The 56,192-nt window shown below is 70.6% G+C and carries 54 protein-coding genes and 2 tRNA genes (2 of these 56 cut by a window edge); 22 read left to right on the top strand and 34 right to left on the bottom strand.

What is annotated here, in order from left to right; translation table 11 throughout:
- Positions 1–463, bottom strand: partial view of a ribose-5-phosphate isomerase gene (locus AS029_RS05015; protein ID WP_058231485.1) — the 5' portion only. 80 nt of this gene lie to the left of the window's left edge; only the first 463 of its 543 coding nucleotides appear in the window; the start codon lies at positions 461–463; its stop codon lies off the left edge, out of view.
- Between the two features lie 140 nt (positions 464–603).
- Between AS029_RS05015 and AS029_RS05010 the strand changes: the two genes are divergently transcribed.
- Entirely contained in the window at positions 604–1,455 is an 852-nt protein-coding gene (locus tag AS029_RS05010) for a hypothetical protein (RefSeq protein WP_058231484.1), read from the top strand.
- A 50-nt stretch (positions 1,456–1,505) separates the two neighbouring features.
- Here the strand turns inward: AS029_RS05010 and AS029_RS05005 are convergent, their stop codons facing one another.
- The gene (locus AS029_RS05005) at positions 1,506–2,693 is read right to left on the bottom strand and encodes a ferrochelatase (RefSeq protein WP_058231483.1); all 1,188 of its coding nucleotides are present in this window, start codon (positions 2,691–2,693) and stop codon (positions 1,506–1,508) included.
- Between the two features lie 150 nt (positions 2,694–2,843).
- Between AS029_RS05005 and pepN the strand changes: the two genes are divergently transcribed.
- The 5 genes from pepN to AS029_RS04980 all read left to right on the top strand — a co-directional run bounded on the left by pepN (position 2,844) and on the right by AS029_RS04980 (position 8,979).
- Positions 2,844–5,393, top strand: a complete 2,550-nt coding sequence (pepN, locus tag AS029_RS05000) for an aminopeptidase N (RefSeq protein ID WP_058231482.1) — start codon at positions 2,844–2,846, stop codon at positions 5,391–5,393.
- 131 nt (positions 5,394–5,524) lie between these two features.
- Positions 5,525–6,436, top strand: a complete 912-nt coding sequence (locus AS029_RS04995) for an ABC transporter ATP-binding protein (RefSeq protein WP_058231481.1) — start codon at positions 5,525–5,527, stop codon at positions 6,434–6,436.
- Positions 6,433–7,227 carry an ABC transporter permease subunit gene (locus AS029_RS04990; protein WP_058231480.1) on the top strand — a complete coding sequence of 265 codons (795 nt, stop codon included), beginning with the start codon at positions 6,433–6,435 and terminating at the stop codon, positions 7,225–7,227. Before AS029_RS04995 ends, AS029_RS04990 begins: the two co-directional genes overlap by 4 nt.
- Before the next feature lie 82 nt (positions 7,228–7,309).
- Positions 7,310–8,533, top strand: a complete 1,224-nt coding sequence (locus AS029_RS04985; RefSeq protein ID WP_058231479.1) for a mechanosensitive ion channel family protein — start codon at positions 7,310–7,312, stop codon at positions 8,531–8,533.
- Positions 8,530–8,979, top strand: coding sequence for a globin (locus AS029_RS04980; RefSeq protein ID WP_058231478.1), 450 nt, complete (start codon positions 8,530–8,532; stop codon positions 8,977–8,979). Before AS029_RS04985 ends, AS029_RS04980 begins: the two co-directional genes overlap by 4 nt.
- Before the next feature lie 71 nt (positions 8,980–9,050).
- On the opposite strand, the gene AS029_RS04975 is transcribed toward AS029_RS04980, so the two are convergent.
- Both AS029_RS04975 and AS029_RS04970 read right to left on the bottom strand, forming a co-directional pair.
- Entirely contained in the window at positions 9,051–9,890 is an 840-nt protein-coding gene (locus tag AS029_RS04975; RefSeq protein WP_058231477.1) for a hypothetical protein, read from the bottom strand.
- A gap of 171 nt (positions 9,891–10,061) precedes the next feature.
- A complete protein-coding gene (locus tag AS029_RS04970) occupies positions 10,062–10,730 on the bottom strand; it encodes a DUF8185 domain-containing protein (RefSeq protein WP_058231476.1) in 669 nt (222 codons plus the stop codon).
- A 52-nt stretch (positions 10,731–10,782) separates the two neighbouring features.
- Here AS029_RS04970 and AS029_RS04965 point away from each other — a divergent pair, with 52 nt between their 5' ends.
- Positions 10,783–11,652: an acyl-CoA thioesterase gene (locus AS029_RS04965; protein ID WP_228375879.1), complete on the top strand. Its 870-nt coding sequence runs from the start codon at positions 10,783–10,785 to the stop codon at positions 11,650–11,652.
- A 218-nt stretch (positions 11,653–11,870) separates the two neighbouring features.
- Here AS029_RS04965 and AS029_RS04960 read toward each other — a convergent pair whose 3' ends face one another.
- From AS029_RS04960 to AS029_RS04945, 4 genes are read right to left on the bottom strand one after another with little or no spacing between them, the layout of a single operon-like run.
- Complete coding sequence (locus AS029_RS04960; RefSeq protein ID WP_058231475.1) at positions 11,871–12,410, bottom strand: acyl-CoA thioesterase; 540 nt, start codon at positions 12,408–12,410, stop codon at positions 11,871–11,873.
- Positions 12,403–14,082 carry an energy-dependent translational throttle protein EttA gene (ettA, locus tag AS029_RS04955; protein ID WP_058231474.1) on the bottom strand — a complete coding sequence of 560 codons (1,680 nt, stop codon included), beginning with the start codon at positions 14,080–14,082 and terminating at the stop codon, positions 12,403–12,405. Before ettA ends, AS029_RS04960 begins: the two co-directional genes overlap by 8 nt.
- Positions 14,083–14,138: 56 nt before the next feature.
- Positions 14,139–14,627: a DUF6993 domain-containing protein gene (locus tag AS029_RS17760; protein ID WP_058231473.1), complete on the bottom strand. Its 489-nt coding sequence runs from the start codon at positions 14,625–14,627 to the stop codon at positions 14,139–14,141.
- A 59-nt stretch (positions 14,628–14,686) separates the two neighbouring features.
- Positions 14,687–15,217, bottom strand: coding sequence for a single-stranded DNA-binding protein (locus AS029_RS04945; RefSeq protein WP_058231472.1), 531 nt, complete (start codon positions 15,215–15,217; stop codon positions 14,687–14,689).
- 203 nt (positions 15,218–15,420) lie between these two features.
- On the opposite strand from AS029_RS04945, the gene AS029_RS04940 reads away from it, so the two are divergent.
- Positions 15,421–15,678, top strand: a complete 258-nt coding sequence (locus AS029_RS04940; RefSeq protein WP_058231471.1) for a hypothetical protein — start codon at positions 15,421–15,423, stop codon at positions 15,676–15,678.
- Positions 15,679–15,698: 20 nt separating this feature from the next.
- On the opposite strand, the gene yczR is transcribed toward AS029_RS04940, so the two are convergent.
- Positions 15,699–17,117 carry a MocR-like transcription factor YczR gene (yczR, locus tag AS029_RS04935; protein WP_058231470.1) on the bottom strand — a complete coding sequence of 473 codons (1,419 nt, stop codon included), beginning with the start codon at positions 17,115–17,117 and terminating at the stop codon, positions 15,699–15,701.
- Between the two features lie 61 nt (positions 17,118–17,178).
- Between yczR and yczE the strand changes: the two genes are divergently transcribed.
- Entirely contained in the window at positions 17,179–17,787 is a 609-nt protein-coding gene (gene yczE / locus AS029_RS04930) for a membrane protein YczE (protein ID WP_058231469.1), read from the top strand.
- 299 nt (positions 17,788–18,086) lie between these two features.
- Here yczE and AS029_RS04925 read toward each other — a convergent pair whose 3' ends face one another.
- On the bottom strand, positions 18,087–18,296 hold the full coding sequence (locus AS029_RS04925; protein WP_058231468.1) for a hypothetical protein: 210 nt from the start codon (positions 18,294–18,296) through the stop codon (positions 18,087–18,089).
- A 102-nt stretch (positions 18,297–18,398) separates the two neighbouring features.
- Between AS029_RS04925 and AS029_RS04920 the strand changes: the two genes are divergently transcribed.
- The 6 genes from AS029_RS04920 to AS029_RS04895 all read left to right on the top strand — a co-directional run bounded on the left by AS029_RS04920 (position 18,399) and on the right by AS029_RS04895 (position 20,534).
- Positions 18,399–18,474, top strand: a tRNA-Arg gene (locus AS029_RS04920).
- 35 nt (positions 18,475–18,509) lie between these two features.
- Positions 18,510–19,136, top strand: coding sequence for an oligoribonuclease (orn, locus tag AS029_RS04915; protein WP_058231467.1), 627 nt, complete (start codon positions 18,510–18,512; stop codon positions 19,134–19,136).
- Between the two features lie 36 nt (positions 19,137–19,172).
- Positions 19,173–19,248, top strand: a tRNA-His gene (locus tag AS029_RS04910).
- Positions 19,249–19,474: 226 nt separating this feature from the next.
- A complete protein-coding gene (locus AS029_RS04905; protein ID WP_228375887.1) occupies positions 19,475–19,756 on the top strand; it encodes a metallopeptidase family protein in 282 nt (93 codons plus the stop codon).
- Positions 19,756–20,055, top strand: coding sequence for an ATP-dependent Clp protease adapter ClpS (gene clpS, locus AS029_RS04900; protein ID WP_082642175.1), 300 nt, complete (start codon positions 19,756–19,758; stop codon positions 20,053–20,055). The genes AS029_RS04905 and clpS overlap by 1 nt, the downstream gene beginning before the upstream one ends.
- Entirely contained in the window at positions 20,052–20,534 is a 483-nt protein-coding gene (locus tag AS029_RS04895; RefSeq protein WP_228375878.1) for a DUF2017 family protein, read from the top strand. The genes clpS and AS029_RS04895 overlap by 4 nt, the downstream gene beginning before the upstream one ends.
- A gap of 9 nt (positions 20,535–20,543) precedes the next feature.
- On the opposite strand, the gene AS029_RS04890 is transcribed toward AS029_RS04895, so the two are convergent.
- The 6 genes from AS029_RS04890 to gatC all read right to left on the bottom strand — a co-directional run bounded on the left by AS029_RS04890 (position 20,544) and on the right by gatC (position 26,428).
- Entirely contained in the window at positions 20,544–21,137 is a 594-nt protein-coding gene (locus AS029_RS04890; RefSeq protein ID WP_058231465.1) for a nucleoside/nucleotide kinase family protein, read from the bottom strand.
- Positions 21,112–21,432, bottom strand: coding sequence for a hypothetical protein (locus tag AS029_RS04885; protein WP_058231464.1), 321 nt, complete (start codon positions 21,430–21,432; stop codon positions 21,112–21,114). Before AS029_RS04885 ends, AS029_RS04890 begins: the two co-directional genes overlap by 26 nt.
- Before the next feature lie 79 nt (positions 21,433–21,511).
- Positions 21,512–22,768, bottom strand: a complete 1,257-nt coding sequence (locus AS029_RS04880; protein ID WP_058231463.1) for a DNA polymerase IV — start codon at positions 22,766–22,768, stop codon at positions 21,512–21,514.
- A gap of 305 nt (positions 22,769–23,073) precedes the next feature.
- The gene (gatB, locus tag AS029_RS04875) at positions 23,074–24,591 is read right to left on the bottom strand and encodes an Asp-tRNA(Asn)/Glu-tRNA(Gln) amidotransferase subunit GatB (protein ID WP_058231462.1); all 1,518 of its coding nucleotides are present in this window, start codon (positions 24,589–24,591) and stop codon (positions 23,074–23,076) included.
- Positions 24,591–26,132 carry an Asp-tRNA(Asn)/Glu-tRNA(Gln) amidotransferase subunit GatA gene (gene gatA / locus AS029_RS04870; protein WP_058231461.1) on the bottom strand — a complete coding sequence of 514 codons (1,542 nt, stop codon included), beginning with the start codon at positions 26,130–26,132 and terminating at the stop codon, positions 24,591–24,593. The genes gatB and gatA overlap by 1 nt, the downstream gene beginning before the upstream one ends.
- On the bottom strand, positions 26,129–26,428 hold the full coding sequence (gene gatC, locus AS029_RS04865; RefSeq protein ID WP_058231460.1) for an Asp-tRNA(Asn)/Glu-tRNA(Gln) amidotransferase subunit GatC: 300 nt from the start codon (positions 26,426–26,428) through the stop codon (positions 26,129–26,131). The genes gatA and gatC overlap by 4 nt, the downstream gene beginning before the upstream one ends.
- A 113-nt stretch (positions 26,429–26,541) precedes the next feature.
- Between gatC and AS029_RS04860 the strand changes: the two genes are divergently transcribed.
- Positions 26,542–28,221 carry a long-chain-fatty-acid--CoA ligase gene (locus tag AS029_RS04860; protein WP_058231459.1) on the top strand — a complete coding sequence of 560 codons (1,680 nt, stop codon included), beginning with the start codon at positions 26,542–26,544 and terminating at the stop codon, positions 28,219–28,221.
- A gap of 87 nt (positions 28,222–28,308) precedes the next feature.
- Entirely contained in the window at positions 28,309–28,809 is a 501-nt protein-coding gene (locus AS029_RS04855) for a hypothetical protein (protein WP_058231458.1), read from the top strand.
- Between the two features lie 75 nt (positions 28,810–28,884).
- Here the strand turns inward: AS029_RS04855 and ligA are convergent, their stop codons facing one another.
- The 3 genes from ligA to AS029_RS04840 form a co-directional block, all read right to left on the bottom strand.
- Complete coding sequence (gene ligA, locus AS029_RS04850) at positions 28,885–31,341, bottom strand: NAD-dependent DNA ligase LigA (protein ID WP_058231457.1); 2,457 nt, start codon at positions 31,339–31,341, stop codon at positions 28,885–28,887.
- A 112-nt stretch (positions 31,342–31,453) separates the two neighbouring features.
- The gene (mnmA, locus tag AS029_RS04845) at positions 31,454–32,551 is read right to left on the bottom strand and encodes a tRNA 2-thiouridine(34) synthase MnmA (RefSeq protein ID WP_074615849.1); all 1,098 of its coding nucleotides are present in this window, start codon (positions 32,549–32,551) and stop codon (positions 31,454–31,456) included.
- Positions 32,552–32,560: 9 nt separating this feature from the next.
- Positions 32,561–33,745 (bottom strand): cysteine desulfurase family protein, encoded by a 1,185-nt coding sequence (locus tag AS029_RS04840; protein WP_058231456.1) that lies wholly within the window; start codon positions 33,743–33,745, stop codon positions 32,561–32,563.
- A 48-nt stretch (positions 33,746–33,793) separates the two neighbouring features.
- Between AS029_RS04840 and glgX the strand changes: the two genes are divergently transcribed.
- The 3 genes from glgX to glgB all read left to right on the top strand — a co-directional run bounded on the left by glgX (position 33,794) and on the right by glgB (position 40,160).
- Positions 33,794–35,872: a glycogen debranching protein GlgX gene (gene glgX / locus AS029_RS04835; protein ID WP_058231455.1), complete on the top strand. Its 2,079-nt coding sequence runs from the start codon at positions 33,794–33,796 to the stop codon at positions 35,870–35,872.
- Between the two features lie 185 nt (positions 35,873–36,057).
- Entirely contained in the window at positions 36,058–38,025 is a 1,968-nt protein-coding gene (locus AS029_RS04830) for an alpha-1,4-glucan--maltose-1-phosphate maltosyltransferase (protein WP_058231657.1), read from the top strand.
- Positions 38,022–40,160 (top strand): 1,4-alpha-glucan branching protein GlgB, encoded by a 2,139-nt coding sequence (glgB, locus tag AS029_RS04825; protein WP_058231454.1) that lies wholly within the window; start codon positions 38,022–38,024, stop codon positions 40,158–40,160. Before AS029_RS04830 ends, glgB begins: the two co-directional genes overlap by 4 nt.
- A 72-nt stretch (positions 40,161–40,232) precedes the next feature.
- On the opposite strand, the gene AS029_RS04820 is transcribed toward glgB, so the two are convergent.
- The gene (locus tag AS029_RS04820) at positions 40,233–41,174 is read right to left on the bottom strand and encodes a tetratricopeptide repeat protein (RefSeq protein ID WP_058231453.1); all 942 of its coding nucleotides are present in this window, start codon (positions 41,172–41,174) and stop codon (positions 40,233–40,235) included.
- Positions 41,171–42,970, bottom strand: a complete 1,800-nt coding sequence (locus AS029_RS04815) for a DUF8094 domain-containing protein (RefSeq protein ID WP_058231452.1) — start codon at positions 42,968–42,970, stop codon at positions 41,171–41,173. Before AS029_RS04815 ends, AS029_RS04820 begins: the two co-directional genes overlap by 4 nt.
- Before the next feature lie 171 nt (positions 42,971–43,141).
- Between AS029_RS04815 and AS029_RS04810 the strand changes: the two genes are divergently transcribed.
- On the top strand, positions 43,142–44,215 hold the full coding sequence (locus AS029_RS04810) for an AI-2E family transporter (protein ID WP_058231451.1): 1,074 nt from the start codon (positions 43,142–43,144) through the stop codon (positions 44,213–44,215).
- 2 nt (positions 44,216–44,217) lie between these two features.
- Here AS029_RS04810 and AS029_RS04805 read toward each other — a convergent pair whose 3' ends face one another.
- The 9 genes from AS029_RS04805 to rpsB form a co-directional block, all read right to left on the bottom strand.
- Positions 44,218–44,940 (bottom strand): alpha/beta hydrolase, encoded by a 723-nt coding sequence (locus tag AS029_RS04805; protein WP_058231450.1) that lies wholly within the window; start codon positions 44,938–44,940, stop codon positions 44,218–44,220.
- Positions 44,940–45,227 (bottom strand): hypothetical protein, encoded by a 288-nt coding sequence (locus tag AS029_RS04800; protein WP_058231449.1) that lies wholly within the window; start codon positions 45,225–45,227, stop codon positions 44,940–44,942. Before AS029_RS04800 ends, AS029_RS04805 begins: the two co-directional genes overlap by 1 nt.
- Before the next feature lie 9 nt (positions 45,228–45,236).
- Positions 45,237–45,764, bottom strand: coding sequence for an aggregation-promoting factor C-terminal-like domain-containing protein (locus AS029_RS04795; protein ID WP_058231656.1), 528 nt, complete (start codon positions 45,762–45,764; stop codon positions 45,237–45,239).
- Positions 45,765–45,994: 230 nt separating this feature from the next.
- Positions 45,995–46,567 carry a DivIVA domain-containing protein gene (locus tag AS029_RS04790; RefSeq protein ID WP_058231448.1) on the bottom strand — a complete coding sequence of 191 codons (573 nt, stop codon included), beginning with the start codon at positions 46,565–46,567 and terminating at the stop codon, positions 45,995–45,997.
- Positions 46,564–47,613 carry a phosphatidate cytidylyltransferase gene (locus AS029_RS04785; RefSeq protein WP_058231447.1) on the bottom strand — a complete coding sequence of 350 codons (1,050 nt, stop codon included), beginning with the start codon at positions 47,611–47,613 and terminating at the stop codon, positions 46,564–46,566. The genes AS029_RS04790 and AS029_RS04785 overlap by 4 nt, the downstream gene beginning before the upstream one ends.
- Before the next feature lie 5 nt (positions 47,614–47,618).
- Entirely contained in the window at positions 47,619–48,173 is a 555-nt protein-coding gene (gene frr, locus AS029_RS04780) for a ribosome recycling factor (protein WP_058231446.1), read from the bottom strand.
- A gap of 75 nt (positions 48,174–48,248) precedes the next feature.
- On the bottom strand, positions 48,249–48,968 hold the full coding sequence (gene pyrH, locus AS029_RS04775; protein ID WP_058231445.1) for a UMP kinase: 720 nt from the start codon (positions 48,966–48,968) through the stop codon (positions 48,249–48,251).
- 122 nt (positions 48,969–49,090) lie between these two features.
- Positions 49,091–49,918, bottom strand: a complete 828-nt coding sequence (gene tsf, locus AS029_RS04770) for a translation elongation factor Ts (protein ID WP_058231444.1) — start codon at positions 49,916–49,918, stop codon at positions 49,091–49,093.
- 153 nt (positions 49,919–50,071) lie between these two features.
- Positions 50,072–50,932 (bottom strand): 30S ribosomal protein S2, encoded by an 861-nt coding sequence (gene rpsB, locus AS029_RS04765; RefSeq protein WP_058231443.1) that lies wholly within the window; start codon positions 50,930–50,932, stop codon positions 50,072–50,074.
- A 304-nt stretch (positions 50,933–51,236) separates the two neighbouring features.
- On the opposite strand from rpsB, the gene AS029_RS04760 reads away from it, so the two are divergent.
- Positions 51,237–51,710 (top strand): peptidoglycan DD-metalloendopeptidase family protein, encoded by a 474-nt coding sequence (locus AS029_RS04760; RefSeq protein ID WP_058231442.1) that lies wholly within the window; start codon positions 51,237–51,239, stop codon positions 51,708–51,710.
- 47 nt (positions 51,711–51,757) lie between these two features.
- Here the strand turns inward: AS029_RS04760 and AS029_RS04755 are convergent, their stop codons facing one another.
- The 4 genes from AS029_RS04755 to AS029_RS04740 all read right to left on the bottom strand — a co-directional run.
- A complete protein-coding gene (locus tag AS029_RS04755; protein WP_058231441.1) occupies positions 51,758–52,420 on the bottom strand; it encodes a hypothetical protein in 663 nt (220 codons plus the stop codon).
- Positions 52,421–52,562: 142 nt separating this feature from the next.
- Entirely contained in the window at positions 52,563–53,528 is a 966-nt protein-coding gene (locus AS029_RS04750; protein WP_058231440.1) for a tyrosine recombinase XerC, read from the bottom strand.
- Positions 53,529–53,789: 261 nt separating this feature from the next.
- A complete protein-coding gene (dprA, locus tag AS029_RS04745) occupies positions 53,790–54,962 on the bottom strand; it encodes a DNA-processing protein DprA (RefSeq protein ID WP_058231439.1) in 1,173 nt (390 codons plus the stop codon).
- Positions 54,959–56,192, bottom strand: the 3' portion of a protein-coding gene (locus AS029_RS04740) for a YifB family Mg chelatase-like AAA ATPase (protein ID WP_058231438.1). The gene runs 290 nt beyond the window's last position; the window shows 1,234 of its 1,524 coding nt (coding positions 291–1,524); its start codon lies off the right edge, out of view; it ends in the stop codon at positions 54,959–54,961. The genes dprA and AS029_RS04740 overlap by 4 nt, the downstream gene beginning before the upstream one ends.

Here is a 56,192-nt window from a genome sequence, read left to right as displayed (position 1 = left end):
ATGCGCCGTCCTGCTCGTATGCGGCGAGCTGGCCGATACGGCGCGCGTGGCGCTCCTCACCCGAGAACGGCGTGGCGATGAAGCGGTCGATGAACGACGCGGCCTCGTCGAACGTGTGCTGGCGGGCTCCGATCGAGATGACGTTGGCGTCGTTGTGCTCGCGGGCGAGCTCGGCGGTCGAGATGTTCCACACGAGGGCCGCGCGAACGCCGAGCACCTTGTTGGCGGCGATCTGCTCGCCGTTGCCCGAACCGCCCAAGACGACGCCGAGCGCCTCGACGCCGGCGGCCTGGTCGCGTACGACCGCCTGGGCGGCGCGGATGCAGAACGCCGGGTAGTCGTCGAGGGGGTCGTACTCGATCGGCCCGTGGTCGATCACCTCGTGCCCCTGTGCGGCGAGGTGGTGCTGGATCTGGGTCGAGAATTCAAGGCCGGCGTGATCCGTGCCGAGGTGGATGCGCATGCCGCAAGTCTATTGAGACGGTCCGACGTCGCGGGCGGACATGACGACGGCTGAGCCCGTCATCCGCTCTCGCTATGCTGCGCTCTGGCGCGTCACGGACTCCTCGCGCGAAACGAGCTCTCCCCCGCTGAAAGGCCCCGATGACCATTGCCGCTCACGAGGCCACTCCCTTCCCCGACGGTCGATTCGCGACGGTCGCGGACCGTCGCGAAGGGTACGACCAGCTCGCCCTCCTCATCCGCAGCACGGTGTCCGCGCCGCGCATGGCAGTGGATGCCACTGTCGTCGTCGGCTGCGCCCTGCTCGTTCTGACGGCATCGGTCGTCGGCGCTCCGCTCCTGCAGTGGTACGCCCTCGGGGGCGCCGCGGTATGGGCGGTCCTGCGACTGCACGGCGCCCGCCGCGCGGCGGTGGACTTCGTCGCGAGAGCCGACGAGCCGGCGACGATGATGTCGCCGGAAGAACGGGGGTCGCTGCCTCCGTCATTGATGGCGCCGTGCGATGCCCGCACACTCGCCGAACTCGATGCGATCGTCCGCGCGCTGCACGCACCGCCCCTGCGAGTGCTCCCCTGGATCGCTTCCGTTTTTTACATGGTGGCGCTCGCACTGCTGATCGCCGCCGTGGTGTCGATACAGGACACGGGCGCGAGCGAGCTCTCTGCGGCCCTGCTCGGCATCGCCGCGGCGGCGTGCGTCCCGGTCGGGGTCTGGACGACGTTCGTCTGGGCCAACCAACGCGCCATCGAGGCCGTCTTCAGACAGGTCGACGCGGTCATCGAGAACGACGCCCTCCCTGTCGGCGAACTGCCCGACGACGCCGCGGTGCGTCTCGGGGACGACGGCCGGGTCGTGGTGGTGCGCGAACGTCTTCGGCGATCTTTCCGGCCGCGCACGCGACCCGCACGTCGGCCATCGGTGGCACCGGCTCTCGTGATTTCCGGAATGCTGGCGGCGAGCGCCCTCTGCCACGTCGTCTTCTTGCTGGTGTGAAACGACGGTGCCGCCCGCCCCGCGAAGGGAACGGGCGGCACCGGGGAGCGTCAGGGGCGCAGGCCCGCCGCGACGGGCTTGAAGCCGGCGCGGATGTTCTCGCAGCACCCGGGGCGGCACACGTCGTACCAGGGACCGAGGTCGGTGAGCGACGGACGCTCGGCCTTGGGCGTACCCTTCAGGCGCTCCTCGACGAGGTCGATCAGACCGGAGACGTAGGCCGGGTCGATGCCGGGCGTCGGGGTGCGCACGGCCTTGATGCCGGCCTCCTCTGCGGCCTCCATCGCCTCGGTGTCGAGGTCCCAGAGCACCTCCATGTGATCGCTGACGAAGCCGAGCGGCACGATGACGACCGCCTCGGCACCGCGGCCGGGGAGCTCGGCGATGACGTCGTTGACGTCGGGCTCGAGCCACGGCTGCGTGGGCGGGCCCGAACGCGACTGGTAGACGAGCTCCCACTCGACGTCGGCGACGGCGGCGGCCACCTCGGCCATGACGAAGGCGGCGACGGCCTTGTGCTGCGCGGCGTAGGCGCCGCCCTCGCCGAAATCGACGTCGCGCGGGCCGGAGCGCTCGGCATCGGCGGTGGGGATGGAGTGGGTGGAGAAGAGCACGCGGATCTTCTCGGGCGCGATGCCTTTCGCGACGAAGGCCGACACGGCATCCGTCACACCCCGCACGAACGTGGTGACGAAGCCGGGGTGGTCGAAGAACTGACGCACCTTGTCGATGGTCACCGTCTCGCCGAGCCCGGTCGCCTCGAGCACGCGCGCATAGTCCTCGCGGTACTGACGGCAGCTCGAGAACGAGCTGTAGGCACTCGTCGCGATCGCGATGAGGGTGGTGTCGCCGGCCTCTGCGGCTTCGGTGACGGCCTCTTCAAGATAAGGCTCCCAGTTGCGGTTGCCCCAGTACACCGGAAGGTTCAGGCCGCGCTTCGCGATCTCTTCTTCCAGGGCCGCCTTCAGCTCGCGGTTGTGCTGGTTGATCGGGCTCACCCCGCCGAAGTGCCGGTAGTGGTGGGCGACCTCTTCGAGGCGCTCGTCGGGGATCCCGCGTCCGCGCGTGACGTTGCGGAGGAAGGGGATGACGTCGTCCTGACCCTCGGGTCCGCCGAAGCCGGCGAGGAGGATGCCGTCGTAGGCGACGGGCGTCTCGACCCATTTGGGTCCGGATGCCGCTGCGGGCGAGGCGTAGAGGACGGTCTCAGCGTTGGTGTCCGTGTCGGTCGTGCTCACGGTGCAATCCTCCCACCTGGCCGGGACGGCCGGACGCGGGTTGTCTCGTGACTAGGCTTATCTGGTTGTCATCGTCGCCGACGGCGCTCGTCGTCACCCGCGTCCGCGCTCGTTCGCGTCGATTCCGCCCTCATCCCCGGGAGAACGCCAGTGCCAGGAGAGAACCTCACCCGCATCGAACCGCAGGAGCGTCGCGCGATCGTCGACACCCGCGCGTACGACGTGCAGCTCGACCTCACCCGCGGAGACGAGGTGTTCACCTCGCGCACGACCGTCACCTTCGCCGCGACCGAGGGGGCGTCGACGTTCATCGACCTCATCGCGCGCACCGTCCACTCCGTGACGCTGAACGGCCGCTCGCTCGACCCCGCGTCGGTGTTCGCCGACTCCCGCATCGCGCTCGAGGGCCTGGCATCCGAGAACGAGCTCATCGTCGAGGCCGATTGCGAGTACACCAACACGGGTGAGGGCCTGCACCGCTTCGTCGACCCCGTCGACGGCGAGGTCTACCTCTACTCGCAGTTCGAGGTGCCCGACTCCCGCCGCATGTACACGGTCTTCGAGCAGCCCGACCTGAAGGCCGCGTTCACGTTCTCGGTCACGGCGCCCGCGCGCTGGAAGGTCGTGTCCAACTCCCCTACGCCCGAACCGGTCGCGCTCGACGGCGACACCGCGCGCTGGGACTTCCCCGCCACCCCGCGCATCTCGTCGTACATCACCGCCCTGGTCGCCGGCCCGTACGAGGCCACCTACAGCGAGCTCACCAGCGCCGACGGCCGCGTCATCCCGCTCGGCGTCTTCGCCCGCAAGAGCCTGTGGCAGTACCTCGACGCCGACTACGTGTTCGAGAAGACGCGCCAGGGCTTCGCGTACTTCGAGGAGAAGTTCGGCTTCCCCTACCCCTTCGCCAAGTACGACCAGCTCTTCGTGCCCGAGTTCAACGCGGGCGCCATGGAGAACGCCGGCGCGGTGACCTTCACCGAGACCTACGTCTTCCGCTCCAAGGTGACGGATGCCGTCAAGGAGCGCCGCGTCGTCACGATCCTGCACGAACTGGCCCACATGTGGTTCGGCGACCTCGTGACCATGAAGTGGTGGAACGACCTGTGGCTGAACGAGTCGTTCGCCGAGTGGGCCTCCACCATCGCCACCGCCGAGGCCACCGAGTGGGAGGCGGCCTGGACCACCTTCAACGCGATGGAGAAGACCTGGGCCTACCGTCAGGACCAGCTCCCCTCGACCCACCCGGTCGTCGCCGAGATCAACGACCTCGAAGACGTGCAGGTGAACTTCGACGGCATCACGTACGCCAAGGGCGGCTCGGTGCTCAAGCAGCTCGCCGCGTGGGTGGGCATCGAGCAGTTCTTCGCCGGTGTCGCGGCGTACTTCCAGAAGCACCAGTGGTCGAACACCGAGGTCGGTGACCTGCTCACCGAGCTCGAGACCACGAGCGGACGCGATCTGGGCGACTGGGCGAAGAAGTGGCTCGAGACGGCGGGCGTCAACACCCTGACCCCGCTCATCGAAGAGGGTGCCGACGGCTCCATCTCGCGCTTCGCGATCGTGCAGACGGCCCCGGCCGACTACCCCACGATCCGCCCGCACCGCCTCGGAATCGGCTTCTACTCGCTGAACGACGCCGGAGCCCTCGAGCGCGTGCACCAGGTCGAGCTCGACGTCGACGGCGACCGCACCGAGGTCGCGGAGCTGCGCGGCATCCGTCGCCCCGACCTCGTGCTGCTCAACGACGACGACCTCGCCTACGCGAAGATCCGTCTCGACGAGCGTTCGCTCGCCACGGCGATCGCCCACCTGAAAGACATCTCCGACCCCCTCGCCCGCTCGCTCGTCTGGGGCGCGGCGTGGGATCAGACCCGGGATGCCGAAGCCTCGGCCACCGACTACCTCGACCTCGTGCTGCAGAACATCGGCTCCGAGACCGAGTCGACGACGGTGCGCACGACGCTCGCCCAGTTGCAGCTCGCCGCGAACTCCTATGTCGCTCCGGCGACCCGCGACGCCGCGCGCGAGCGCGTCGCCGACGGTCTGTGGGAGCTCGCCCGGGCGGCCGAGGCCGGAAGCGACAGCCAGCTGCAGTTCGTCACGGCGTTCGCGTCGGCGGCATCCACTCCGGCGCATGCCGAGACGGTGCGCGCCCTGCGTGACGGTGACGCGACGCTCGAGGGACTCGAGATCGACACCGACCTGTCGTGGCAGCTGCTGATCTCGCTCGCCTCCGCGGGCGTGGCGACCGAGGCCGACATCGAGGCCGCGCGCGCCGCCGACAACACCGCCAAGGGCGGGGAGTTCGCGGCGACCGCCTTCGCTGCCCTCCCCTCCCGCGAGGCGAAGCAGAAGGCGTGGAGCTCGCTGATCGACTCCGCCGACGCGCCGAACACCATCGTGCGCGCCACCGCCGCCGGTTTCACCCACCCTGCGACCGTCGACGCGCTCGCCGACTTCGTCGAGCCCTACTTCGCGATGCTGCTGCCGATCTGGGAGTCGCGCAGCTACCAGATCGCGCAGTACCTCATCGTGGGTCTCTACCCCGCAGGCCTCGCGAACACGGGCCTTCGCGACGCGACACGCGCGTGGCTGTCGCAGCACGCCGATGCCGCTCCCGCGCTCCGTCGCCTGGTCGGCGAGAACCTCGCCGGTGTCGAGCGCGCCCTCGCCGTGCAGGAGCGCGACGCGCAGTAAGCACCACCCCTCGGATGCCCTCTCCCCTCGGGGAGGGGGCATCCGTCGTTCGCGAGGATCATCCTCTCGTCGCGCCCGGGTCATCCCCGCGGAGGACGACCCGGGGAGGGGCCGCTTCCTAGCGTGGAAGCATGATCGTTGCAGACAACCTCACCAAGAGATACGGCGCCAAGACCGCGGTCGACGGCGTCTCGTTCACCGTCGCCCCCGGCCGGGTGACCGGGTTCCTCGGGCCGAACGGCGCGGGCAAGTCCACGACGATGCGCATGATCGTCGGCCTCGACCGACCCACGGCCGGCCGCGTCACCGTCGGCGGCCACGACTACCGGCACCTGCGCTCGCCCCTCACCGAGGTCGGCGTGCTGCTGGACGCGAAAGCCGTGCACACGGGACGCTCGGCCCGCAACCACCTCCGAGCCATGGCCGCGACGCACGGCATCGGCCGCGCGCGCGTCGACGAGGTCATCGAGCTCACCGGCATCGGTTCGGTCGCCGGCAAGCGCGCGGGCGGCTTCTCGCTCGGCATGGGGCAGCGCCTCGGCATCGCCGCCGCGCTGCTCGGCGACCCGCACACGCTCATCCTCGACGAGCCGGTCAACGGCCTCGACCCCGAGGGTGTGCGCTGGGTACGTCAGTTCGTGCGTCACCTCGCCGCGGAGGGGCGGACGGTTCTGCTGTCCAGCCACCTCATGAGCGAGATGTCGCAGACGGCCGACCACGTGATCGTGCTCGGGCGGGGACGGGTGCTGGCCGACGCCTCGCTGGCCGACCTCGTCAACTCCTGGACGACCACGACGCTTCTCGTCCGCTCGCCACGCCTGTCCGACCTCGTCACAGCCCTCCAGATCCCGGATGCCACCGTCTCGGCGCTCGAGCCCGGTGCGGCGCAGATCACGGGGGTCACGGCCCAGACCGTCGGCGACCTCGCCGCCCGGCACGGCATCCCCCTCTACGAACTCACCCCGCGCAGCGGCTCGCTCGAAGACGCCTACCTCGCCCTGACCGACGACTCGGTCGAATACAAGACCAAGGAGATCGCATGACCGCCCTCGCCGCGGCGCCCACCCGCGCCGCTCATCACGCCGCCCACCGCCTGAGCTTCGCTCACCTGCTGCGCAGCGAGGCGATCAAGGTGCTGACGCTGCGCTCCACGTGGTGGTCGCTCGGCATCACGGCGGCCCTGTCGATCGGCGTGGCGCTCATGATCGCCGCGGCCGCCGCCGATTACGACGGCTTCGCCGCGGTGAACGTCGTTCTCATGCCCACGCAATTCACGATGCTCGTCGCCGGGATCCTGGGCGCCATCGTCGTCACCGGCGAGTACTCGACCGGCATGATCCGTTCGACGCTGACCGCGCAGCCCCGCCGCGGAGCGGTGCTGCTGTCGAAGGCCGTCGTCGTCTCGCTCGTCATGGCCGCCACCACGGTGGTCACCTACGCCGCGGCGATCCTTCTGACCGCCCCGCTGCTGACGACCGGGATCGACTGGTCCGACCCCGCGCAATCGACCGTGCCCCTGCTGTTCGGCGTGCTGTCGATGGTGGTCTTCACCCTCCTCGGACTCGGATTCGGCTTCGTCATCCGCGCGGGCGCCGGTGCGATCGCGGCGACGGTGGGCGTGCTGTTCGTCCTGCCCATCGTGGTGTCGCTGTTCACCTTCGGCGGCCCGAACTGGCAGTGGATGGTCGATCTCGGCGCCTACCTGCCCGCCAGTGCCGCCTCCGACCTGACCACTCCCGGTGCCGAGATCGGTGCCAACCTTGTGACCCTGCTCGCGTGGGCCGCGGGACCGCTGCTGCTGGGATGGGTGGCGCTGCGCTCCCGCGACGCCTGACCCCTCCTCCCCCGCCCCGTCACACGGACGGATGCCTCGACGCTCAGCCGGCGCCGAGGCATCCGTCGTTACCCTGGATCCGATGTTCGTTCTCGCCGAAGCCACCCCCACCCCGTCACCCGCCATCACGTCTCCCGGCGATTTCGCCAATCTCGACACGTGGACGTGGATCGGCGGCCGTCTGCTCGAATTCGGCGGCACGATGCTGCGGGTCCTCGGCATCATCATCGGCGTGGCCGTCGCCGCCTGGATCCTGCGCGTGGTCATCCGTCGCGTCGTCGACCGCATCGTCAACGGAGCGAAGAGCAAGGCCCGTGTCGACGACACGCAGGCGCTCGACCGCTCGCCCCTCAACGCCGTCCGTCTCGTCCAGCGCACCCGCACGCTCGGCACCATCCTGCAGAACATCGTCAACGTCATCCTCGTCATCGTGGCGCTGGTGTGGATCGCGGGGATCGTCGCCCCCGACGCCCTGGCATCCCTCACGTTGCTGACGGCGGCGATCGGTGCCGGCCTGGGCTTCGGCGCGCAGAACATCGTCAAAGACGTGCTCAACGGCATCTTCATCGTCGCCGAAGACCAGATCGGCATCGGCGACGTCGTCGACCTGGGCCTGGCCACCGGCATCGTGGAGTTCGTCAGCGTGCGCATCACCCATGTGCGCGACGTCAACGGCACGCTCTGGTACGTACGCAACGGCGAGATCACCCGCATCGGCAACATGTCGCAGGGATGGTCGCGGGTGATCATCGACCTCGCCGTCCCCGTGGATGCCGACCTCGACGACGTCGAGAAGGCCATGCTCGACGCGGCGAAGGCGATGGCGAAAGAGAACAAGTGGCGCTCGCGCATCATCGAGCAGCCCGAGATCTGGGGCCTGGAGTCGATCGGCGGCGACGCGCTCGTCATCCGGCTCGTGATGAAGACCCGCTCGAGTGCGAAAGACGACGTCGCCCGCGAGCTGCGCGCCCGCCTCAAGCGCGCCATCGACGAACTCGGCATCGCCCTGCCGCACCTCAACTCCATCGTCCTCACCGGAGCCGAAGGCGCGCAGAGCGTCCGAGGCGCGAACCCGCCGAAGACGAAGGAGACGCCGGTCGCAGCGGATGCCGCCCGCCCGGTGTGGAAGCCCCGCCGTCGCAGCAAGCCCCTCGCCTCCGCCGCGCCCGACGACGAGGCCGATCCCGCACCTCGGAAGAAGACGGTCCGCGACGCGGCGCCCACCACGGCGGTGGATCTACCCGGGGCGGACACGCCCAAGCCCACGCCCCCGGCCGTCCGCTCCGACGAAGAAGGCACCTCATGAGCGAGCCCGTCAGCTTCTACGACCAGGTCGGCGGCATGGACACGTTCCGCCGTCTCGTCGACACGTTCTACCGCGGCGTCGCCTCCGACGAGGTGCTGAAACCCATGTACCCCGAAGAAGATCTCGGACCCGCGGCCGAACGCCTGACGCTCTTCCTCGCGCAGTACTGGGGCGGGCCGACCACCTACGGCGAGACGCGTGGGCATCCACGCCTTCGCATGCGCCATATGCCGTTCCATGTCGACCCCGACGCGCGCGACCGCTGGCTGCGGCACATGCGCGTCGCCGTCGACGAGCTGGCCCTTCCGCCGGCGTTCGAAGCGCCGCTGTGGGACTACCTCGAACGCGCCGCGTACGCCATGGTGAACACGTTCGAGCCGCGCGGCATCGGGCCCCAGCAGAACGGCCGTCCCGACACCGGGCTGCCGATCCGCTCAGCCGACTGAAGGCCGCCCGGGTTCCGGTCGCCGGCACGGCCACCGACCCGGCCACCCGCGAATCGCGGGTCGTCGCGGGCTCAGCGTCCGAGGAAGTCGCCGAACCCGGGGATGTCGAGGTTCGACAGGCTCTCGCCGAAGCCGCTGATGTGGTCGCCGGCGCCGTTCACGGCATCCTGGGCCCCGCCGGCCCACTCGCCCGCGGCGCCCAGGTCGACGCCCTCGGCGAGCGACGCGAGATCGACGCCCGATGCCAGACCCTCGAGGTCGACGCCGTCCGCGAGCCCGGCGAAGTCGACGCCCATCTGGCCCGCCTGCGCGAGCAGGGGCCCCGCGACGGCGCTGACGACGGCCCCGCCGGCGACCGCGGCCAAGAGCCCGCCCGCGCCGACGACGCCCGCGCCGATGAGCCCCCCGCGGCCGGCACGCGCGAGCAAGGTCGACATGCGCCCGGGGCGCGCAGCCTCGGCGCGTGCCGCGGTGCGAGCGAGGTCGTCAGCGCTGTCGGAGCGCGGACGCTCGTGGGGAGCGAGGTCGGCATCCATCCGCTCCCGCACGTGCGCGCGCTGCGCGGGCGTCAAGCGGGCGAAGGCCTCGCGATGCATCTGCTCGACACGGTCGGGGTCGGCCGTCCGCAGCAGATAGTCGTATCGGGCGATAGCGGCGCGGTCCTCGGACGAGAGGCGCGCGGACGAACCGGATGACGCGGGCGGGGCGTAGCGCGAGGTCGATGGCGCCGTTCGCGGCGCAGCGCCGGGGGCGTCGGTGCGGCGGTCGCCCGTCACGGCGTCAGCCGCCGAGCGCACCATGTCGCGCCAGTCCTTCCCGCCGCCCGTTCCCGACGGGCGGGGAGACGACGAGGACGACGCCTTGTCGACGGCCTTCGAGGCGAGCGAGATGAGACGGGAGAGGGAGACCATGGGCGGACCTTTCGACGGGCAGCGCGCGGCTGCGACGTCAAGGTCTCCTCCGCCCGGGCCGGACCGATGCACCCGGAGACCAACGGTGGCCTCGTGATGACGGATGCATCGCGACGGGAGTACTCCCCTTGCGAGCTTCAGCGTATGGCGGCCACCTATGCGCTTGCTGGATCAGCTCCCGGTGGCACGGACGGGCGTGAGCCCCGACCGCACCGGACCGCGCACCAGCACGTGACCACGCGCGAGCGTGACTCGTGTCCACGCGCCGCTCGTGCGCACCGCGGCGGACTCGCCGCCCGCGATGAACCCGAGCGCGAACGCCGCGAACGCGGTTCCGAGCGGCAGCCCGCCCAGTGCGTCGTCGGGTTGCCCCCACACCTGTGCCCGCACCGCCCGCACGACGTCCTCCCCCGCGTTCGCCGGGAGAGCGTCGGCGACAGCCGCGACCCCGTACTGGGCACGGGATGCCAGGACGGCGGCGTCGATGGCATCCGTCTGCTCCCAGCCGCCCCGCGGCGGCGAGATGCCGGCCCACGCCGGTGACGTCGCGGTTTCGGGCAGCACGACGGCCTGGGCGTCGTCGGGTGCGGGGAGGAGGGCTGCGGCATCCACGACGAGGTCGCACTCGAGCTCGGGATCGATGGCCGACACCCGCAGCCCCAGCACCGTGGGGGTGGTGTCGAACAGGCCGCGCGGGGCGAGGGGTGCGGCGGTGGTGACGAGGACGCCCGCGTCGGCGCGGAGGCGCACCGTCCCGTCGCCGAGACGGATCGCGCGGGACGCGAAGGTGAGCAGGTCGGCTGCCGCCTGCGGATCGGGGAACAACAGACGCGCGGACACCCGCCCTAAACTACCAAGCGGTGCGGACCCGCCGTACCGGAACGGAGTCAGCGTGACCGACGCCCTCGATCCCGTGGCGTCGTTGCTCGCCGTGCTCGACCTCCGCGATGCCGGAGCCCGCACCACCGAGGACATCTTCACCGGGGTGTCGCAGCCCATGCCCTTCGGCCGCGTCTACGGCGGGCAGGTGCTCGCGCAATCGATCGTCGCAGCCTCGCGCACGCTCTCTCCCGAGCGCACGGTGCACTCGATGCACGGGTACTTCCTGCGTCCGGGTGACCCGGCCGACGGCATCACGTTCTCGGTGGACCGCATCCACGACGGCCGCTCGTTCTCGACGCGACGCACGCAGGCGTATCAGGCGGGCGTGCCGATCTTCTCGATGATCGCGTCGTTCCAAGACGAAGACCCGGGCCTCGAGCACGCGGAGCCCATGCCCGACGGCATCCCGCAGCCCGAAGACCTGCCCGCGTTCGACATCGAGGGTCTGCACCCGCTGAGTCGCCGCATGTTCTCGGAGCGGCCGGTCGACGTGCTGCACGTGCCGTCGCCGTTGTATACGTCGGTCGAGGGACCCCACGTACCGCGTCAGGCCGTGTGGATGCGCACGCGCCGGGCCCTCCCCGACGACCCTGCGGTGCATCGTGCCGCGCTGGCGTACCTCAGCGATCTGACGATCCAGGAGTCGATCCTGCGCGCGCACGGCGTGGCCTGGAACACCCTGGGCCTGAAGGTCGCGAGCCTCGACCACGCGATGTGGTGGCACCGACCCGGGCGCGTGGACGAGTGGCTGCTCTACGTGCAGGAGTCGCCCACCGCACGCGGCGGCCGAGGCCTGTCGACCGGACGCATCTACACGCGCGACGGCGTGCTCGTCGCCAGCGTCGCGCAGGAGGTCATGGTGCGCGTCCCGCGCGACTGACTCCGGATGCCGCCGTCGCGCCGAGCGAGTGAGATCGAGCTCGGCGTGAAACCGTCGGTCACGTCGCGCGCCACCGCATCCCCGTCGAGAAACGCGATCCGCACGAAGAAATGGGACGACGAAGCGTTTCTTCCCGCCGACCGCGTTTCTCGACGGGAACGGATGCCACCCTGACGACGCCCGAACGCGCGGCCCACCCCCGCGGCATCCCGCGCGGGTCAGCCGCGAGCGGAACGTCGGCGGTACTGGATCGGGTCGCCTACGTAGGGCGCCCAGGCTGAACGTTCGCGCTCGTTCCAGCGGATCGGTCGTCCGCTGGCGGTGTCGACGAGCACGACCACGACCGTGGCGCGGGCGTACAGCACCGGAGCGGAGTCACCCGCGGGGCTGAAGACCTCGAAGCAGATGTCGGCGCTCGACCCGCCCATCGCCCCGATCCACATGCGCACGTCGAGGGGACGCTGGCTGTAGGGAACCGGGCGGAGGTACTCGATCTCCTGGTGCGCGATGAGCGTGGCGCGATCGCCCCCGCTGTCGAGCACGTCCATGTCGAAGACCGCGGTGGGCAGAGGCTCGCCCTCGCCGTCGCTGAACCAGAACGCACGCAGACGCGCCTCTTCGAGCAGCTTCAGCATCGAGGTGTTGTTGACGTGACCGAGCGCGTCGAGGTCGCCCCACCGCAGGTGGATCGGAACGTGCACCCGCTCGGGTCCGGCCGGAACCGGACCCGAGTCGGACGACGGGGAGGTGTCAGTCACGCGTGAGCTTGCGATAGGTGGAGCGCGCCGGGTTGGCGGCATCCGCCCCGAGGCGCTCGATCTTATTGGCCTCGTAGGCTTCGAAGTTGCCCTCGAACCAGTGCCACTGGTCGGGGTTCTCCTCGGTGCCCTCGTACGCGAGGATGTGCGTCGCGATGCGGTCGAGGAACCACCGGTCGTGCGTGATGACCACGGCGCAGCCGGGGAACTCGAGCAGAGCGTTCTCGAGCGAGCTCAGCGTCTCGACGTCGAGGTCGTTCGTCGGCTCGTCGAGGAGCAGCAGGTTGCCGCCCTCTTTGAGCGTCAGCGCGAGGTTGAGACGGTTGCGCTCACCGCCGGAGAGCACGCCGGCCTTCTTCTGCTGGTCGGGTCCCTTGAAGCCGAACTTCGACACGTAGGCGCGCGAGGGGATCTCGGTCTTGCCGACGGTGATGATGTCGAGGCCGTCGGAGACGACCTCCCACAGCGTCTTCTCGGGGTCGATGTTGGCGCGCGACTGGTCGACGTAGCTGATCTTGACCGTCTCGCCCATCTTGAGCGTGCCGCCGTCGAGGGGCTCGAGGCCGACGATCGTCTTGAACAGCGTCGTCTTTCCGACACCGTTCGGGCCGATGACCCCGACGATGCCGTTCGGGGGCAGGTTGAAGCTGAGGTTGCTGATGAGCGAGCGGTCGCCGAAGCGCTTCTCGAGCTTCTTGGCGTCGATCACGATGCTGCCCAGACGCGGCCCCGCGGGGATCTGGATCTCGTCGAAGTCCAACTTGCGCGTGCGCTCAGCCTCGGCCGCCATCTCCTCGTAGCGGGCGAGACGCGCCTTCGACTTGACCTGGCGGCCCTTCGCGTTCGAGCGCACCCACTCGAGCTCTTCCTTCAGGCGCTTGGCCAGCTTCGCGTCCTTCTTGCCCTGGACGTCGAGACGCTGCGCCTTCTTGTCGAGGTAGGTCGAGTAGTTGCCCTCGTAGGGGTAGAGGTGGCCGCGGTCGACCTCGGCGATCCATTCCGCGACGTTGTCGAGGAAGTACCGGTCGTGGGTGATGGCGATGACGGCGCCCTTGTAGGCCTTCAGGTGCTGCTCGAGCCACAGGACGCTTTCGGCGTCGAGGTGGTTGGTGGGCTCGTCGAGCAGCAGCAGGTCGGGCTTCTGCAGCAGGAGCTTGGCGAGCGCGACGCGGCGGCGCTCACCACCCGAGAGGGGGACGACGCTCGCGTCCGCGGGCGGGGTCCGCAGGGCGTCCATCGCCTGCTCGAGCTGGGAGTCGAGGTCCCACCCGTCGGCGGCGTCGATCTCTTCCTGCAGGGTGCCCATCTCGGCCAGCAGCGCGTCGAAGTCGGCGTCGGGATCGGCCATCAGGGCCGAGATCTCGTTGAACCGGTCGAGCTTGGGCTTGATGGCCACGCCGTCCTGGATGTTCTCGAGGACGGTCTTGGTCTCGTCGAGCTCGGGCTCCTGCATCAGGATGCCGACGGTGAAGCCCGGGCTGAGTCGCGCCTCGCCGTTGGAGGGGTTGTCGAGCCCGGCCATGATCTTGAGGATCGTCGATTTTCCGGCGCCGTTCGGGCCGACCATTCCGATCTTCGCACCGGGGAGGAACGACATCGTGACGTCGTCGAGGATGAGCTTGTCGCCCACAGCCTTGCGGGCACGGACCATGGAGTAGATGTATTCGGCCATAACCCGTCCAGTCTAGGGGCGGCATGCCGCGGGGGCTGACGTGCGCCGGCGAGCTGTCACCAGTCGATGGAGCGCGTCTGCCCGATCAGGCAGCCGCCCGATGACAGGCCGGGGAGCGCCGCCGTGACGGGGTCTCCGATGGAGGGCCCCACCTGGCCCACGAGACAGTCGTCGCCGATGCGCACCGAGAACTCGATGCTCTCCGCCGCGTTGCCGATGGTCGACTCGTCGGGCGTCACCTGCATGGCCCCCTTGTCGAAACCGGCCGCCGTGAGGGCGTCGATGTACGCGCGGCCGGCGACCTGGTCGGGGCCGCTCCACACCGTCGAGACGACCTGGGCGAAGAACGGCAGGTTCTCGGAGGCGCTTCCGCCGGGAACGAGTGCCGCGGGCGCCGCCGTCGCGGACGGTGTCGCGGCGTCGGTCGAGGCGGATGACGCGGCGTCGGTCGGAACGGGCGCGGGCTGCTCGGCCGTGCACCCGGCGAGGGCGAGCATCGCCGCGAAGGTCAGGGCGGCGAGGGGGCGACCGAGGGACCGAGACATGCGTCCGAGTCTACGGAACCCCCGCCTCGCGCCCGATCGGCCGCCCCACGGCTCGCTGATCAGAACGGTGTCTCGTCACCGGGTGAGACGGCTTCTGCGCCCGAACCGGCACCGACTCCGACGACGACACCCGCCGGCTCCGGAGATGCACCCGGCACCGACCAGGCCGCCTCGCTCGGCGCGCCGTCGTTCCCGGTACCCCCGACGCCGGCCGTTCCCGCCTGCGCGTTCGGCTTCGGTGTGCGTTCGAATCGCGTCGTGCCCCAGCGCAGGTCGTGTCCGATGGCATCCGCGACGACGTCGGCGCTCACCCCGCGTTTGGTCTCGGTCTCCCATTCCCGAAGGCGGAGTCGCCCGCTCAAGACGACGCGCTCGCCCTTGTGCAGGGACCGCAACGCATTCGCGCCGAGCTCGCCGAACACCGAGATCGAGTAGTAGTTGGTGTGCGCATCGACCCATTCGCCGCGCTCCCGGTCGAGCTTGCGCTCGCCGACGGCGAGGCGGAACGCGGCGACGGAGCCGCCGCCGCGCGTCGCCCGCTGCTCGAGATCCCCGACGATGTTGCCTACGAGGGTGATGTGGTCGCTCATGATGTGTCCTCTCGACGTGATGTACGCTCCGGCATCCGTGTGCCCGACGGATGCCGGAGCACGTTCAGGATGACCTCGGAGCCCCCTCGCGCGTTGCCCGAATGAGCGGTTCGGTGGACAACCGAGGTCGCTCCCGCGGTGGGGAGGACGGGGCGGCACCCGCGTCGATCCCGATGTCGGAGGTTGGTCCTACCGTCGACGACATGAGCGCCGCACTGTGGAACGACCCCGCTCCGGCCCCGCGCCCGGCCGGGTGGGGGGCGGCGACCCATGTCGCCGCCGGTCTGTGGCGCATCGCCGACCCGAGGGGCATCGTGGTCGGCCACGTCCGCGCGATCGCGGCCGACGGCGACTGGCGGTACGCCGCCGAGCGGTTCCACGCGGCATCCGGTCGGTTCCGTCGCCTCGGCGAGTTCTGGTCGTCGAACGATGCCCTCGAATGCCTGCGCTACGCGCGGTGAGCGATCGACGGGGGCGAGGGTCAGACCACGGTGGCGAAATCCTCACGCGCGGGAGTCGTGCGTCCCCCTCGCACGTCATCCCAGGCATGGCGCAGCACCTCGACGGCTCGTTCGAGCGTCGCCGGCGGCGCGGTGAACGGAACGCGCAGGCGCCGATCGTGACCCCCTTCGACCGCGAAACGCGAACCCGCCGACAGCGCCAACCCACGCGCACGGGCGTTCATGACAAGGGGGGTGCTCAGGGGTTCGCCCAGACCCACCCAGAGCGACACCCCGCCATCGACGTCGGGGACCTGCCAGCCGGGCAGCGTGCCACGCAGCGCCGTCACCAGAGCGTCGCGTCCCTCGCGCAGCAGGTCGCCGCGCTGGCGGGAAATCTCGTCGAGCCGCGGCACGAGACGCGTTGCGATCGCCTGTTCGATCTCCGGCGTGCCGAGGTCGTGCACCGGACGGCCGCTGGCCAGACGCCGCACGATGTCGGGAGCCGCGCGCACCCACCCGACCCGCAGACCGCCCCACACCGTCTTGCCCAGCGAGGCCACGCGGATGATGCGCTCATCGTCGGGAAACGGCGCCGGCCCCGACGCCCGGTCGATGTCGAGCTGCGCCGTGGTCTCGTCGAGCACGAGGAGCGTCCCCGCCGTCTGCGCCGCCGAGACGAACGCCGACGCCTCCTCAGACGACATCGTGCGACCGGTCGGGTTGTGGAAGTCGGGCATGAGGTACGCGAGGGTGGGCAGCGCGCGGGCGAAGCTCTGCGCGGCGCGCTCGAGGTCCCAACCGGCCGCCGCATCGACAGGCACGCCGACCAGGCGTGCGCCCACGCGGCGGAAGGCGTCGGCGGCGTGCGGGTAGGTGGGCGTTTCGAGCATCACGCGATCGGCGCGGCTCAACAACACCGAGGCGATGAGGTGGATGGCACTCTGCGCCCCGGTCGTGACCAGGATCTGCTCCGGCGACGTGGGCAGACCGCGCGAGGTGTAGTGCGTGGCGATCACGGAGCGCAGGGTCGGGTCGCCGACGACGTCGTAGCCGATGCGTGCGACCAGCGCTGGTGCGTCCTGCATCGCCTCCGCGACGACCGCCGGCAATCCCGGCCACGCGGCCGGACTCGCCTGCTGCAGGTCGATAGACACCCCGGCACCGTCCAGACTGCCGGGGTCATTGCGGCGCAGTGGCAGCGTCACGCTGCCGCTGCCGCGCAGGCTCTCGATGTGGCGGGTGTCGCGCAGGCTGCGGTAGGCCGCGGCCACGGTGGTACGGCTCAACCCCAGCGCCGCCGCGAGCTCGCGCTCGGCGGGCAGGGCCGTCGAGGGCGCGAGACGGTTGTCGAGGCAGAGGAGTCGCACGCCGTCGGCGAGGGCCTCGTAGGCGGGCCCGCTCCCCCGCCACCCGCCGAGGGCGGAGGCCAGGGCACGGGCGGAGATGCGCGAATCCATGGGGCCACGTTAGCCGAATTGGCATCCTTGCAAATATCCAATCCGGTGATTGGATTCCTTCATGCTCTCCCGGATTACTCGCCTCGTCGTCGGACTCGCGCTCTACGGCGTCGGCTGCGCGCTGACCGTGGCGGCCGGTCTCGGCGTCGACCCCTGGACGGTCTTCGCCCAAGGTCTCTCGCGCGTCACGGGCGTGGGAATCGGGTGGATCACCAACATCGTCGGCCTCGCCGTGCTCCTGCTCTGGATTCCGCTTCGTCAAAAGCCCGGCCTCGGCACGATCGCCAACATCCTGCTGGTCGGCACGAGCATGCAGATCGCCCTCGGCGTGCTCCCCCACCCCGACCAGCTCTGGCTCCAGGCGCTGCTCCTGGTGTCGGGCGTCGTGCTCGTCGCCGTGGCATCCGGTCTTTACATCGGCGCGAAATTCGGTCCGGGGCCTCGCGACGGCTTGATGACGGGGTTGCACGGCCGCTTCGGCTGGCCCATCTGGGCGTGTCGCCTGCTCGTCGAAGGGTCGGTGCTCGTGCTCGGCTGGCTTCTCGGCGGGACGGTCGGCGTGGGCACGGTCGTCTTCGCCCTCGGCATCGGACCGCTCGTCCACGTCGCGATGCCGATGCTCGCTTTCACAAAACCCGCACCGCGCGCACGTCGACTCGCGCGCGTGTGAGGCGGCGCCTGTGGCCCGGGCGCGCCGACGGCATCCCCGCCCACCCGCATACCTCCCGGGGTGGGCGGGGAGGCCGGCGCACGACGAGCGGGGCGCGCACGAACGGCGGAGCCGCCGTGCCCGCCTGTGGACGACGGACGGTGCGCGCATGAACGGCGGAGCCGCCATGCCCGCCCGCATACGACGGGCGGGGCAGGCGCTCACGACGGAGCCGCCGTACCCGTCTCTTCACGACGGTCGAAGCACGCGCTCCCAACGGAGCCGCCGTGCTCGCCTCGAGTCAGGCGCCGAAGGCCGCGTCAGTGCTCCCGGAACTCCGGCCGGTCGCTACCGGGCTTGAGATGCGCGTGGACGGCGTTCTTGGCGATCTCCATCGACGGGTATACGCCCAACCGCTCGTCCTTGCCGGCCATGTGGACGCTGTAGCCCTCTGCGTCCTGCTGGATCTTTCCGACGACCCCGTTGGGTCCGTAGGCCACCCAGAGACGCTTGGTCACGGTGTCAGACATGAGTGCTCCTTTGCTCTCGTTGGCCGGGACGATACGCCTGCGAGCATCGGCGCGCCAGGGGCTGGTGCTGACGGCGGGAGACGACCGATATCCTGTGAACGACCCCCAGTAGCTCAGTGGATAGAGCAGCGGCCTTCTAATCCGCCGGTCACACGTTCGAATCGTGTCTGGGGGACCAGATCCGATGTCGGAGCCCCTCAGTAGGATGTGGGGATGGTAAACGCCTCCGAGAACGACCGGCTCGTCTGGATCGATTGCGAGATGACGGGCCTCGACCTCGCGGTCGACGAACTCGTCGAGATCGCCGTCGTCATCACCGACTTCGAGTTGAACGTCCTCGACCCCGGGTTCCAGATCGTCATCAAGCCCGACGACTCCGCGCTGGCGAACATGGGCGAGTTCGTGACCGAGATGCACCGTTCGTCCGGCCTGCTCGACGAGATCCCGAACGGCGTCAGCCTCGCGGATGCCGAGTTCCAGGCCCTCGAGTACATCCAGCGCTTCGCGCCGGTCGAGGGGAAAGCCCCCCTCGCCGGCAACACCATCGGCACCGACCGCATGTTCCTCGCGAAGTACATGCCGCGCGTCGATCGGTGGCTCCACTACCGCAACGTCGACGTTTCGAGCATCAAAGAGCTCTCGCGCCGCTGGTACCCGCGCGCCTACTTCCAGGCGCCGACGAAGCACGGTGGCCACCGAGCGCTCGCCGACATCCGCGAGTCCATCCGCGAACTCGCCTACTACCGCGCCGCGGTCTTCGTGCCGCAACCCGGGCCCACGAGCGACGAGGCAAAGGCCGTCTCGACGGCGGCCGTGTCGTCGTTCGCGCTGGACGTGTGACATAATCGTTCAGTTGTCTGCTGCGGCAGACACATGGTGGCTATAGCTCAGTTGGTAGAGCACCGCGTTGTGGTCGCGGGGGTCGCGGGTTCAAGTCCCGTTAGCCACCCCAGTACCTAGACGAGAGCCCGGCGGAGACGATCCGCCGGGCTCTCGCGTTCCCGGCGCGCGGCGGTGCCCGGCCCGTAGAATCGACGATGGATGCCACGTCCCGCCGACGTCATCCGTTTCTCACACTTCGGGAGGCCCGCGTGCAACACGCCGACAGCCCGTTCGTGCTCGACCACGAGGCGTTCGAGCGGCTCGTCGTCGACGAACTCGATCAGCTCCCCGACGACATGATCGACGGGCTCGACAACGTCGTGTTCGTCGTCGAGGATCGGCCCGAAGACGGCTCCCTCGATCTGCTGGGCCTCTACGACGGGTGGGCGCTGACCGAGCGCGACCGGTACGGCGTCGGCGAGCTGCCCGACCGCATCATCGTCTACCGCGAGCCCCATCTCGCCGCCTGCGCCGATGAGGACGAGCTCCGCGACGAGATCCACACCACCCTCGTGCACGAGATCGCCCATTTCTACGGCATCGACGACGACCGGTTGCACGAACTGGGGTGGGCGTGATGGGCGGACTCGCAACCCCCGACCTCGACTCCTCGCTCGAGCACGACCTGTCGCAGCAGCCCCCGGCAGCGTGGCAGACGGTCGTCTGGAACGATCCCGTCAACCTCATGAGCTACGTCACCCACGTCTTCCGCAGCTACTTCGGATTCGACGCCGCCACCGCCCATCGACTCATGCTCGCCGTGCACCACGACGGACACGCGATCGTCGCCCGCGGACCGCGCGAGATCATGGAGGCCCACACCCAGGCCATGCACGACTACGGTCTCTGGGCGACCGTCAGGAAGGAGCCCTCGTGAGCGAACGCATCGTCGTGCTCGAGGTCAGCGGACTCGAGGCACTCCATCTCGCCGGCATCGTCGGCCAGTTCCGCGACCTCCTCACCGCGTCGCGGTCGACCGACGACCCCGCCGTGGCGCGTCTCACGCCTGACGCCTACCCCGACGACGCGTCGGCGAGCCGTGAGTTCCGTCGCCTCACCGAGGGCGATCTCCTCGAACGGCGAGGTCAGGATGCCGAGACGGTGTTGCGCACGCTCGGGATCGACGGTGCCGACCTGGATCCGGCGAGCGACCCCGACGCCACGATCGCGGTCGCCCTCGGCGAGAGCGAGGCCCAGGCCTGGATGCGGACCCTCTCGGCGGTGCGTCTGGTGCTCGCCACGCGACTCGGCATCCAGACCGAAGACGATCACGAGCCGGATGATCCGCGTTTCGGCGTCTACGACTGGATCGGCTACCGCCTCGAGGGACTCATCACGGCACTCGACCGCACCTGAACGTCACGATCAGGGGATGCGGACGATCAGCGTCGCGAGCGATGCGGGGTCGTGCGCGTCGATGTGCGCGTCTTCCTGACGAGCCCACCGGTCCCAGTGCGGTCGGTAGGTGTCGCCGTCGCGATCGAGGGCGCGGGTGCGCCGCGACGACGTCGGCGCGTCCACCCACACCGAGACGTCGGCCAGCCGGGCCACCTCGGGGGTCAACAGCCCGGCGCCCTCGACGATCAGGGGCAGCGACGGGTCGATCGCGTGCGCCTCGGCGCGCGCACCCTCGCCCCAGTCCCACCGCTCCCACACGCCGATCAAGCCGCGGGCGTGAGGACGCAGGATGATCTCGCACGCATATGCCGCGCCGTCGGCGAGTCCGTCCCAGCCCGGGTAGACGTCGTCGAGGGCCACGAGCTGCACGCGGTCACGCCCTGGCCATCCCGCCACGAGGCGTCGCGCGAGCGAGCTCTTGCCGGCGCCGCTGCGACCGTCGAGCACCACGACGGGGTTCGGAGCCCCGACCGCGACGATGCGCGCCGCCACCGCGGCGACCGCCGCGGTGAGGGCGTCGTCGACGGCGTCGGTGTTACTTTTTGAGGGCGCGGATGACACGGCTGAGCGCGCGACCGGCGACCCACACGAACGGGATGCCGACGGCGAGCAGCGACACGAGGTTCGGGTCGTAACGCAGGTCGTCGCCGCGGCGGATGTAGGCACCGAGCGGCAGCGTGTAGCCACCGCCGCCGCCCCCGCCGTTGCCCTGCTCGTCGGAGCCGCCACCGTACCCGGCCCACACGAGGGCGACGGGGACGATGCGCACGCCGTCGACGTCCTGCTGCTCGCCGTAGGCGGCGGTGACGCCGAACTGAGTGGACTGCTTGCCGAGTTCGAGTGCGATGTTGGGCATGTCCCCACCGTAGCGGCGGCGCCCCGGGATCGGTGAGGGTGTTGCGTCCGGTGGCCGCGCGTGCCACAGGTCGCGGACCTCAGTGGTCGTAGGACGGCCGTGGGTTCGTCGGCAGCGCTCCGCCACCCCGCGACGGGCCGAGCAGCGACCCGCGCGTGACGGCCCCGCGGCCGAATCGGGCCGCCGCACCGTCGAGCGCGCCCTCGACCCGGCGCCATTCGGCGTCGTCGTCCCAGAGGGTCGCGGCCATCGTCGCCGGCTTCAGCTTCTCGCCGCGCACGCCGACGAGCCGCACCGCCTGGCGCCGGTCGATCGTGTCGAACAGCTCGATGGCCGCGTCGCCGATCCGCTGCCCGACCGAGGTGGGCTCGGGGAGCGTGCGGGACCGGCTCAAGGTGGTGAAGTCGGAGAACCGCACCTTGATCGAGATCGTCGACGCCTCGTACTGCTGCGCGCGCAGCCGTGCGCCCACACGATCCGCGAGACGCCGGAACTCCACGTGCAGGGTGCGCGTGTCGGAGATGTCGGCGTGGAACGTCTCTTCGTGACCGACGCTCTTCTCGGCGCGGCCGGTGTGCACCTCTCGCGCGTCGATTCCCCGCGACAGGTGCCAGATGCGCTCCCCCATCGCCGCTCCCAGCACCTGGTCGATCGCGTGCCGGGGCGTGTCGAGGATGTCGGACACGAGTCGGATGCCACGGGACTCCAACGCTTCGGCCGCCTTCGGCCCGACGCCCCACAGCGCGCGTACGGAACGAGGCCGGAGGAAGGCCTCGGTGTCGGCCGCGGCCACGACGAGCAACCCGTCGGGCTTGGAGATCGTCGACGCCATCTTGGCGACGTGCTTCGTCGCGGCGACACCGATGCTGCACGTCAGCCCGGTCTCGGCCTTCACCCGCGCCCGCAGATCGCGTGCGATCGTTCCGGGACTCCCCCACAGCCGACGCGCGCCGCGCACGTCGAGGAACGCCTCGTCGATCGACAGGGGCTCGACCAGGGGCGTGACGTCGTGGAAGATCGCCATGACCTGCCGCGACATCTCGGTGTAGCGGTGGTACGGCGGGTTCACGACGATCGCCGTCGGGCACAGGCGGAGCGCGATCGACACCGGCATGGCGGACTTCACCCCGTAACGCCGCGCCTCGTACGAGGCACTGGAAACGACCCCGCGCCCCTCGGACCCGCCGATGATGAGGGGCTTGCCCGCCAACGACGGATCGTCGAGCACGGCGACCGACGCGAAGAACGCATCCATGTCGACGTGGAGGATGCCCGTACCGGTGTCATCGGCGTCGGGACGCGAGACGATGCGCCCCGTGCCGTCTCCGCGTCCCATGGCATCCATTCTCCCCCCGACCTCCGACATCGGGCCGGGACAGCCACCGCCCTCGGGCCGATACAGGCCACCGCCCTCGGCCCGGGACGGGCCACGGCCCCGGTGACTCGCGGGATATGTACGCGAAAGCGCGTTTCTCGCGCACATAAGGCGCAAGTCAGCGGGGCGAGAGGCAGGCGAAACGGAGCGGGGCGAGGGGCAGGCGAAACGGAGCGGGGCGGGGACACGCGGAACGGCGCGATGCGGGAACGACGGATGCCACGACCCACGCCGAGAGAGACGGCGGGGTCGTGGCATCCGGTGTCTTACTGCGCGGCGGCGCGCTCCAGCACGAGTTCTCGCACGCGCGCGGCGTCGGCCTGGCCCTTCATCGCCTTCATCACCGCGCCGATGACGGCGCCGGCGGCCTGCACCTTGCCGTCGCGGATTTTCGCGAGCACGTCGGGCTGGGCCGCGAGGGCCTCATCGATCGCGGCGATGAGCGCGCCGTCGTCGGAGACCACGGCGAGACCGCGGGCGTCGACGACCTGCTGCGGGGTGCCCTCCCCGGCGATGACGCCCTCGAGCACCTGACGGGCGAGCTTGTCGGTGAGGGTGCCCGCGTCCACGAGCTGCTGCAGGGCGGCGACGTGGGCGGCCGACACGAGGTCGGCGGCATCCCGTTCCTGCGCGTTCGCGACACGGGTGATCTCACCCGTCCACCACTTGCGGGCGGCGGCGGGAGCGGCGCCCGCGGCGACCGTCTCGGCGACCGCGTCGAGCAGACCGCCGTTGGCCACGTCTTGGAACTCGAGGTCGGTGAAGCCCCACTCGGCTTTGAGACGCCGGCGGCGGGCGGCGGGCGGCTCGGGCAGAGCCGCGCGCAGCTCCTCGATCAGCTCGGCCGCGGGGACCACCGGCAGCAGGTCGGGCTCGGGGAAGTACCGGTAGTCGTCGGCGTCCGACTTGGGGCGCCCGGGAGAGGTGCGCCCGGTGTCTTCGTGCCAGTGCCGCGTCTCCTGCGTGATGGTGCCGCCCTTGGCGAGGATCGCGGCCTGCCGCTGGATCTCGTACCGCACCGCGCGCTCGACCGAGCGCATCGAGTTGACGTTCTTCGTCTCGGTGCGGGTGCCCAGCTTCTCCTGACCGCGGGGCCGGAGCGAGACGTTAGCGTCGCAGCGGAGGTTTCCGCGCTCGAGCTTCGCCTCCGAGATGCCGAGGCCGCGCACGATGTCACGGATCGTCGCGACGTAGGCCTTCGCCAGGTCGGGGGCCGCGTGCTCCGCGCCGAAGATCGGCTTGGTGACGATCTCCACGAGCGGCACGCCGGCGCGGTTGTAGTCGACGAGCGAGTACTCGGCACCCTGGATGCGACCGGTCGAGCCGCCCATGTGGGTGAGCTTGCCGGCATCCTCTTCCATGTGCGCGCGCTCGATCGGCACGGTGACGATCGTGCCGTCGGCGAGCTCGACCTCGACCGAGCCCTCGAAGGCGATCGGCTCGTCGTACTGCGAGATCTGATAGTTCTTGCCCAGGTCGGGGTAGAAGTAGTTCTTCCGCGCGAAGCGGCTCGACGGCGCGATCGAGCAGCCGAGGGCGAGGCCCAGGCTGATGGAGGAGCGGATGGCCTCCTGGTTCACCACGGGAAGCGCCCCGGGAAGCCCCATGTCGACGGGGGCGACGAGCGTGTTGGGCTCGGCGCCGTGGTTCGCCTCGTTGGCCGGGTTCGGCGCCGACGAGAACATCTTCGTCGCGGTGTTGAGTTCGACGTGCACCTCGAAGCCGAGGACGGGCTCGAACATCTCGAGCGCCTCGTCGAAGTCCATCAGGGCATCTTTCGCCATCAGATCATTCCTGCTTTCGGTCCCTGAGCCTGTCGAAGGGTCAGAGAGGGGGCCTTGTCGAGCAGCGGTCCGCCCCACTGGTCGACGAGCAGCGCTTCCAGTGCGGCACCGACGCGGTACAGGCGCGCGTCTTCGCGGGCGGGCGCCAGGAACTGGATGCCGACGGGCAGGCCGTCTTCGTCGGCCAGGCCGCTCGGAATCGAGATGCCCGGGACGCCCGCGAGATTTGCGGGGATCGTGGTGATGTCGTTGAGGTACATCTGCAGCGGGTCGTCGATCTTCTCGCCCAGGCGGAACGCCGTGGTCGGGGCCGAGGGCGTCGCGATGACGTCGACCTGCGCGAAGGCGGCGTCGAAGTCCTGCTGGATGAGGGTGCGCACCTTCTGCGCGCTGCCGTAGTAGGCGTCGTAGTAGCCCGCCGACAGGGCGTAGGTGCCGAGGATGATGCGCCGCTTCACCTCGGGGCCGAAGCCCGCGTCGCGGGTCGCGGCCATGACGTTCTCGACGGTGGCGGCGCCCTGCGGGTTCACCCGCAGGCCGAAGCGCACCGAGTCGAACTTCGCGAGGTTGCTCGACGCCTCGGCGGGGAGGATCAGGTAGTACGCGGCGACGCCGTACTCGAAGTGCGGAGCGCTGATCTCGACGATCTCGGCGCCCTGCGCCTCCATCGCGGACAGCGCCGCGCGGAACGACGACGCCACACCGGCCTGGAAGCCCGAGCCGTCGAGCTCGCGCACGACACCGACCTTGAGGCCCTTGAGCACCTGCCCGCTCGCACCCTCGCGGGCTGCGGCGGCGAACGAGGGCCACGCGTCGGAGAGCGAGGTCGAGTCGTTGGCGTCGTGTCCGCCGATGACGTCATGGAGCAGGCCCGCGTCGAGGACGGTTCGGGTCACCGGGCCGACCTGGTCGAGGCTGGATGCCAGCGCGATCGCGCCGTAGCGGCTCACCCCGCCATAGGTGGGCTTGACGCCCACCGTGCCGGTGACGTGGGCAGGTTGGCGGATCGAGCCGCCGGTGTCGGAGCCGAGCGCGAGCGGCGCCTCGAACGCGGCGACGGCCGCGGCGGATCCACCGCCCGAGCCGCCCGGGATGCGATCGAGGTCCCACGGGTTGCGGGTCGGCCCGTACGCCGAGAACTCGGTCGAGGAGCCCATGGCGAATTCGTCCATGTTCGTCTTGCCCAGCGGCACCAGGCCCGCGGCGCGCGAGCGCGCGACGACCGTGGCGTCGTACGGCGACATGTAGCCCTCGAGGACCTTCGACCCGCTGGTGGAGGGCATGTCCGTCGTGACGAGGACGTCCTTGACGGCGAGCGGGACGCCCGCGAGCTCGTGCAGCTGCTCGCCGGCCGCGCGGCGGCGGTCGATGTCGGCCGCGACGTCGAGCGCGTGGTCGCTCACGTGCAGGAACGCATGCACGTCGCCGTCGACGGCGGCGATGCGGTCGAGGTGCGCTCGCGTCGCCTCGACGCTGGAGATCTCGGATGCCGACAGCTTCGCGGCCAGCTCGGCCGCGGTCAGACGCGTGAGGTCGCTCACTGTTCCTCCCCCAGGATCGCGGTGACCCGGAACCGGCCGTCGGCCTGGTCGGGAGCGTTCTGCAGCACCTGCTCGCGCGTCAGCTGCTGCTGCACGACGTCGGGACGGAAGACGTTCTCGAGCGGGATCGGGTGGCTCGTCGCGACAACGTCGGGGGTTGCCACCTCGGACACCTTCGCGATGTTGTCGACGATGGCATCCAGTTGGCCGGTGAGGCTCTGGACCTCCTCGTCGCTCAACTGGATCCGGGCGAGCACACCGAGATGGCGCACGAGATCAGGAGTGATTTCAGACACCCGTCGATTCTAGTTCGCGAGCCGTCGCCGCTTCGGACGGGCGGAGTGACGCCACGCGCAAGGGGTGTGGACAAGCCCGGCGGTGTCGGAACCGCACGCAATAGGCTGACGGAGTGACGAGCTTCGACCCGCCTCGACCCTGGACCTCGAGCTACGCCGCGGGGGTCCCCGCCGATCTGGAGCCCCAGAGCGGTTCGCTCATCGACATCGTCGACGCCTCGGTGCGTGACTATCCCGACGCCCCCGCCCTGCAGTTCTTCGGGCGCGAGACATCGTACGCCGAGCTGTCCGATCAGATCGCACGCGCCGCTGGCGCGCTGCAGGCACGCGGCGTGCGGGCCGGGGACCCCGTCGCGATCGTCCTGCCGAACTGTCCACAACACATCGTCGCGTTCTACGCGGTGCTGCGGCTGGGCGCGATCGTCGTCGAGCACAACCCGCTGTACACCCCGCGGGAGCTGCGCAAACAGTTCGAGGACCACGGCGCGAAGCACGCGATCGTCTGGAGCAAGGTCGTCGCGACGGTGCAGGAGTTCCCGGCCGACCTGCGCGTGGACACCCTCGTGTCCGTCGACGTGACGCGCGCGATGCCGTGGACGACGCGCCTCGCGCTGCGTCTGCCCGTGGCGAAGGCGCGGGAGTCGCGTGCCGCCCTGCACGCCAAGACGAAGGGCGCGATCGACTGGAACGACGTCGTCGGCCACGCACCGCTGCCCGCGTCTCATCCGCGACCAGCTGCGGACGACCTCGCGATCATCCAGTACACCAGCGGCACGACCGGCACACCCAAGGGCGCCGTGCTGACGCACGCCAACCTGCTCGCCAACGCGGCGCAGGCGCGGGCGTGGGTTCCGCAGATCGTCCGCGGCGAGGGCTGCGTGGTCTACGCCGTGCTCCCGATGTTCCACGCGTACGGCCTCACACTGTGCCTGACCTTCGCGATGTCGATGGGGGCGCGCCTGGTGCTCTTCCCGAGGTTCGATCCCGACCTCGTGCTGGCCGTGACCAAGAAGCACCCCGCGACCTTCCTCCCGCTCGTGCCGCCGATCGCCGACCGCCTTCTCAAAGCCGCCCAGGAGCGGGGCGTCTCGCTCGCGGGCACCGATATCGCCATCTCCGGCGCGATGGCCCTGCCGCACGACCTCGTCGTACCGTTCGAGGAAGCCACCGGCGGGTACCTCGTCGAGGGCTACGGGCTGAGCGAGTGCTCCCCCGTGCTCATGGCGAATCCCGTCGCCGACAATCGTGTCGCGGGCACGGTGGGTCTCCCCCTCCCCGGCACGGAGTGCCGCGTGGTCGACCCCGACGATCCGCACACCGACGTCGAACGCGGCGAGCTTCTCGTGCGCGGACCGCAGGTGTTCCGGGGCTACTACGGCAAGCCCGAAGAGACGGCGGCCGTGTTCGTCGACGACTGGTTCCGCACGGGTGACATCGTCACGATCGACGAGGCCGGGTTCGTCCGCATCGTCGACCGCATCAAAGAGCTCATCATCACGGGGGGCTTCAATGTCGCCCCGACGGAGGTCGAGAGCGTCCTGCGGCAGCACCCCTCGGTCGCCGACGTCGCCGTGGTCGGCCTGCCCGACGAGCACTCGGGCGAGCAGGTCGTGGCCGCCGTCGTGCCGGTCGACCCGGAGTCGTTCGACGCCGAGGCCGTCCGTGCCTTCGCTCGCGGCATCCTGACGCCGTACAAGGTGCCCAAGCGCCTCGAGGTGGTCGAAGATCTGCCGCGTTCGCTCATCGGCAAGGTGCTTCGCAGGCAGGTGCGCGATCGGCTGCTGTCGTCATGACGCGACGGTCGACCGGGAGACCCTGACGGACTCCCGCCACTCGCTACGGTGGAAGTTCCGGCTCGACCAAGACCTCTGGGGGATCTCTTGACCACTTCTCGTTCGCCGTTCGCGCTCGTCGCCGCTTCTGCCCTGCTGCTGCTCACCGGATGTTCCGGGGGCGCCTCGACCACGACCGACGCGGCACCCGCCGAGTCCGTCGCTCCGACGCCGGTCGCCTCGGCATCGGCCTCGTCGGCGCCCGAGTCCGGCACCGACGCGACGGGACAGTCGAAGGCCGACGCGTGCCAGATCATCATCGCCTCGTTCAACGACGTCGTCTCGACCAGCCAGTCGATGGACTCGTCGGATCCGCAGGGCAACCTCACGCGGTTCCAGGAGCTCAGCGAGAAGGTGCAGGGCGACTTCGCGCAGATCACCAACGCCGATGTCGCCCCGGCAGCGCAGAAGGCGAGCGCGCAACTCGACGAGTATGCGGCCTTCCTCGCCAGCGTCACGGCCGACCCCGGCAAGCTCGGCGAACTCGGCACGCAGGTGACGGCGCTGCAGCAGAGTTTCACCGAGGCCGGCACGGTCTGCCAGGGCTGACGGCAAGAGGGGCGGGGGCTGAGGCCGCTGCCCCTCTTGTCTGTGCGGGTGGCCCGCACCGCGGCGATGTGCGACTCAGTCGGCTTCTTCCGTAGGTGAGACACCGTCGACGCTGTCGGCGTCGTCGACACTCTGCGCATCGCCTGCGTCCTCAGTGTCGAGCGCCGCGGGACCCTGCTCGACGAGGATGCGGAACTGCGCGGCATCCAGAATGCGCAGACCCAGATCTTCGGCCTTCGCGAGCTTGGAGCCGGCGCCCGGCCCCGCCGCGACGAAATCGGTCTTCTTCGACACGCTCGACGCCGCCTTTCCGCCGGCGGCGATGATCGCCTCTTGCGCGCCCTCCCGGGTGTACCCCTCGAGCGAGCCCGTCGCGACCACCGTGAGACCGGCGAGCACGCCGCCGGCCGCGGCCGCAGCCCCCGGCCCGGGGTGGCCCGGGATGGCGAAACGCACGCCCGCAGCCTGCCAGCGCTCGACGATCTCCCGATGCCAATCGACCTCGAACCAGTCGATCACGGCGTCGGCGATGATTCCACCGACGCCCTCGACGGCCGCGAGCTCGTCGCGCGACGCGGCGCGGATGGCATCGAGCGAGCCGAACCACTGCGCGAGCGCCCGGGCGGCGACCGGACCGACGTGACGGATGTTGAGCGAGACGAGCAGGCGCCACAGGTCTTTCGACTTCGCCTTCTCGAGCTCGGCCACGAGCTTCGTCGCCTGTTCCGACGGCCGCACCTCGCGGAAGTCCTTGCGGATGCCACGGCGCCGCCGCTCGGCCGGGTCGAGGTCTTCGGAGCCCGGCGGGTACGACGCGGGACCGAGCTTCTGGAACGGCGCCCGTCGCACGAGCTCCCCCGTGTCGGGATTGACCTTGCGTTCGCCGGTCTCGGAGTCGCGGACGACGACTTCGATCGGCACCAGCTGCTCGATCGTGAGGTCGAACAGGCCGGCCTCGGTGTCGAGCGGCGGGCGCTCGGGCACCTCGGGCTGCGTGAGAGCCGCCGCGGTCACCTCGCCGAGGGCCTCGATGTCGAGCGCCCCCCGGGAGCCGATGTGCTCGACGCGTCCGCGCACCTGCGCCGGGCACGACCTCGCGTTCGGGCACCGCAGGTCGATGTCGCCCTCTTTGGCCGGCCGCAGCGGCGTGCCGCACTCGGGGCAGTCCGCGGGCATGACGAAGGCGCGCTCGCTCCCGTCGCGCAGTTCGACCACGGGCCCGAGGACTTCGGGGATGACGTCGCCCGCCTTGCGCAGCACGACGGTGTCGCCGATCAGGACGCCCTTGACCTTCACGACGTCTTGATTGTGCAGGGTGGCTTGCCGCACGACGCTGCCCGCGACCTTCGCCGGCTCCATCACCGCGAACGGGGTCGCCCGGCCGGTTCGCCCGACCGACACGACGATGTCGAGCAGCTTCGTGTTCACCTGCTCGGGCGGGTACTTGTAGGCGATCGCCCAGCGCGGCGCGCGACTGGTGGTGCCCAGTTCGTCGTGGAGCGCGAGCTCGTCGACCTTGACGACGACGCCGTCGATCTCGTGCTCCACGTCGTGACGGTGTTCCCCGTGGTGCGCGACGAACGACAGCACCCCGTCGATGGTCGATTCGACACGGCTGTAGGGCGAGGTCGGCAGGCCCCACGACGCCAGCAGCTCGTAGACCTCGCTCTGCGCCGCCACCGGCGGGTCGGGCCAGGCGCCGATGCCGTGCACGTAGAGGGCGAGCGAGTCGATGCGGGCGAGTCCGGCCTCGAGCTCGAGGCCGGACTTCTTCTCGATCTGCTGGCGCAGCCCCCCGCTCGCGGCGTTGCGCGGGTTGGCGAACGCCGGAAAGCGTCGCGCGGCGGCGATCTCGGCCTTCTCTTCGTCGAAGGCGCGTCCGCCCCGTCGTCCGGCGGCGCGCTCGCGCGCCTCGGCCACCGCGCGGTCGCGATACTCGCCCTGGAGACGGTTGAGGTTCTCGAACTTCGCGACCGGGATGAAGACCTCTCCCCGCACCTCGACCATCGCCGGGTGCCCCTCCCCCGACAGGTGGCGGGGGACTCCCGCGACGCGGAGGGCGTTGTCGGTGACGATCTCGCCGACCCGACCGTCACCGCGGGTGGCAGCCGACGTCAGTACGCCGTTCTCGTAGCGCAGGCTGATGGCGAGTCCGTCGATCTTGAGCTCGCTGAGCCAGTGCACCTCACGTCCGGCCGCGGCCTCGGTCTTCACGGCCCAGTCGCGCAGCTCGTCGGGCGAGAACACGTTGTCGAGGCTGAGCATGCGCTCGGCGTGCTCGATCGTGGCGAGGTCGGTGGCCTCGGCCGCACCGACCGACAGCGTCGGGCTGTCTTGCCCCTGCAGCTCCGGATACAGCCGCTCGAGGGCTTCGAGACGGTGCATCCACCCGTCGTAGGTCGCGTCGTCGACGAGTTCGGCATCGCGCCCGTAGTACGCCTCGCGGGCATCGACGATGCGCTGCGTGAGCTCGGCCGCTTCGACGCGCGCGTCGTCGAGGGTGAGGTCGGGGAGCTGGTCGGGGGAAGTCACCGTCTCAGCTTAGGGACGGGGTACGACATCGCCCGAGGGCCTTGCGACCGTGTCGGAGGGCGCGGCGAGCGAGCAGGATCCGCCCCACAGGCACGCCCCGGACGCGCAGGGATCAGGCTTCGACCGGCACCGCCGACACCGTGCGGTCGATCGTGAACTGCCCGACTACGCGCGTGCCGTCGTAGAGCACGGCCGTCTGCCCGGGGGCCACGCCGTCGAACGGGGCGTCGGGCCGCACGGTGAGCACGCCGTCGACCAGCGACGCGATCGCCGGCACCGGATCGGCGTGCGCGCGGATCTGCACGTCGCACGCGAACTCTACCGCCGAGGGTGCACGGCCCGCCCAGGTGAAGCGCTCCCCCGCGATCTCGGCGCACGCGAGCGCCTCTTTCGGACCCACCACGACGGTGTTGTTCACCGGCCGTACCTCGAGCACGAAACGCGGCTTGCCGTCGGCAGCGGGGACGCCCAGCTGCAGGCCACGGCGCTGCCCGACCGTGAAGGCGTGCGCACCCTCGTGCGACCCGATGACGGCACCCGTGCGGTCGAGGATGTCACCGCGCTCGGCACCCACCTTGTCGGCGAGCCACCCGCGCGTGTCGCCGTCGGGGATGAAGCAGATGTCGTGGCTGTCGGGCTTCTGCGCCACGGACAGCCCCCGTTGCTCCGCCTCGGCACGCACGAGAGCCTTCGACGGAGTGGAACCGAGAGGGAAGTAGGTGTGCGCGAGCTGCTCCGCCGTCAGCACGCCGAGCACGTACGACTGGTCTTTGGCGTTGTCGGACGCCCGGTGCAGCTCCCGCCCGGCGGGCGTGTCGACCAGCGTGGCGTAGTGGCCGGTGCACACGGCGTCGAAGCCGAGCTCGATCGCGCGCTCCAGAAGAGCGGCGAACTTGATCTTCTCGTTGCAGCGCATGCAGGGGTTCGGGGTGCGACCGGCACGGTACTCGGCGACGAAGTCGTCGATCACGTCGTCGCGGAAACGCTCCGAGAAGTCCCACACGTAGAACGGCATCCCGAGCTTGTCCGCGGCGCGGCGCGCGTCCATCGCGTCTTCGATCGTGCAGCATCCGCGGCTGCCGGCGCGAAGCGTCCCCCCGGCGCGCGAGAGGGCGAGGTGCACGCCGACCACGTCGTGCCCCGCTTCGACCGCGCGGGCCGCCGCCACCGCGGAGTCGACGCCACCGCTCATCGCCGCCAGAACTCGCATGCGTCCAGTCTACGAAGCGCGGCCTGAACGGGCCCCGGATGCCACGGCCCGGGCGTAGGCGTCGGGAAGGCGGGCGAGCACGGCGTCGATGTCGGACGGCGTCGAGGTGTAGCCGAGGGTGAAACGCAGCACGGAGCGCGCTGCGCGGTCGTCGAGGCCGAGCGCGAGGACGACGTGCGAGGGCTCGGCGACGCCGGCCTGGCAGGCCGACCCGGTCGAGACCGCGATCCCCGCCATGTCGAGCAGGAACAGCAGCGTCTCGCCTGCGGCATCCGGGAACAGCACGTGCGCGTTGCCGGGCAGACGCTCCACGGGATCCCCCAGCAGTCGAGCCGCGGGGATGGACGAACGGATGCCGTCGATGAGCCGATCGCGCAGGGCGCTCAGTCGCGCGGTCTCGGCGACACGCTCCGCCTCCGCGGCCCGCGCCGCCGCGGCGAAGGCGGCGGCTCCCGCGACGTCCTGCGTGCCCGCGCGAAGGCTCCGCTGCTGGCCGCCGCCGTGCACGAGCGGCGTCAGACGCGCGTGCCGCGACACGACCGCGGCGCCCACTCCGACCGGGCCGCCCACCTTGTGCGCCGACACCGACATCGCCGCCAGTCCCCCGGGCGCGCTGCCTGCTCCACGCCAGCCGGAGAAGTCGACCGCGACGTGCCCGAGCGCCGAGACGGCGTCGAGATGCAGAGGGACGCCCGCCTCGGATGCCGCCGAGGCCAGGCCCGCGGCATCCTGCAGCGTTCCCACCTCGTTGTTGGCGACGAGGGCCGTGGCGACGGCGGCGCCGGGCAGGGCGGTGGAGAAGGCGTCGGAATCGATGCGGCCCTGCGTGTCGAGCCGCACGGCCCGCACCGCCGCGTGCTCGGCCGCTGCCAGCCACCCCACGACGTCCAGCGTCGCGTGATGCTCGCCGTCGGGGAGCACCACGGCATCCGCGCCCTCGGGACGCGACCACCACAGGCCCTTGAGCGCGAGATTGGCCGCCTCGGTGCCGCCCGAGGTGAAGACGATCTCGATCGGCTGGCACCCGAGCACGAGCGCGAGCTGATCGCGCGCGTCTTCGAGGAGCCGACGCGCCGCTTGGCCCGCGCCATGGATAGATGACGGATTGCCGAGCACCTCGTGCGCGGCGAGCCACGCGTCACGGGCCTCTGCGCGCAACGGCGTCGTCGCTGCGTGATCGAGGTAGACCTGCACCCTACGCCCCCTCTCGCGCCGTCCGCGGCCTTCACTACCCTAAGACGCATGGTCCGACCCGAGCCCGCCCTCGCACCCCGCCCCGCTCTGCTGAGCCCCGCTCTCGACGACCTCGGCGTGCGTCTCGGCCCCGACGGCGGGACGCTGCGCGTCTGGTCCGGGTCTGCCGATGCGATGCAGCTGCTGATCTTCGACGACGTCGATCTCGACTGGGCGACCGAGACGCTGCCGCTCACCCCGGTCGGCGACGGCGTCTTCGAGGCGACCACCCCGTTGCTTCGGCCGGGAGCGCGTTACGCCATCCGAGTGGGCGGACCCCACGGCGCGGGCCACACCTTCAACCCGCAGTCGCTGCTCATCGAGCCCTACTCGCGCGGCCTCGTCTCGGGCAGCTTCGGCGATTGGCGGTCGGTCGTCGTCGAGGGCTCGTTCGACTGGGGCGCCTCCGCCAAGCCGCGGGTGCCGATGGATCGCACCGTGATCTACGAGGGGCACGTGAAGGGCCTCACCAAGCGGCATCCGTTCATCCCGCCGGCCCTGCACGGCACCTACGCGGGCCTGGCGCACCCCGCGATGATCGAGCACCTGCTCACCCTCGGCGTGACCAGCGTCGAGCTGCTCCCGGTGCACGCCTTCGCGACCGAGCCGCGACTGCTCCAGCTCGGACTGACGAACTACTGGGGCTACAACTCGCTCAACTTCTTCACCCCGCACGCGCCCTACGCGACCGCCGCGAACCGCGCCGACGGGCCCGAGGCGGTGCTGCGCGAATTCAAGGGCATGGTCAAGCTCCTGCACGAGGCCGGGCTCGAGGTCATCCTCGACGTCGTGTACAACCACACCGCCGAGGAGGGCATCGGCGGACCCCGCACGAGCCTGCGCGGCATCGACAATCGCGCGTACTACCGGCAGACCGCCGAGGGCGCCTACATCGACGAGACCGGGTGCGGCAACGCGGTGAACACCTCGACGGATGCCGCGTCGCGCCTCGTGCTCGACTCCCTGCGGTACTGGGCCAACGAGGTGCAGATCGACGGTTTCCGCTTCGACCTGGCCGTCACCCTCGGGCGCGACGAGCGGCACTCCTTCACCCCCGATCACCCGTTGCTCACCGCCATTCGTGAGGATGCCGCACTGTCGGGCACGAAGCTCATCGCCGAGCCGTGGGACGTCGGCATGGGCGGCTGGCAGACGGGCAACTTCGGCGACGGGTGGCTGGAGTGGAACGACCGGTACCGCGACCGGGTGCGCAACTTCTGGCTCAGCGACATCGACTACGCGCGCCGCGCCGACACCGCGCCCGTGGGCATCGGCGGCTTCGCCACGCGACTGGCCGGCTCGTCGAACACCTTCAGCGAGGAGCGCGGGCCCCTCGCGAGCGTCAACTTCGTCACCGCCCACGACGGTTTCACCCTGCGCGACCTCGTCTCGTACGACGTCAAGCACAACCTCGGCAACGGCGAGCAGAACCGCGACGGCGCCGACACGAACCGCTCCTTCAACCACGGAGCCGAGGGGCCGACCGACGACGAGCGGGTGCTCGCGACGCGGCGCACGGCGATGCGCAACCTCATGGGAACCCTTTTGCTGTCGGCGGGTGTACCGATGATCACGGCCGGCGACGAGATGGGCCGCACGCAGCGCGGCAACAACAACGCTTACTGCCACGACTCCGCCCTGACCTGGTTGTCATGGGACATGGCGCCCTGGCAGCGCGACCTCTTCGCCCACACCCGGCGTCTGCTGCAGGTGCGGCGCGAGAACCCGGCCCTGCGACCGAAGCGCTTCGCGCGGCTCGGTGAGCGCATCCCCTCGGCGTCGGTCATGGAATGGTTCGACGAGAACGGTCGCACCATGTCGAGCGACCGGTGGAACGACCCCGCGCACCGCACCCTGCAGTACCTCGCCACCTCGACACCCGAGCACGAGGAGCCCAACCGGGTGCTGCTGGTCATCCACGGCACCGAGGCCCCCACCGACATCGTGCTCCCCGACCTCGACGACGCCGTCTTCGTCGACCTCTGGTCGAGCGCCGACGAGACCCCGTCCGACACCCGCGCCACGTTCGCCCCCGGCGACGTCGTCGCCCTCCCGGGGGCGTCGATGCGGCTGTTCCGCGTCGACTGATCGGCGCCCGCTGTCAAGGCCGCACGAAACGATGCGGCAAGGTCGGTGGCCCACGGTAGGTTCGGACCGTGGCCACCACGACGACATTCTCGCCCGAGCTGCCCTGGCGCAGCGCCGCCTCGATTCCCGTGCGTCCGGTCAAACCGACGCCGACGTCGCGACGCGTGGTCACACCGCGCATCCCCATGGCTCTGCCGCATCCCAGCGTGCCCGGCGGGGCGTTCCGTCCGTCGGCCTACGTGGGCGAGGCCGTGCCGTTCACGGTGACGGCCTTCCGCGAGGGGCACGACCGCATCGGCGTCAACGTCCGGCTGTTCTCACCGTCGGGTGACGAGTCGCTGCACCGCTTGAGCCCCCTCAACGACGGCTTCGACCGGTGGTCCACGCTCGTCGCTCCGCTCGAACAGGGTGTCTGGCGGTTCCGCTTCGAGGCGTTCGCCGACGACTTCGCCACGTGGGAGCACGCCGCCGACCTCAAGATCGCGGCCGGCGTCGACACCGCGCTGATGCGCGAGATGGGTGCGCAGCTGTTCGATCGCGCGCGCGGCGAGAAGAAGCGTCCCGGCGCCGACAAAGACGCCCTCTACGCGGCCGCGCGGTCGCTGCGCGACCCCGACGTGCACGACGACGTCGCCCTCTCGATCGTGCGCGACCCCGCGATCGCCGCGATGTTCGCCGACCGCCCCCTGATGGGCCTGGTCTCGGTGGGCCGCGATGCCGAGCTGCTCGTCGAGCGCGAGCGCGCCGGGGTGGGCGCCTGGTACGAGTTCTTCCCGCGGTCCGAGGGCGCCACGCGCGCCGACGACGGTTCGGTCGTCAGCGGCACCTTCCGCACCGCGATCGACCGTCTGCCCGGCGTCGCCGGCATGGGCTTCGACGTGCTCTACCTGCCGCCCATCCACCCGATCGGCGAGACCAACCGCAAGGGGCCGAACAACACCCTCGTCACCCAGCCGGGCGACCCCGGCTCGCCGTGGGCGATCGGCGGCGCGGCGGGCGGCCACGACACCGTGCACCCCGACCTCGGCACGCTCGACGACTTCCGCGCGTTCGTCGCCGCCGCGCGCGAGAACGGCATCGAGGTCGCGCTCGACCTCGCCCTGCAGGCGTCGCCCGACCACCCGTGGGTCGCCGAGCACCCGGAGTGGTTCACGACGCTGCCCGACGGCTCGATCGCGTTCGCCGAGAACCCGCCCAAGAAGTACCAGGACATCTACCCGGTCAACTTCGACAACGACCCCGACGGCATCCGGGCCGAGGTGCTGCGGGTCGTGCGCCACTGGATCGCGCAGGGCGTGACGATCTTCCGCGTCGACAACCCCCACACCAAGCCCCTGCAGTTCTGGGAGTGGCTCATCGCCACCGTCAGCGCCGACGAGCCCGACGCGGTGTTCCTGGCCGAGGCCTTCACGCGGCCTGCTCCCCTTCAGGGCCTGGCCATGGCGGGGTTCCAGCAGAGCTACACCTACTTCACCTGGCGCAACACCAAGGAGGAGCTCGAGGAGTTCCTGGGCGCGCTCGCGCACGAGACCGACGATTTCCTGCGGCCGAACCTCTTCGTCAACACCCCCGACATCCTCACCGAGTATCTGCAGTACGGTGGGCGCCCCGCTTACAAGATCCGCGCCGCCATCGCCGCGACGGCCGCTCCGACCTACGGCGTGTACGCGGGCTACGAACTGATCGAGAACGTCGCGCGTCCGGGCTCCGAAGAGAACATCGACAACGAGAAATACGAGTACAAGTTCCGCGACTGGGCGGGTGCGGAGGCCTCGGGACACTCCCTCGCGCCCTACCTGCGCATGCTGAACGCGGCGCGACGCGAACACCCGGCGCTGCGTCAGCTGCGTAACCTCGACGTGCACTGGAGCGACGACGACGCCATCCTCGTCTACTCCAAGCACCTGTCCGCGGAGCTGTCGCCGACCGGGGCCTCCGACACGATCATCGTCGTGGCCAACGTCGACCCGCACTCCGCCCGCGAGACCACCGTCCACCTCGACACGAGCGTCTTCGGCATCGAGCCCGGCGCGTCGTACGACGTCGAAGACCTCGTGACCGGCCAGGTCTGGACCTGGGCCGACCACAACTTCGTGCGTCTCGACGCCTTCAACGAGCCCGTGCACATCCTCCACGTCAAGGAGAACCGATGACCATGCTTCCCCCCGAGATCCTCGACGCCGTCGCCCACGGCGCGCATCACGACCCCCACAGCGTGCTGGGTGTGCATGAGACCGGCGAGGGCTGGGTGATCCGCTCCCGGCGGCCGCTCGCGCGCGACGTCGTCGCGGAGTTCGCCGACGGCGGCACCGCCACCCTCGAGCACGTCCGCGGCGGCATCTGGGAGGCGCGTGTCGACGCCTATCCCGGCGCGTACACCGTGCGGGCGACCTACGACGGTGCCGAGCACGTGGCCGACGACGGCTACCGTCACGCGCCCTCGATCGGCGAGCTCGACCTCCACCTCGTCTCGGAGGGGCGCCACGAAGAGCTCTGGCGTGTGCTCGGCGCGCACGTGCGCGAACTCGACGGCTCGCGCGGCGTGGCCTTCACGGTGTGGGCCCCCGATGCGCGCGCCCTGCGCGTCATCGGCGACTTCAACGGATGGGACGGCGCCGGCAACGCCATGCGCTCGATGGGCGGCAGTGGTGTGTGGGAGCTCTTCGTTCCCGGCATCGGAGCGGGCACCCGCTACAAGTTCGAGATCCTCACCCGCGGCGGCCAGTGGATCGAGAAGGCCGACCCGATGGCCCGACTCGCCGAGGTTCCGCCGGCGACCGCGTCCGTGGTCACGGAATCCGACTACACCTGGTCCGACGACGCCTGGATCGAGCACCGCTCCTCCACCGCACCGATCGATCGACCCATGTCGATCTACGAACTGCACCTCGGCTCGTGGAAGCAGGGATTGTCGTATCGGGATGCCGCCGACCAGATCATCGACTACGTGGGCGCCCAGGGCTTCACGCACGTCGAGTTCCTCCCGCTCTCCGAGCACCCGTTCGGCGGCTCGTGGGGCTACCAGGTGTCCGGCTACTACGCCCCCACGAGCCGTTTCGGCGACCCCGACGACCTGCGCTACCTGATCGACCGCCTGCACCAGGCGAACATCGGCGTCATCATGGACTGGGTCCCCGGCCACTTCCCCAAAGACGACTTCGCCCTCGCCCGCTTCGACGGCGAGGCGCTGTACGAGCACCCCGACCCGCGTCGCGGCGAGCACAAGGACTGGGGCACGCTCATCTTCGACTACGGCCGCAACGAGGTGCGCAACTTCCTCGTCGCGAACGCGCTGTACTGGTTCGAGGAGTTCCACGTCGACGGACTCCGCGTGGATGCCGTGGCATCCATGCTCTACCTCGACTACTCGCGCAACGACGGCGAGTGGGCGCCCAATCAGTTCGGCGGTCGCGAGAACCTCGAAGCGATCCGCTTCCTGCAGGAGGTCAACGCGACCTCCTACAAGCGCTACCCCGGCATCGCCCTCATCGCCGAGGAGTCCACCAGCTTCCCCGGTGTCACCGCCCCCACCTCCGCCGCGGGCCTGGGCTTCGGGTTCAAGTGGAACATGGGCTGGATGAACGACTCGCTGCAGTACATCGGGCGCGACCCGATGTACCGCTCGCATCACGAGGGCGAACTGTCGTTCTCGTTCGTGTACGCGTTCAGCGAGAACTTCATTCTGCCGATCAGCCACGACGAGGTCGTGCACGGCAAGGGCAGCCTCTTCGGCCGCATGCCCGGCGACCACTGGCAGAAGCTCGCGAACATGCGCGCGTTCCTGGCCTACATGTGGGGCCACCCGGGCAAGCAGCTGCTGTTCATGGGCCAGGAGTTCGGGCAGATGTCGGAATGGTCCGAGTCGCGCAGCCTCGACTGGTGGATGCTGGACCAGCCGGCGCACCGGCAGCTTCACGACTTCGTCGCCGAGCTCAACCGCGTCTACAAAGATCAGGCCGCGCTGTGGTCGCGCGACCACGATGGGGCGGCCTTCTCTCGGCTGGGCGCACCGGCGTGGAACCCGAACGTGCTCGCCTTCGCCCGCCGCGATCACCACGGCAACACCGTCGCGGTCGTCTGCAACTTCTCCGGCGTGCCGCTCGGCGACTTCCCGCTCGACCTGCCCGAAGCGGGCACGTGGACCGAGGTGCTCAACAGCGACGCCGAGGTGTTCGGCGGCTCCGGACACGGCAACCTCGGCGCCGTCACCACCGACGGCCGCGGCAGCGCCACGCTGACCCTTCCGCCCCTTGGCGTGCTCTGGCTCCACCACCGCGCCGGCGCCTGACGGCCCACCACACGAACGACGAATGCCCCGTCCGAGGACGGGGCATTCGTGCGTGCGCGACGGGATCGCGGATCAGAAGAGCAGGGATGCCAGGCGGGTGCGCGCGCGGATGACCCGGGCGTCGTCGTCGCCGATGAGGCCGAACAGCTCCAGCAGTCGCTCGCGCACGGGAGCCCGCTCCGCCGCGGGAAGAGCCGCGAACAGCTCCAGCAGGCGCCCGAAGGCGTCGTCGACGTGTCCACCGACGACGTCCAGGTCGGCGACGAGGAACTGCGCCTCGATCCCCGTCGGCTCGGCGGCGGCCGCCGCGCGCGCGGCCTGCAGGTCGGAGCCCTGCACGCGGTCGAGCAGACGCACCTGGCCGAGACCGGCACGCGCATCCGCGTCACGCGGATTCTCGGCGAGGGCCTTCTCGTAGGCGGAGATCGCGCGGGCGTAGTCGCCCTCCTCGATGGCGGCGAACGCCTCCGCGTGCAGCGGCGGCAGAGCCTCTTCGGCGGGTGCCTCGGCGGCCGGGGCGCCATCCACGGGCACCGTCCCGGTCACGCCGTGCTGGGCGGCCAACTGCAGCAGTTGCGCGAAGACGTCGCGCACCTGCTGCTCGGGCACTGCGCCCGTGAACAGCGGAACGGGCTGACCGGCGACGAGCGCGAGCACCATCGGGATCGACTGCGCGCGGAAGCCCTGCGCGAGCTGGGGGTTCGCGTCGACGTCGACCTTGGCGAGCACGAGACGGCCACCGAGCTCGGTGACGACCTTCTCGAGCACGGGGCTCAGCTGCTTGCAGGGCCCGCACCACTCCGCCCACAGGTCGATGACGACGGGCACGGTGCGCGAGAGCTCGAGGACCTCGCCGAAGGTGGCATCCGTCACATCGAAGACGAGCGGGGTGGCCCCGCCGTCTTGCGCCGCCGCGGGGGCGGCAGCGGGTGCGGGGCTCTGCGGGCGGTTGCGCAGCGACGAGAGATCGACGGCACCGCGCATGACGGAACCGGGGGCGGCGGGAGTGCTCACGGGGACACCTTCGCTTCGAGGAGGCTGGATCGGTAACCGAGCAGACGGATCTGATCGTCGGACCCCTGCCCGGGGACGTAGAAGAAGACCTGGTCGGAGTAGGTCGTGGTGAACCCGGTCGCCGATTGCTCGACGCCGGTCAGCGCCTTGACGGCGGGGTTGTTGTCGAGCTTGATGACCGCGTCGGCATTGGTCGGCTTCGCGGTGTCGCTCTCGTACACGTTGACGGCGACGATCGCGCCGCTGTCGAGGGTGGCCAGGGCGATCGGGGCCGCCGGACCCGCGGACGCCGAGAAGCTGATCTCCGCGGTGCCCGCACCGGTCTGGTTGAGCTCGTCGGTGCGCTTGGTCTTGTTGTCCTGGATCGCTGCGAGCAGAAGGTCGTTGGCCGTGTCGAACGTGGACCACGACGCGCTGTTCTGTCCGTTGTTGATGATGTCGGCGTAGGCCGCGGCGACCTTCTCGGGTGCCAGGACGAGGAAGTTCGAGTCGGGAGAGACCTGCGTCGCACCGACGTACTCGGCGGCGAGCTCGGGCAGGTTGGTGGATGCCTCGAGGTTGCCGACGTACGACGCCTTGTAGGGGTCCCACGGCGTCTCCTGCGTCATCATCATGATCGTCGTCGTCGGCGTCGCGGCATCCGCGGACTCGACGACGGTCATGAGCGTGCGCGGCCACGTGCCCGTGGTCTGCGGCAGCACGATCTGCACGGGTTCCGCCGGGATGGCCGGAAGGGCCGCGCGGTCGGGGATCGCCGCGCGCAGTTTGTAGTTGGTCTGGCGCTCGGCCAGTGCCGGGCCCGAGAGACGCTCCGCGACGGCGGTCGCGTCGAGGGCGGCGTCGGCCTGCGCCACCGTCGACGACACGCGCGAGACGATGCGCTGCGCCTGCGCCTCGGTGACGGCGGGCGGGAACTGTCCTTCCGGGACCACGACCGTCGGGGTCGGGCTGGGCGACTCGGGAGCTGCGAACTGCGGCCAGGCGTCGGCGGAACACCCGGCGAGGAGCGCCACCGACACCCCGAGAGCGGGTACGGCGACGAGCGCACGGCGCCCGCCGAGCGCGCCGCGCACGCGCGCTCCGCGTCCGGCCGGGCTGTCGCTGATGACACCCTTCGCCGCGCCGCCGTCGACGGTGCTGATCGGTTCGGTCGCGGGCAGCGGCAGCCCCTTGCGCCGCGGACGACGGGAGCGCCGCACATGGCGGATGCCGAGCAGGTACAGCACGAGCCCCGCGAGCAGCACGATGCCCCCGCCGACGATCAGGGGTCCGGCCCAGGGGGTGGAGTCGTCGATGGGCCAGGTCACGCTGACGTTGGCGGGCGCGGGAGCGGTGCCGTCTGACGCGATCAGCACGCTCATGTCGCCGGGGAGCTGCAGGGTGGCCGACAGCGTTCCCGTCTGCTCGTACTCGTCGAGCCACAGGTCGGAGTCGATCGGGCTCCTGGCCGTCGCCTCGGCCGTTCCCTCCGCGGTCGGCTCGACCTCCGTCGTCCGCACCACGCCCTCGGCGTCGACCGTCACCGAGGTGTACTCGACGTCGGACAACCAGGCCTCCACGTCGGGCGTGCGGCCGTAGGCGGCGAAGACCTGGCCATCGCCCTCGACCCTGAGCGTCTGCGCGCCCGGGACGCTGGTCAGGAGCGCGCCGTCGACGAGCGTGTACGCGGTCGTCCCCTCGGTCTGCACGGCTGCCGTGGTCTCGGACGGCCCTTGGAACACCGTCCTCTGGGCGATACCGGCACCGATCATGACGGCGGCGATGACGAACGCCACCACAGCCCAGACGAATCTCACGCTTCACACCATCCCCACCGGCGGCTCGGGACCGCCGAAGAATCGACGTTTCAGACTATCCGAGGGCGGCTGAAAGTTCGCGGCGAGGCCCGTCGTGCGCAGCGGCGGGCGCCCGCGTCAGTATCCTGACGTCACGGGCACACGGCCCGGCTGAGGCGGGAGTCTGTCGGAATGAAGATCCACAACCCATTCCGGGTCGCGCTGCTGGCCACGCTCGGCGTGGGCGTCGGTCTGCTCCTCATCGGCAGCGTGCAGAATCTGTCGACGATCCTGCTGTACGTCGGGACCGCGCTGTTCCTCTCGCTCGGCCTCGACCCCGTCGTGTCGTTCCTCGAGCGCCGCGGCCTTCCGCGCTGGGCGGCGGTCCTGGTCACCATCCTGGGCGTCCTCGGCATCTTCGCGGGCATCATCGTGATGGTCGTGCCGATCATCGTCGGCCAGATCACGCAGCTCGTCGTGCAGGTGGAGCAGCTGCTGCAACCCGACCGGTGGAACGAGGTCGTGCGACAGGTGCAGGACTGGGCCTCCCGCACCCTCCCCTGGCTCCGCCTCGACGATGTGTGGGCCGGTGTGCAGCAGTGGATCTCGACCCTCGACGTGGGTTCCATCTCGACGATGGTCGGCAACAGCATCCTGACCATCGGTGGCGCGGTGGCGGCAGGACTGGGCGGCGCCTTCATCGTGCTCATCCTGACCATCTACTTCACGGCATCCACCCCGTCGCTCAAGTCGGCCGTCTACCAACTGGTGCCCGCGTCGAAGCGTGCGCGCTTCATCGAGCTGGCCGAGAAGATCACCGATTCGGTCGGCTACTACGTCATGGGCCAGGTGAGCCTCGGCGTCATCAACGGCGTGCTGAGCGCCGTCTTCCTGTCGATCATCCAGGCGCCGTTCCCGGCCGTGCTCGCGGTCATCGCCTTCTTCTTCTCGCTGATCCCGCTCGTCGGAACGCTGACCGGCTCGACGATCATCGTGCTGACGTGCCTCATCCCGGGCCTGGGGTCGCCGACCATCGCGATCATCGCGGCGGTCTACTACCTCGTCTACATGCAGATCGAGGCGTACATCATCTCGCCGCGCATCATGAGCCGGGCGGTCTCGGTGCCGGGGTCGGTCGTCGTCATCTCCGCCCTCGCGGGTGGTGCGCTGCTGAACCTGCTGGGGGCGCTCATCGCGATCCCGGTCGCCGCGAGCATCCTCATCATCTACCGCGAGGTCATCATCCCGCGGCAGAACGAACGCTGACGTCAGCCGACGACGTCGCCGTCCCACTCGGTGGGCAGCGGAAGGGCGTCGGGGTTCACGGCCGCGACGATCTCGGTGAGCACACGACGGGTCTGCGTCTCGCCCACCCACAGGTGCTTGCCGCCCTCGACGGCGATGAGGGTGGCATCCGGAACCGACGCGAACCGCTCGCGCGCCTCGTCGGGGCGGAGGTAGTCGTCGAACTCGGGGACGAGCACGATCATGCGCCGGGCGTCTCCGGCCCAGGCCGCCACGTCGTCGGCGGTGGCGCGGTGGAGCGGAGGCGACAGCAGGATGACGCCCTCGATGTCGTGGTCGCGACCGTACTTCAGGGCCAGCTCGGTGCCGAACGACCAGCCCACCAGCCACGGTCGCGGGAGCCCGCGCTCACGCACGAGGTCGACGGCCGCGGCGACGTCGAAGCACTCGTTCGCTCCCCCGTCGAAGCTGCCTTCGCTCGTGCCACGAGGTGACGTCGTGCCGCGGGTGTTAAACCGCAGGACGGCGAGATCGGCGAGGGCGGGGAGGCGCCCCGCGGCCTTGCGCAGGATGTGGGAGTCCATGAAACCGCCCGCCGTCGGCAGCGGGTGGAGCGTCACGAGCGTGGCGACCGGATCGTGTTCGGCGGGCAGCGCCAATTCGCCGACGAGGGTGAGCCCGTCGACCGTGCGCAGCTCGATGTCTTCACGGCGGGCGGGGAGCAGAACGGGTCCGCGAATCTCCATCAGGCGATCCTCCAACAGTGTGTGTGCCAGTGTCGACGCGCCGCCAGATCGGCGGCGTCGCCGAGCACGCCGTCGGCCCGCCACACCACCAGATGAGCGGTTCCGGCTGTGACGGCGCGACCGCAGCCCGGGCAGACGTAGTCCTTCTGCGCCTGCGGTGCGGAGAGGGGCTGCACGGTCCACTCCGCTCCACGGCGCACCTCGGTGCGCTTGAACCCGGCTATCAGACGGTCGAGGGAGTCGTCGCCGCGATTCTGGTCGGGACGACGCTTACGGGAGCGGGGCATGGATGCCGCTCACCACCAGTGGTTGCTGGTCCAGAACGCGTAGGCGCCGGCCCAGCTGCCGTAGCGACCCGTCGCATACCCGGTAGCCCAGCGCAGGTTGTCGACCGGGTCGTACCCGTTGCCGGGCACCTTGCTGCAGGGCAGCGCCTGCACGAGGCCGCACGCCCCCGACGAGCGGTTCGTCGCGTTGGGATTCCATCCGCTCTCGCGACTGACGATGTAGTCGACGTAGCCCATGTCGGACTCGGCGATCCCCGCGGCGGCCATCCACTCCGCGGGCGCCCCACCCCCGGTGTAGAACAGCGGTCCGGAGCTGCCGGCCGACGACCCGGAGTCGGACTCCTCCGACCGCGTCGGCGTGGGCGTCGGAGTCGGGGTCGGCTTCGGCTTGACGTAGACGTTGTAGCTCGAGCGGTCCAGCTCCGGCGACTGCCTCTCGCCGGCCACCGAGACCGCCTGCGCGTCGTCGAGCCCCTCGGCGTACAGGGTGACCGTGCGCGGCTCATCGGCCTGCGCGGGCGAGAGGGCGGCGCCCATCGGCCCCACGTACGCCGCGGCGAAGAGCACCGCCGCACAGGCGCCGAAGACGCCGACGACGCCGCGACGTCGCGACCAACGGGGCGTCGAACGTCGCGCGAGCACCGGAGGGACCACGTCGGTCCCCGTCTCGCCTCGACGGGCGACACGGGACGATGAGCGTACGGGGCGCGAACCGGAAGTCACAGTGCCCTCGAGTCTAGCGGCGCGGCGACGCGTGTCATCCGTGCTCATCCGATGGCGAGCATGACCTCGACCACGGAGTCGAGCACGACATCGACCTGGGCCTCGCGGTACCCGCCCCGCTGCATACGGAACGCCACCGATCGCACCTGTTCCGGCGTCACCGGGTCGCCCGCGGCGAGATAGCGCGCGACGCGGTCGGCGACGACGTCGACCTCGTCGACGCGGTAGCCGTAGTGCAGGATGCCGACGCGCTCGAAGCGGGCGCCACGGGGGCGCCGCAGTCGGTCGAGCACGACCTGCGCGGTGTCGCGCGTCTCGGCGACCCAGGCCCGTGCACCGAGGTTCGAGAGGGCGTGTTCGCGCTCGCGTGCCGCGAAAGCGTCTTCGACGCGGCCCAACGCGGCGTCCACGGCCGTCACGGAGTAGCCGCCCCTGACGAGGGGGAACGCCGCCGCGCGCACTTCCGCCGACCGCAAAGCTCCCACGTCATCGCTCTCGAACACCTCGCGCGCGCGGGCGAGGAAGATGTCGACGGCGCGCTTCTCGTAGCCTTTCGCGCGCCCGGACGTCGGGAACGGTGTGGCGGCGACCTCATCGTGGATCGGCGTCTCGGTCATGACACTCCCAACGGGGCGAGAAGGTAGTACGTCACCAGCGCCGCGGTGGCCGACGGCAGGATGGAGTCGAGGCGGTCGAGCACGCCCCCGTGACCGGGCAGCCACGAACTCATGTCTTTGATGCCGAGGTCGCGCTTGACCATCGATTCGCCCAGGTCGCCCACGGTGGCCGTGGCCAGCACGACGGCGCCGAAGACGAGACCCGCCCACCACGGGATCTGCAGCATGAACACGGCGAGCAGCGCGCCCGCGACGAGGGCGGCGACGCACGCGCCGGCGAAGCCCTCCCAGGTCTTCTTGGGGCTGATGCGGGGGGCCATCGGATGCCGCCCGCCCCGCCCGAACGTCAGGCCCGAGACGTACGCGCCGGTGTCGGCGGCGACGGCGAGGATGATGAACGCCAGCACCCACCATTCCCCACGCGGCTGTGCCAGCAGCACCATCGCCATGCTCGTGAGGAACGGCACGTACAACTGCACGAAGCCCGCGACGAGCACGTCGCCGATGACGTCGATCCGCGCGCGACCGTCGGACGCGGCCATCTGCGCGATCACCCGCCAGACGACGACCACAACCACCGCGCTCAGGGCTGCGATCCAGTGCACCCAGGGCTGGAGGAAGAACCCGCTGAGCAGCACCAGCGACCCCGTGAGGAGTTGCGGGACGACGTCGACACGGCGTCCCGCGACCTGCAGGGCCCGGGAGAACTCCAGCACCCCGAGCACCATCGCCGCGCCCGCGAAGAACACGAACAACCATTTGACGAAGATGAGCGAGGCGATCAACACCGCGCCGATGCCGACGCCGATGATCGTCGCGACGATGAGATCGCGACCCGTGCGCTGTTTCAGCCGTTCGTTCGCCTGCCCGAACTCCGCGCGCGCGTGGGCGATGTGCTGTTCGGCGTCGGTGCGCATCGCGCGCAACTGCGACTCGATGGCCGTCACCCCCTCGCCCGTCATCGGCGAACGGCGTGCCGCCGCGTCCCGACGGGAACCGGGGGGATCGACCGGCTGACCTTCGCCGGCCTCAGGGGCGTCGGGCATGCGGGTCAGACCTCGAGCAGCTCTGCCTCTTTGCGCTTCAGCGCCTCGTCGATCAGGTCGACGTGCGTGCGCGTGATGCCGTCGAGCTCCTTCTCGGCGCGGACGAGCTCGTCTTCGCCGACATCGCTCTTGAGCGCGTCGAGGTCGTCCTTGGCCTTGCGGCGGAGGTTGCGCACCTGCACCTTGGCGTCTTCGCCCTTGCCGCGCACGATCTTGACGTACTCTTTGCGGCGGTCCTGCGTGAGCTCGGGCATGGTGACGCGCACGATGGTGCCGTCGTTGGTGGGGTTCACACCGAGGTTCGGCATGTCGCGGATCGCCTGCTCGATGGCCTTCAACGCCGACTTGTCGTACGGGTTGATGACGAGCGTGCGGGCCTCGGGGTTGTTGAGCGAGGCGAGCTGCGCGAGAGGCGTCGGCGATCCGTAGTAGTCGACGAGCACCTTCTGGAACATCTGGGGGTTCGCGCGCCCGGTGCGGACGGTCGCGAAGTCCTCCTTGGCGGCCTCCACGGCGCGATCCATGCGCGCTCCGGCATCGGCGAGGACATCGGCGATCACGGTGACTCCATTCGTTGGGACTGACTTCTCAGTCTAGTCGCGTGCGGGCCCGGCACCCCGGGCCCGCACGGCGCGTCACGCCGTGACCAGGGTGCCCATGGTCTCGCCCAGCAGCGCCTGCGTGACGTTACCGGCCGGCTCCATGCCGAACACGCGCATGTCGATGCCGTTGTCCATGCAGAGGCTGAACGCGGTGGAGTCCACGACCTTCAGGCCCTTCTGCAGGGCGTCGCGGTAGGTGATGTGGTCGAGCTTCCGGGCGGAGGAATCGGTGCGCGGATCGGCGGTGTAGACGCCGTCGACGCCGTTCTTCGCCACGAGCACCTCGGTGGCGCCGATCTCCAGCGCACGCTGGGCGGCGACGGTGTCGGTTGAGAAGTACGGCAGTCCCGCGCCGGCGCCGAAGATGACGACACGGCCCTTCTCGAGGTGGCGCACGGCACGACGCGGGATGTAGGGCTCGGCCACCTGGGTCATCGAGATGGCGGACTGCACGCGCGTGGCGGCACCGGCCTGCTCGAGGAAGTCCTGCAGGGCGAGCGAGTTCATCACCGTGCCCAGCATGCCCATGTAGTCGGCACGGCCGCGGTCCATGCCGCGCTGACTGAGCTCGGCACCCCGGAAGAAGTTGCCCCCGCCCACGACGATCGCGATCTCGACCCGGTCGACCGCGGCGGCGATCTCGCGTGCGATCTGGCTCACGACATCCGGGTTGACGCCCAACTGGCCTCCCCCGAACGCCTCTCCCGACAGCTTCAGCAGTACTCGGCGGCGCTTGCTGGCCTCATCGATCACGTGTGGTGTCCTCTCGTCTTGAACAAACTATCCCCCGCTCGTTTCCGGCGCGCGTCCGCAGCGCATCCGGGCAGGGAAAAGGCCCGGGATGCCATGGCATCCCGGGCCTCATCATGTGCGGGTTACGCGCCGACCTTGAAGCGGGCGAAGTCGGTCAGCGTGAGACCGGCGTCGGACGCGACCTTGGCGACGGACAGCTTGTTGTCCTTCGCGTAGTCCTGGTCGAGCAGCGAGACCTGCTTGAAGAACGCGTTCACGCGACCCTCGACGATCTTCGGCAGAGCGGCCTCGGGCTTGCCCTCGTTGCGCGAGATCTCGGTGACGATCTCGCGCTCCTTCTCGACGTCGGCCTCGGGCACGGCGTCGCGGGTGAGGTACGAGGGGTTCGCGAACGAGATGTGCTGCGCGATCGAGCGCGCCGTCTCGGCGTCGTCACCGGTGTAGGCGAGCACCACGCCGACCTGCGGGGGCAGGTCCTTGCTGGTCTTGTGCAGGTAGACCTCGAACTTGTCGCCCGAGATCGTGCGCACGCGACGCAGTTCGACCTTCTCGCCGATGATCGCGGCCTCGTCGGAGATGAGCTGCTCGACGGTCTTGCCGTCGGCGTCGGCGGCGAGGGCGGCCTCGACCGAGTCGGCACCGGCGGCGGCCGCGGCGTCGACGACCTTGTCGGCCAGAGCGATGAAGCGGTCGTTCTTCGCGACAAAGTCGGTCTCGCAGGCGAGCTCGAGGAGGGTCACGGATCCGTCGTTCTCGCGAGCGGCGACGAGGCCCTCGCTGGTCGAACGGTCGGCGCGCTTGGCGTTGCCCTTCGCGCCCTTGAGGCGCAGGATCTCGACGGCCTTCTCGACGTCGCCGTCAGCCTCTTCGAGCGCCTTCTTGGTGTCGACCATGCCCGTGCCGAGCTGCTCGCGCAGCGCCTTGATGTCGGCGATCGTGAAGTTTGCCATGGTGTGGCGGTCTCCTTGTCGTTTCGGTTCTGAATGTGAGCCCGGCGGGGCCGTGCGCCGCCCTCGCGTGAGGGGGCCGTCACGACCCCGCCGGATCGTAGCCTGTGCGGGTGACGCGCCGCTCACGCGATGGTGAAGCGGACGTCGCGCGGCTTACTTGCTGTCGGTGGCCTCGGCGTCGGCGGCCGGAGCCTCGGTCGCCTCGGCCGCGGGGGCCTCGGTCGACTCGGCGGCGGGCGCCTCGGTGGTGTCGGCGGGGGTCTCGAGCAGTTCGCGCTCCCACTCGGCGAGGGGCTCGGCGGCCTCTTCTTCACCGGCGGGCTGGTGACGCTGGATCAGGCCCTCTGCGGCGGCGTCGGCGATGATGCGGGTGAGCAAGCTCACCGAGCGGATCGCGTCGTCGTTGCCGGGGATCGGGTACTGGAACTCGTCGGGGTCGGCGTTGGTGTCGAGGATGCCGATGACGGGGATACCGAGCTTCTTGGCCTCGTCGACGGCGAGGTGCTCGCGCTTGGCGTCGACGACCCAGATGGCCGACGGGGTCTTCTGCAGGTTGCGGATACCGCCGAGCGACTTGTGCAGCTTGTCGAGCTCGCGCTTCTTGAGCAGGAGCTCCTTCTTGGTGAAGCCGCTCTCAGCCGGGTTCTCGTAGTCGAGCTCCTCGAGCTCCTTCATGCGGGCGAGGCGCTTCGACACCGTCTGGAAGTTGGTGAGGAGGCCACCGAGCCAGCGCTGGTTGACGTAGGGCTGGCCCACGCGGGTCGCCTGCTCGGCGAGGACTTCCTGCGCCTGCTTCTTGGTGCCGACGAAGAGGATGGTGCCGCCGTGCGCGACGGTCTCCTTGACGAACTCGTACGCCTTGTCGATGTACCCGAGCGACTGCTGCAGGTCGATGATGTGGATGCCGGAGCGCTCCGTGAGGATGAAGCGCTTCACCTTAGGGTTCCACCGGCGGGTCTGGTGTCCGAAGTGAACGCCGCTGTCGAGCAGCTGGCGGATGGTGACGACGGCCATGGTCGTACTCCTGTTTCTGGGCGCTCTCGCGCCGTGGTTGTGGTTGTTCGCGTCGGACGGTTGGCCCGACGAGCCTGGTGCCCGGCGCACACCCGCCACCCGCCGGAGCGGAGGACCAAGGGGTGTGGATGCCACGCGATGCACCGTCTCGGAAGACTGTGCGGTGCGCTCTGGGCACGCGGAGTCATCCCGACATGCGGGATGCATCCCCCAGCATACAGGACGCCTCCTCCCCGCCGCGTGTTCGTCCCCCACCGGCGTTCCGGCGTCTCGGCTGGGCTGGTGAAAGCGGGAGACTTCGCCGATGATCTCGGCAACCTTGCGGTCCCTGGCCCTCGTCATGACTCTCGCCCTGCCCGCCTCCGACCCGCTCGCCGCGCTGGGATGGGTCTGGCCCGTGGAACGGGTGCAGATCGTGCGTCCCTACGAAGCGCCCGCGCACGCGTACGGTCCCGGACATCGCGGCGTCGATCTGGCGTCCGGGGAGGTCGTGCGCTCCCCCGCTGACGGGCACGTCGCCTTCGCCGGGTCGGTGGCCGGTCGGCCGGTCGTCACGATCGATCACGGCGGCGGGCTGGTGACGACTCTCGAGCCGGTCGTGTCCGATCTCGCCGTCGGCGCCGTCGTCGCGCGGGCCGCGCCGATCGGTTGGCTCGACGGCGGTGGGCACACCGCACCGGGGGTCGTGCATTTCGGTGTCCGCTTGAACGGCGAGTACGTCAATCCGCTGCGGCTGCTGGGCGGCGTCCCACGCGCGATCCTCCTGCCCTGTTGCTGAGGGGGCTCCGCCGATCCTCGCGGTGACGGGGCGGTCGACTCCGGCGGTCAGCGGATGGTGTTGCCGCTGCCCTCGACGACGGCCGAACCGACGCGACCTCCTGAGCGCACGACGTTGTCGTCTCCGCGCACCACGACCGCCGGGATGCCCGACGCCGCCTCGGTGACGGTGCGGTCGCCCGAGATCTCGAGCCGCCCGATCGACGCCGCCGACTTCACCGTGCCGTCATCGCCCTGCACGACGACCTCGTCGGCACCGGCGATGTCGGCGCGGATGCCGTCTCCCGAGACGCGGAGCGTGCCGATCATCGCCGCGGAGGCGTCGACGGTCAGGCGGGATCCCGACACCACCAGTTCGGTGCACGTGCCGATGACGCGGAACGTCTGCACCGCACCCGACACGGTCTGACTGCCGCCGTCGGAGCAGTCGCGGGTTTCGGCGTCGACCGGGGAGTCGGTCGACGTCGGAGAGGCGGGTGATGGCGGGGAGGCGGTCGATGCCGTCGAGCCGGGTCCGGCCGAGGAATCGGTGGTCGCGCGAGGACTTTCGCCCACGCTCGGAACCCCCGTCGCGACCGGCCCCGGGATGGTGATGGAGATGCAGCCCGCCAGGGGCACGGTGATAGCCGCGACGCCGAACACAGCGAGCACATGACGCAGGCGCATGGGCACACCGTAGGCGTCGGCGGCGATCTCCGTCAGGGTGCGCACCCCCCTTCTTCCTGGGAGGGGTGGGCGCGGAGCGGTGGGGTGCGGAGCGGTGGGCGCCGGGCTGTGGGCGCGGAGCGGCGGATGCGAAGCGGTGGATGCGAGGCCGGGGGCGACGAGACCGCGCGAGATCCCTGCCGGCAGATCAGGCGCGCGGGTGCGCCAGGCGATACGCCTCGCGTAGACGCCCTGCCGAGACGTGCGTGTAGATCTGGGTCGTGCCCAGGCTCGCGTGGCCCAGGATCTCCTGCACGGCACGCAGGTCGGCGCCCCCGTCGAGCAGGTGCGTCGCCGCGGAGTGGCGGAGGGCGTGCGGCCCGAGCGCCTCGACGCCGACACGCGGAGCGAGCGTTCGCGAGACGAGAGCGTGCACCGCCCGCGGCCCGAGTCGCGCCCCCTTGGCCCCGAGGAAGACCGCCCGTTCGGCGCCCGGCGCGGGGCGCACGGGCCGCACGGCGGGCCGCGCCACCTGCCCCTCGTCCGGCGTCGGCGACGGAGCGCGCGCCTGGAGCACGGGGCGTGAGCGCACGAGGTAGGCATGCAGTGCCCGCTCCGCCGGAAGACCGTAGGGCACGACGCGCTCCTTGTCGCCCTTGCCTCGGAGGCGGAGCGTCCGGCGCTCGTGATCGACGTCGTCCAGGTCGAGACCACAGACTTCCGACACGCGCGCACCCGAGCCGTAGAGCACCTCCAGCAGCGCATGGTCGCGAAGAGCCAGGGCGTCTCCTCCCTCGGCGAGGGCGGCAGCATCCCTCAGAACCGCCTCGAGCGCGTCGGCCGTCGCCACGGCCGGGAGCGTCCTGCCGCGCTTGGGCGACACCATGCGCTGCGAAGGGTCGTGCGTCAGGAGTCCCTGTTCCACCGCCCACCCGAACAGTCCACGGACGGTCGAGGCGCGCCGCGCCGCTGTCGCCCTCGACTGACCGGCCTTGGCCGCCGCCCACTGCCACTCGCGGAGGTCGTCGACCTCGACGTCGGACAGTGGACGGTCGCCGATCGCCGCCACGAGGGCGGCCAGGTCGGCTCGATAGGCGCGCACGGTCGCGGAAGAGAGGCGTCGCACGTCCGCGACGTGGGCGAGATAGGCCTCGACGGCCTCCGACGTGCGCATGCCCCCAGCCTGCCCTGACGCCGCCGGATCGCCGGGGGCACGCGCCGGGAGATGTCATCGACACACCGCCAGACCCGACGGTACGGCTTCCCAACCACGCGGTGGCTTCCCGCCGCCGTCGTGCCCGATCGCGCACGGCCCACCGCCCGGGATCGTCCCGCTCGCCGCCGTCCGGACGCATTGCGCGCAACCGTGAAGGCTCCCGAGCACCTGCGGCATCCCGCCGCCGTCGTGCCCGATCGCGCACGGCCCCACCAGGGATCACCCGGCTCGGCGCCCTCCGGATGCACTGCGCGAGACCGTGCGCCAGTCCCCCTCGTCGTCGCGCGTCACCCGGCCCTCGAGTTCGGCGAAGCCCAGCAGGATCGCCGCCTCGTCGGGAGCCAGACCGCTTCGGCGGGCGATGTCGGCGGTCGAACGCGCGGTGCGTGGCGAGAGCGCGTCGAGCAGACGCGTCGACGTGTCGGTGTGCGCCTGCTCGCCGGCGGGCGGGGGCGAATCGCCCGCGCCGAGCATCTCGAGCACGTCGTTCGACGACGTCACGCACACTCCGTCGAACTCGCGGAGAACGCGATGGCATCCCGCCGAGGCGGCGCTCGTCACCGGTCCGGGAACGGCCCCGAGAGCCCGGCCCAGCGTCGCCGCGTGGGCGGCGGTGTTCAGCGACCCGCTCCGCCATCCCGCCTCGACCACCACGACCGCATCGGCCATCGCCGCGATCAGGCGGTTGCGGCTCAGGAACCGCCATTTCGTGGGCGCGGCACCGCACGGGGTCTCGCTCCACACCGCTCCGGTCGCCGCGATGTGCGACAGGAGGTTCTCGTGACCGCGCGGGTAGGGACGATCGACGCCGCCCGCGAGGAAGGCGACGGTCGAGCCGCCCACCGACAGAGCGGCCCGGTGGCAGGCGCCGTCGATGCCGTAGGCGGCGCCCGAGACGACGGTGACCCCCGCCGCGCCCAGCTCGGCGGCGAGGTCGGCCGCCACCGCCTCGCCGTAGGCCGTCGAGGCCCGCGCACCCACGAGAGCCACGGCGGGGCCGTCGCTCGGCGCACCCGTTCCCCGTCGCCACAGGGCGATCGGGGCGTGGACGCCGAGATCGTCGAGGCGGCTCGGCCAGTCGACGTCGCCCGGGACCACGAGCGTCGCCCCGCAGCGCCGTGCAGCATCGAGGGCGGCGGCGATCGCCGTGGGCTGCAGGCGCGGCATCCAGCGCGCTCGCGCCGCGCGGATCTCGGGATCGTCGGATTCCGAGATCCGCATGAGCGCCTCGACGGCGCCGTGGGTCTCGACGAGGGCCCCGGCGATACCGTCGCCCGGTTCGACGAGGATGCTCCAGACCGCCCGGGCATAGGCGCCGGCGACGGCCGCGCCATGGGAGCCGCGCAGACCCGCCAATGCCTCGACCGCCGCGCGGTCGTCGAGAGGGATCATGCGCTCGCCCCCCGCCGCAGGAAGAGCGCCCGACCGACGTCGTCGAGCCGCAGCTGATCGTGCCCGGAGATGTCGGCGACGGTCCAGGCGACCCTCAGCAGACGGTCGTACCCCCTCAGGGTCAGCGCCCCCCGACGAAGCGCCACGTCGAGTGGCCGGAGCACCTCGGGCGGCGGCGCGGCCGGACCCCGCAGCCAGGTGCCGGGCACGTCGGCGTTGCGACGCCAGGGAGTGGAGGCCCACCGCCGGGCGGCGCGGCCCCTCGCCGCGTCGACCTGCCGGCGCGCATCGGCGGTGGTGACGACCCGGGCATCCACCTCCTGCCGGGCTGACGACACGCGCTGGAGTCGCACGTCGATGTCGATGCGATCGAGAAGAGGTCCCGACAACCGTCGGGTGTACCGGCGGATCGCCTGCGGGGAGCACTCGCACGCGGCGCCCGGCACGCCGTAGAGCCCGCAGGGGCAGGGATTGGTCGCAATGACGAGCTGGAAGCGGGCGGGGAACGTCGCGGCAACGCCCGAGCGGTGCACCTGGATCATGCCGCTCTCGAGCGGCTGCCGCAGCGCGTCCAAGACCGAGGCGGGGAACTCGCCGCCCTCATCGAGGAACAGCACGCCCTCGCTCGCCCGGGCGATGGCTCCGGGCCGCACGACACCCGAACCGCCGCCGATGAGCGCCGCGGCCGTCGCGCCGTGATGCGGGCTCTCGAAGGGCGGGATCCGCGAGAGTCGCGTCACGGTCTCACCGGCGAGCGAACGGATCGAGGCGACCGAGAGTGCGGCCTCGTCGTCGAGCGGCGGCAGGATGCCGGGCAGTCGGCGCGCGAGCATCGTCTTCCCCGCTCCGGGAGGCCCACTCATCAGCAGGTGGTGTCCGCCCGCGGCCGCCACGACGAGGGCATCGACCGCCGCGGGCTGCCCGACGACATCGGCGAGATCGAGCGGCGCGTCGTCGGTGCCGTCGGCGATCGGCGCCGTCACCGGTGCCAGATCCGCGGCCTCCGTGCGTCCCCCGTGCCACCGGACCACCTCGGCAAGGCAAGCTGCGGCGTGCACCTCGACGCCGTCGACGAGCCGCGCTTCGGCCGCGTTGGCGGTCGGGACGACGACCCTCGTGTGACCGGCGCGCTGCGCGGCGGCCACCGCGGGCAGGACGCCCGGCACAGGGCGCAGCCGCCCGTCGAGACCCAGCTCGCCGATGTGCACGGTCGAGGCCACGTGCGCGGCA

The organism is Microbacterium enclense (assembly GCF_001456955.1).
Classification (GTDB): Bacteria; Actinomycetota; Actinomycetes; order Actinomycetales; family Microbacteriaceae; genus Microbacterium; species Microbacterium enclense.
This window is presented reverse-complemented; position numbering and strand designations above follow the sequence as displayed.

Bases quoted from the DNA above. Each gene is read 5' to 3' on its own strand.
- AS029_RS04790 (WP_058231448.1), bottom strand. From the start codon at position 46,567: ATGACCGAGACGCCGATCCACGATGAGGTCGCCGCCACACCGTTCCCG.
- glgX (WP_058231455.1), top strand. From the start codon at position 33,794: ATGGTCCGACCCGAGCCCGCCCTCGCACCCCGCCCCGCTCTGCTGAGC.
- yczE (WP_058231469.1), top strand. From the start codon at position 17,179: ATGCTCTCCCGGATTACTCGCCTCGTCGTCGGACTCGCGCTCTACGGC.
- tsf (WP_058231444.1), bottom strand. From the start codon at position 49,918: ATGGCAAACTTCACGATCGCCGACATCAAGGCGCTGCGCGAGCAGCTC.
- mnmA (WP_074615849.1), bottom strand. From the start codon at position 32,551: ATGCGAGTTCTGGCGGCGATGAGCGGTGGCGTCGACTCCGCGGTGGCG.
- ettA (WP_058231474.1), bottom strand. From the start codon at position 14,082: ATGGCCGAATACATCTACTCCATGGTCCGTGCCCGCAAGGCTGTGGGC.
- AS029_RS04800 (WP_058231449.1), bottom strand. From the start codon at position 45,227: ATGCCCCGCTCCCGTAAGCGTCGTCCCGACCAGAATCGCGGCGACGAC.
- AS029_RS04885 (WP_058231464.1), bottom strand. From the start codon at position 21,432: ATGCCCAACATCGCACTCGAACTCGGCAAGCAGTCCACTCAGTTCGGC.
- AS029_RS04905 (WP_228375887.1), top strand. From the start codon at position 19,475: ATGATCGACGGGCTCGACAACGTCGTGTTCGTCGTCGAGGATCGGCCC.
- AS029_RS04785 (WP_058231447.1), bottom strand. From the start codon at position 47,613: ATGCCCGACGCCCCTGAGGCCGGCGAAGGTCAGCCGGTCGATCCCCCC.
- dprA (WP_058231439.1), bottom strand. From the start codon at position 54,962: ATGATCCCTCTCGACGACCGCGCGGCGGTCGAGGCATTGGCGGGTCTG.
- AS029_RS04985 (WP_058231479.1), top strand. From the start codon at position 7,310: ATGTTCGTTCTCGCCGAAGCCACCCCCACCCCGTCACCCGCCATCACG.
- AS029_RS04925 (WP_058231468.1), bottom strand. From the start codon at position 18,296: ATGTCTGACACCGTGACCAAGCGTCTCTGGGTGGCCTACGGACCCAAC.
- AS029_RS04750 (WP_058231440.1), bottom strand. From the start codon at position 53,528: ATGCGCACGTCGGAGGCCGTCGAGGCCTATCTCGCCCACGTCGCGGAC.
- AS029_RS04830 (WP_058231657.1), top strand. From the start codon at position 36,058: ATGGCTCTGCCGCATCCCAGCGTGCCCGGCGGGGCGTTCCGTCCGTCG.
- AS029_RS04940 (WP_058231471.1), top strand. From the start codon at position 15,421: ATGAGCGCCGCACTGTGGAACGACCCCGCTCCGGCCCCGCGCCCGGCC.
- AS029_RS04795 (WP_058231656.1), bottom strand. From the start codon at position 45,764: ATGGGCGCCGCCCTCTCGCCCGCGCAGGCCGATGAGCCGCGCACGGTC.
- AS029_RS04980 (WP_058231478.1), top strand. From the start codon at position 8,530: ATGAGCGAGCCCGTCAGCTTCTACGACCAGGTCGGCGGCATGGACACG.
- orn (WP_058231467.1), top strand. From the start codon at position 18,510: ATGGTAAACGCCTCCGAGAACGACCGGCTCGTCTGGATCGATTGCGAG.
- AS029_RS04805 (WP_058231450.1), bottom strand. From the start codon at position 44,940: ATGGAGATTCGCGGACCCGTTCTGCTCCCCGCCCGCCGTGAAGACATC.
- AS029_RS04945 (WP_058231472.1), bottom strand. From the start codon at position 15,217: ATGAGCGACCACATCACCCTCGTAGGCAACATCGTCGGGGATCTCGAG.
- AS029_RS17760 (WP_058231473.1), bottom strand. From the start codon at position 14,627: ATGTCTCGGTCCCTCGGTCGCCCCCTCGCCGCCCTGACCTTCGCGGCG.
- yczR (WP_058231470.1), bottom strand. From the start codon at position 17,117: ATGGATTCGCGCATCTCCGCCCGTGCCCTGGCCTCCGCCCTCGGCGGG.
- AS029_RS04990 (WP_058231480.1), top strand. From the start codon at position 6,433: ATGACCGCCCTCGCCGCGGCGCCCACCCGCGCCGCTCATCACGCCGCC.
- AS029_RS04995 (WP_058231481.1), top strand. From the start codon at position 5,525: ATGATCGTTGCAGACAACCTCACCAAGAGATACGGCGCCAAGACCGCG.
- AS029_RS05010 (WP_058231484.1), top strand. From the start codon at position 604: ATGACCATTGCCGCTCACGAGGCCACTCCCTTCCCCGACGGTCGATTC.
- clpS (WP_082642175.1), top strand. From the start codon at position 19,756: ATGGGCGGACTCGCAACCCCCGACCTCGACTCCTCGCTCGAGCACGAC.
- AS029_RS04975 (WP_058231477.1), bottom strand. From the start codon at position 9,890: ATGGTCTCCCTCTCCCGTCTCATCTCGCTCGCCTCGAAGGCCGTCGAC.
- glgB (WP_058231454.1), top strand. From the start codon at position 38,022: ATGACCATGCTTCCCCCCGAGATCCTCGACGCCGTCGCCCACGGCGCG.
- AS029_RS04760 (WP_058231442.1), top strand. From the start codon at position 51,237: ATGATCTCGGCAACCTTGCGGTCCCTGGCCCTCGTCATGACTCTCGCC.
- rpsB (WP_058231443.1), bottom strand. From the start codon at position 50,932: ATGGCCGTCGTCACCATCCGCCAGCTGCTCGACAGCGGCGTTCACTTC.
- gatB (WP_058231462.1), bottom strand. From the start codon at position 24,591: ATGGCGAAAGATGCCCTGATGGACTTCGACGAGGCGCTCGAGATGTTC.
- AS029_RS04810 (WP_058231451.1), top strand. From the start codon at position 43,142: ATGAAGATCCACAACCCATTCCGGGTCGCGCTGCTGGCCACGCTCGGC.
- AS029_RS04880 (WP_058231463.1), bottom strand. From the start codon at position 22,768: ATGGGACGCGGAGACGGCACGGGGCGCATCGTCTCGCGTCCCGACGCC.